Source organism: Flavicella sediminum (assembly GCF_006381105.1).
Taxonomy (GTDB): domain Bacteria; phylum Bacteroidota; class Bacteroidia; order Flavobacteriales; family Flavobacteriaceae; genus Flavicella; species Flavicella sediminum.
Map to the genome: position 1 here is coordinate 288,358 of NZ_VDET01000007.1, position 57,671 is coordinate 346,028.

Here is a 57,671-nt window from a genome sequence, read left to right on the forward strand (position 1 = left end):
AAATTCCTTCACCCGGTTTTGTGAAATTCACAAGCCCCAGTCCGATTGAAATTGCAAATACGGTGGTAGTTACATACAATAAAATTGTTTTTAGTCCCATGGACTTAAACTTAGAAATATCTTTTAAATCGGAAATTCCCTTTATTAATGAAGCGATGATTAAGGGTACTGCAATCAATTTTAGCATTCTTACAAAGATCGTCCCAAACGGTTCAACCCAATCTAAAACCAATTGTTTCCCGAAGGAAAACTGAAGCATTAATAAGCCAAAGAGTATTCCTAGAAGCATTCCAATTAAGATCTTCCAATGCAAAGCCATTTTTTTCATGAAGTACACTAATTTAGTAAGATGGTAAGGTACTAAAAATTATAGTAAAAATTAAGAATCTAGATAGCTCAAGGTACTATCTTGTTGTGGATTTAAACCTTTAGCATGCACAAAGAATTGTTGAATCTTTTTCATGTCCACGTCTATATCTCCATTAAGTTCATAAGGAGTATCAATGAAAATTTCTTTTTTCTCATAATTCAACGCTACTTTTACTACAGGAACATTGGCCAATTTAGCGATATAATAAAATCCGGTTTTCCATCGGTCCGTTTTACGACGAGTTCCTTCTGGAGAAAGACTGAAAATAAAATGCTCATTTTCATTAAATTTTTCTACCACCGTATTCACCATTGCATGATTTTTAGTCCGGTCAATAGGAATACCTCCGTAGTATCTAAAAAACCACCCAATGGGTCGTTTAAAAAGACTTTTTTTTCCTACAAAAGCAGCATTAATACCTGTGATATATTTGATAAGAATTGCAATCGGAAAATCTACCCAACTGGTATGTGGGTATACAATTACAACATATTTTTTTAGCTTTTTAGGGAAAGCTCCATGTAATTTCCATCCAAGAACAGAAAAAAAAACCCACTGAGAAATGGTTTTCATGCTTGGAAGATACAACTTTTTGTTTCTCAGTTTCCAATTCTACTTCAACAATAAACCTTTGTTAAGTCTATTGTCCTTTAAAATGAATTATTGTACTTATGGTTTTTATGAAAATTTTAAAATCTAAATACACTCCCCTAGATTTTATATAATACAAGTCGTATCGCAATTTTATTTCTTGCTCTTCAATAGTTCCTGCATACGGAAACATGACTTGTGCCCATCCTGTTAGTCCAGGTTTAACAACATGTCTAATAGCATAAAAAGGCAACTCTGATCGCAAACTTTCTACAAACTCAGGACGTTCGGGTCTTGGACCGATAAGGCTCATGTCACCAACAAAAATATTCCAAAATTGTGGAATTTCATCAATCCTACTTTTTCTCAAAAACTTTCCAAAACTTGTAATTCTAGCATCGTTTTTTGATGCCCAAACCGCACCATTCTTCTCTGCATTTACAATCATAGATCGGAATTTATAAATGTTAAACGTTTTCCCCTTTTTACCAACACGTGTTTGTTTGTAAAACAAAGGCCCCTTATTGGCTATAAGATTTCCAATAAAAACAAATGGACTTATGAGTAGCAAGGATATCAATCCAAAAACAGAGATAAAAACATCTACAAAACGAACGTAAAATAAATAGAAAGCATTTTCATGATTATGGCTAAAAGATAAATATTTATAAAAATTACTATCCAAATTTCCTTTAGCAACACAGTAGGTAATTTCTTCATACATATTCTCAATACTTTTCATATTGATTCCATGTTCGAATAAATATACAAATTGTTTATTTATTTCATTATAATCTTTAACATTTGCCGTACTAGAAGAAATAACAACTTCATCTACTTGTTGTTTTTCTACAATTTCTATTAAATTGGCGTCCTTAATATTGATAAATTTATAGTCATTTTTACATTCAATTTTTTTGTCAGAAATGTAACAAACAACATTATTCTGGTAGGCCTTTTTTTCTATAATATCTAAAATTTCCAACAAGCGATCATTCCCTCCGATGAGTACAATACTTTTTGTATAAAGTGGTGAGAATATAAAGGAAGTGTAAAAAAGTCTAAAAAAAAGTATTGGAATAAATATTACTAAAAAAAAGTAGACTATTTCAATACGATCATTTGGTAAGGAAGGTGTTATAAATGGTGTAAATATATAAAACAACACCGTTGTAATTACAGTTACAAAAGCACTTCTAGCGGTAGCATATCTACTACTCGATAATTTTAAATTGTACAATTCAAAAATATTACCAAACAATAAAAAGTACAAATAAAACACAATAAACCATGTGTATATTTTTTCGTTTTCAAAAGAAATATATTTAATTCCTTCTTTACTCGTTAAAAAATACAAGCCTAGGACGATTGCTAAAAAATCCATGGTGCGAAGTAATACTTTTCGCTCAGAGATATTTAAATATTGTTTTTTCTTTTTTCTATTCATTCGTCAGTAAAACGTCAATTAATGAGTTGTACTCCTAGGGGGACTCAAAGTTATCAATTTCTATTGAAAAACAAGGTGATCCTTCATAAAATATAAAAAACAATTGAAATAAAATTTTTATCCAAACTAATGCTTAAAATAATGAGATATATGCATCACTTAAAACTTGAAAATTGTGCTTCTCTTTCACAAATTCATAGCCTTTCAAACCTATAGCTGTTAATTCTTTATCTTCTTTACAGGCAAAGTACTTTACCCCATCTACTATGGCTTCTGCTGATTCAGGTTTTACAATAATTCCACCACCCGACATTTCTATTGGATCGTTAATTTTATTAGAAGAAACTAATACAGGCTTTTTGCTAAGCATATAATCAAAAAACTTATTAGAAGAAACACCATAATCAAAAAGTGGAGTATCATTACGGCCTACAAAACAAACATCAAAATAACTAAGCATGTGTTGTACTTGGTTCTTATTTATTTTGGAAATGAACGTCACATTGGTATTTCCCTTTACTTCATTTTGCAACTCTTCTTTTAAATAACCATCACCAACCAAAACAAAATGAATCTTTTCATCTGCTTTTAACAATATAGAAGCCTCTATTAAATATTCTAAAGCATTTGCCATTCCCATAGTTCCTGTATACCCTACAATAAATTTATTTTTAGGAATACTAGCGATTGTTTCTTGCGGCAATTCTTCATTTACCAATAAATCCTCATCAATACCATTAGGTATCCAAACAAACTTTGAAGGGTCTTTAGAAATCGCATTTATATAGCTATGTGCATTAGGAAGCAGCGAAACAATCTTGTCGGCTTTTTTATAGCCAAATGTTTCAAACCACTTCATTAACACCACCATTGGGTGCCATTTTGAATAGCCTTTTAAATACATAGGTGTTAACGGCCATAAATCTCTAATTTCGAAAAATAATTTTGAGGCTTTGTATTTTCTTTTCAAATACCAACCCGAAACAATAGGGAAGATTGGCATGGATGAAACCAAAACTACAGCAGGTTTTCCCAATAATTCTGGAGTTAAACTTAGTATACGGAATGCAAAAACAATCATACTCCAAAGCTTAAAAATACTTCCTCCATCGTATTCTGGTATTTTTACCCAGCAAAATGTAATTCCTTTCTCCACTTCTTCAAGAGTAAACTTTTTATTTTCAATCTTAGGTTGATTTTTAAACAAATGATTATAGGAACCTGAAACAATTTTCACATCGTATCCTTTTTTCACCCAAAATTTACTAAAATAATAATGACGTTCTCCCCAACCAGAATCCGACTTTCCTGCGGTCATATTTAATACCCAAATAGTTTTACTCATAATTACTGTTCTATTTTTGAAATAACTGCTCGAAACTTCCCATTTGCCATCAACGGTATTGTATCCAAATAATTAAATTTTATTTGCACTTGTTCTCCTATTTGCTTTTTTAAACGTGTACGCATTTCATTTTCACTTTCTTTTGAAAATGATGGATGTACTACACAATTCAACTCAAATTCTGAAAGAGAATTTTGAATAATTTGCCCTTGTTTTAAATGTTCTATATCTGTAAATATGGAATGGAATCGTACCATTTTACGACCATCTAAAGTAGTAATCGTATCCTCAGTTCTACCTGAAATTTCTTTTACAATAGGCATCTGAACATTACTTTTTGATTTTTGTTCTTTGGCCATAGTCACACAGTCTCCAATACGATATCGAATTAAAGGCTGGTCAAAATTTAGCAAACCTGTTGCAATAACTTCTCCATTTTCACCTGTCAAAACTTCATTTCCATGCGCATCCACAACTTCCATTATTCCGGTATCCTGACTAAAAATAAGTTCCCCAAAAGAATTTTCAGAGATCAGTCCACAGGCCTCTACGCCACTATAACTATCGTACACTTTGCATTGAAACGCTTTTTCAATGACCGTTCGCATTTCTGAAGTTAATTTTTCACTTGAAGTGATCACTGCTTTTTGCTTCGGTACTTCTATTTTTTTTTGAACAATAAAATCTGCCAAATAATAAATACTCATGGCATAGCCTACTAAGTATTCTACTTTATTCTTTACAAAACCGGCAACATAATCATCAACCGTATCTAAAGAAATATGGTACGCAGAAAAATAAGTTTGTTTTTCTGCCGCATTGAAACGGTAAAAAGGAGCTTTCGCAGAACTGTCTTCACCAATTTTTCTTCCACCAATCATTCCTCTATTCATGGTCTTATCGATACCTGCCCATTTACGAATTCGCACTTCATAGGCTGCACTCCAAATTTGATGAAAATATTTACTGAAATAAATTTTTGTAGGAGTCCCGGTACTTCCACTACTGGAATAAAACCCGCCTGGTTTTTTATGTAACGACAATAATTTATTTTCTCCAAACTTACGCAAAGCCTCTTTTTCCAAATAAGGTAATTTCGGCAATTGACTTAGTTCAAAATTTTTGAAATCTTCAATTGTAAACCCATGTTTTGTGTACAACTCCTTATAATAAGGCACTGTTTCAAACGCATGCACTAATAATTTTCTTAGTTCCTGTGTTTGATAATCTTTCCAAGCTTCTGCCGTCTTTTTTTCATTTTGAAGAAAAACAGCTACATACTCAGAAAAAACACCCCCAAAACGTCTGTTTTTTCGATAATAGCCATAACAAGAAATACATACATTTTGTATCCAAATAGGGCTGTTATAAAACAGCTTATTTATTTTTTTTTTGAACATGAAGCGTGGTGTTACAAGAGCTCCTCTATTTTTCTCCTAAAAGGTAAAAATACCTTGCAAATTCTTCTTTTTTATTTATTTTAAATTGGGAATCTACCATGGCATCTTCCATAGGTTTTGATGTATGAAAATGAAAAGTATGATCATCAACAGATACTCTTTTTGATACCTGATAACATTTTCTTGCCACCACTTCTAACAAACTTGGTAAAGACCATTTTAGTGATTTTAATTTGGTCATGACCCTACCACCTAAAGGCACATCCAAATGACTGAAAATAAATAACTGTCCACCAGGCTTTAATACTCGATAAGCTTCTTTGATAAACGCTTTATAATCTGCAAAATGATCAATTGAAGCCAAACTCATTACAATATCTACTGAATTGTCTTTGAAAGGTAATTTTTCAGCATGACATAATAAATGATTCATTTTAGTCTCTAACAACTGCGGATAAATTCTTAAAAATTGATCGTGTAACAAACGAACATTTGGATCTATCAAAAAGTAATTATTCTCTTCAGGATATCTGAAAAAGCTACACTGTGCCTGACCTGTTCCTGCCCCAACATCAACAATTGTTTTGCCTTTAACATGCGCCAAACCTGTTTCATTACTAATATAATGTGTAAGTGGTAAATTACGCATCAGTGCATAAGACGTCAAGGCTTTGTGATAATTTAAAAATTTAGAATTCAATCGACCCCAATTTTTATCTTCTTCAAGAATTTTTTTGTCACGAAAATCTACAATATTATCTTTTATCGCATATTCTCTGCTAGAAGCATCACTTTTTAAACGATCTCCCTCTTTTGTTAAAGATTGATTTGTTTCTATACACTGCAAAACATCAACATAAGTTTCTACATCATTTCTGTTTTGTTCGTATAATTTTGCATCTTGATAAACATTTCGTTGTTTATCAATCATGGCTCGGTAGGTTTTACTTAAATTCAAATCTTTAATTTAAAATATTTATCCAATCTTTTTTCACAGTTTGCCAATCAAAAGCTTCCACTTTTTCTCTTGCACATTGCGTTATTTTTTGTCTTTTTGTGCTATTTTCAAATAAATCTATAATTGCATTTGTCATGGCAATATCGTCATTTTTATCAACTAAAATACCATCTTTTGCATTATCAATTAAATAGGGTACTCCACCAACATTGGTTGATACAATTGGAATTCCCAATGCCATCGCTTCCATCACACTTACCGGCGTATTGTCAAAATTAGTTGTATTTATAAAAACATCAAAATTTTCTGATAATTTATGCCATTTTTCTTTAGGTAATGTACCCGTAAACTCTACACTTTTATTTAAATTCAACTCTTTAACCAAAGAGACTGTTTCAATATAAGAAGCATCTTTATGAGGTCCTACCATGCACAAGGTTGTTTGCGGGTATTTTTTTTGCACATTTTTTAAAACCCGAATAGCCATTGTTGGGTTGTATAACTGTACAAATGCTCTCACATAAAGAATTTTATAATTTAATTTTCTATTCGTTATATAATTGTAGGAATCTAATTCTAATATATTTGGAATGAATTGAGTTAAAAAACCGCGCTTTTCAAATTCATATTTTAAATAGCCCGAGGGGGCCACATTTTTATAGGCGTTTTTAAAAATTAAACCAGCTAATTTTGGCGAAGAATCTAAGCGAGCTGGTAAATTACCTCCGTGCAAAATAGGAATATATTTCAATCCAAATAATCTGGCTAACTGTGAGGTTACAAAAGCAAAGTAAAAACTAATCGTACTAAAAGTATCAATTAAAACATAGTCTACTTTATTCCTATATTTTAGAATAGCAAAACACATGGCTATTAAGCGTAAAAATTTAAATTTATTTTTAGAGCTAGTTACCACGGTATAAGACTCCGTTCTTAATAAATTACTCAGCGTTTGCATGGTATTCATATAACCGGATCGCTGTGTCAGATCATTCCCTATATATAATATTTTTTTACTCAATTTCATCCGTTTCTAAATTGTCATCAAATTCTTCCGGATCATCATTTCTAATATGTATTAAGCTCAAGCCATATATAAACCCAGGAAATGCAATTCTCATAGCAGAATGACTGATTGTCAAAAACCAAAACAGATAAAAAGCCAACAAAAAGCCCTTGGCATAAAGACTTGAATAATACATATTTATTAAAGGTACGGTAATCAATAATAAAAGTAAAAATAATCCTATGGTACCATGTTCTTCAATTAATCGAAACACCTCATTATGAGAAGCTACCACCATGTCATTATATTCTTCAAGTCTTCTATATTTTCCATTACCAACTCCAATACCCAAAATGGGACTTTCATAAAATCCTCCTAATTGTTCTAAAATAATGTCAATACGTCCAGAAGTTATGTCTTCCTTTGCTGTTCCACTTGCGTTCTTACCTGTAAATCTATTCAAAATCATTCCATTGGTTACGGCTGTACTGTAAATCCAAACACTTACCACGACAACAGAACCCACCGCAAGGTATTTTACTAAATTTACAACAAACTTTCCTTTGTCTAATAAACTAAAAAACAAAAACCCCCCAAAGGCGATAAATGCCGTAAGAATTCCTCCTCTTGAAAAAGTCATAATTCCTCTATAAAATAAATATGCCGATATAAGGATATCTAAAAATACAACACCTGTGATTTTTTTCTTTTGTGAAATGAGAACCATAATTAGAAAAAAACCGAAACCTAATATGGTTGCTACCTGATTAGGGCCAAAACCTCCCGACATTTTTACGTTTGCAGCACCACTAAATGCAATTTGCCTAATGTCTGGTGTTTTCACGTAGAGTAAGCCTAACATACAACAAACAGGCAGTAACATATAATACAATGAATTGAGTAAAACCTGCTTTGAAATATTTATTTTATAAAAATAAATAGCTGATAAACCTAATACAAAAGGTCCAGAAAGGTTAAACGCAATCTGCTTTCTAATCAAAGTTTCTGTTGGTGCATCTGCCATAGAAATACCAATTAATAATAACAGTAAATAGAAAAAATAAACAATTACCGATGAATTAAGCTCTCTCTTATAATAAATACCTATTCCTAAAATAATAATAACAGCGTACTTTCCATATTCATAAAAAATGACACCACTAGTCATTCTTAAATAAACCTCGAGTGCCGTAAGATATCCTGCATAGAATAAAGCCAAGTTATTTCGATCTCGTGTCAGTATAATATGAACACAACCTATTGCCAAAACTAATAGCCCAAGCATTAATGGTATTGTTTTACTAGTACTTAGTAAACCAATCACAAAATGAATAGAAACGATAAATATTCCTTTATACTTATTTAACACTTATATATATTTACTATTTTTTCTAAAAATATTTCTTTAGAATATCCTTCGATTACTTTCTTGTTTATAGACAAAGATAATTTTTCTCTTTTAGTTCTAGACATAATTAGCAATTCAATTCCTTCTGCTAATTTTCCAGGATTTAATGCTTCGACCAAAATACCCGTTGCATTATGTTGAACAACAGCGCTGCATTCTCCTACATTGGTAACCACTACAGGTAGTTTTGCCAATCCATATTCCAATAAAGCCACAGGTAAACCTTCCGATTTGGAAGACAAAACACCTATAGTAGCTTGCGATAAAATAGGCTCAATATCGGAACATACTCCGTACAAAAAAACACTTGTTTCAAGATGATTGAATTTGATAAATTCTTTTACCTTCATAGAATACGCATCTTCATAGTCCTTCCCAATTAAATGCAAAGTCCAATCAGTTTGTGTTTCTTTTATTTTTTTAAAAGCTTCTAATAAATTTAAATGGTCTTTTTGTTCTCTAAAACCAGCAAGGTGCACAATTCTTTTTCCTGCTATACCTTTTAAAACAGTAACAGCTTCTTTCTTTTCAAAAAAAGCAAAATTATTCAGCAACAAAACATCCTTACAATGAAGTTTACTTTCCGCCCAATTTTTCAAACTAGAATTGACAACAAGTATTTTTGAGAAGAAATAAGAGAAAACCGCTAACGGAAAGGTTTTCCTTTCGCTTAAATAATCTGAATTCCCAAAATGGTCATGCCAAATTAATTTCAAACTCGGACGTAGCATTTTAATACAAAATGCAATAAACCAAGATGAAGCATGTGCGTGTAAGGTATTTATGTCATTTGCAACCATGTATTTTCTAAGTCGCCACAATGCCCCAAAATCAAAAACTTTTTTTCTATCCAAATACAAATACCCAACATTACTAGCAATGTTTTCTTTTAACAAGCCTTCTTTTCTAGTTGCACATAAATGAGAAGTGATATTTTTCTCAGCCAAGCCATTGGCTATATTGACCGCTAAAACCTCAGCCCCTCCAACATTTAAAGAATCGACTATTTGCATTGCTCTAATATCTCTCACTTTAGTAATTTTTGTATTTCATTTTCAAATCGGTCAAGTGTGTATTGCTGCGACCAGTTTTGGGCATTTAAAACATGTGCTTTGTACAAGTCTGCATCCTTTAAATACATAGCAAGCTTTTCGCTTACAGATGCTACAGAAGCTTCGACCAGGGCACCTCTCGTTTCATTTCCTAACATAAAAGGAACACAAGAAACTTTGGATGTAATAGGCAAACAGCCCCAAAACATAGCTTCTGCAACCACCTTTGGCCATCCTTCCGACTTAGATATAAAAAGTAAAAAATGACTTCTTTCAAAAGCTTGTTGTACTATTTTCTTATCTGAATTTCCATGTAAAGTAACCACTTCACTTAATTTATTTTCAATAATATATACTGAAACAGCAGCAAATTCTGCCCCGTCTCCATACATATCTAAATGTACGCTTTCTCCCTTTTTGAAAAGTTCTTCAACTACTTTTACGCTTAATAAGGGTTGTTTCCCTTCGCTAAAAGTTCCAACAAAGATAAAATTAATGGTTTCGTCGAAATTTCTAAGTGGAATTTTTTCAATATCCTTTTTCCAATAAGAAGCCGTGAAAAATGGTTTTATGTTTTTACTTTGATTCTCCCATTCGCCATATACCAGTACCTGACAATTTCGTGTTAAAAAAGTGTTTGAAATCAGCCATTTTTGAAAATTATAACTTTTTGGCTGTCTACTCTTTGGATCCCAATTACCTGCATATTTAACCGTTTTGGGTTTAGAAGGAAAGGCTATTTGTGCAATACAACCCAACAATCCCACATTTCCTGGACATCGCAAATGAATATGGTCTGCCCACATCATGGTCTTTATTATTTTGATAAAAACGATAGGAATTTTAAAAATAGATTTTACTTTTTCTTTGAGGCCAATCAAATTAAAATTCGGTATTTCTTCAAAAAAAATAGTTTCTCCTTTGTAATTTGTTTCTATTTTTATCCGATTTTCATTTGTTTTAGGTGCTACAATTTTCGTTTGGTTTACCTGTTTTAACCATAAATTCATTTCACGAACATATGGTTCGTAAGCAAACCATTCATTTTCTATTTTTTTATGTACAACATGGGTTATAATAGCAAACTTCATTATTGGACTTTTGGTTTGTTAAAAATTAAACTCAGTAAACCTGCAATTCTACCCAAACTTTCGGTGAGCGCTTCTTTTTTATTAGCCGTAGTTAGAACATTACTTAAGCGAATAAAAGTCAGTAACAAAAGAATAAAATTCCATTTTACACGTGCTTTAAATTTAGGCTTTGGAAATTTCACTCTCCAAACATACCATCCATTTCTAACCACCATTTTCCCATAGGAAAATTTATTTGGTCTTCCTCCTGCCTCGTGGTAATGCATTAATTGCGCTGCAGTATTGACAAATAATTTGTATTTAGAAGAAACTCTTAGGCAATAGTCCATGTCTTCATAAAGTCCATAACCCTCAAAATAAGTCGAAAATTTAATTTTTTGTACCACTTCCTTTCTATAAGAAGACACGCCACCCATAAAATATTCAACAGCATATATTTTACCATTTGGAGGTAAAAAACTTACTGAAAAACCATTTGAAAATTCAGGCATAAAACAAGGTACGGTATTGGGCAATAAATTTAATTTTTTACGCAATACATTCCTAGATCCTAATTTTCGAATAGAGCCATCCAATACAAAATCGTCAAAACCTAAATTTCTATCTTTTTCTAATGTATCCCAATGCACTTCATTTGTAATATAACCACCTACTCCCCCAGCCTCTGGATGGATTTTGTAAGTATGAATCAATTCTTTAAAATAAAAAGTTTCTAAGACGATATCATCATCTAAAAAACAAACTATTTCCATGGCCATAGCGACTTTAGAAATTCCAAAGTTTCGTTGCTTGGTTAAGCCTCTATCTGTATCGGATACTTTGTAATAGACTAGATTTTTAAATGAATGGGCTTGCAGAATGTCTTGGGTCTCTTCATTCAATGATCCGTCAACCACCAAAATTTCATCTGGATACAATTCCTGTTTTTCAACAGATTTTAGCAACTTTAAAATTGCTTGTGGCCTTTGGTAGGTACAAATTATGAGACTAAATTTCATTTTGAATGCAATTCTTATACAAATTTATATTTTCATTCAATATTTTCTTCGCATCAAAATGACGCTTTAAATGTGCTCTTGCATTTTTCCCCATGATTCCTGCAACTTCTTTTTGCATGAGCAAGTTGATTATTTTATGAGCAAATTCTTCTGAATTTGTAGGATTGACCATATAGCCCGTTTCACCGTCTATCATTAATTCCTTAGCCCAACCAATATTGGAAGTCACCATTTTTTTTTCTAAAGCCATGGCTTCTAACCAAGTCATTGGAAATGCTTCGGCAAAACTAGGTAACAAAATAATTTCTGCTTTGCAAATATGTTCTTTTACTTGAGCATAAGGAACCGCAGCTATATGTTTAAAATTACGCTTAGCTTCCACAGACAAAAGTTCATTAAAAAGCTTTAAGGTAGATTTTTTTGCCAAAACATCGATACAATCTCTTCCTAACAAACAAAGCTGAACCGTAGGGTCTTTTTCTACAACAATATTGAACGCTTTGGCAATCTCTAAAACACCTTTTTTCCTAATTATAGTTCCAAAATACAACAAGGTTTTTGGTTCAATAGTTTTATGATTAGGTATAAAATCTTCACTGTTAATTGTATTGTAAAGGGTTTTTATTTCTTTATTTAATGAAAATAATTCCTTGGTTTTTTGTGAAACAAAATTACTTACCCCAATTATTTCAGTCGCCCCTAACAAAGCTCTTTTTTCAAAGAATTTATTTTTGAATTTTACTTTTCTTTTTTCAAGATGACAAAAATAGGTATCTGAACCATGCAAACGGATAAGCAACGGACAAGGAAACTTCATAAAAGCCGTAAAACCTGTCCACTCTGGAGCTTCCATTACATCTATCTTATTCGATTTTATTATTTTATTTACATAGGAATTAAAATACCTTCTATTGGTAAGCCAAGTTAGGCCTTTGAATCGTTTTCTCTGAACAAAATAAATTTCAACACCGTTCAATTCCGTAATAAATTCATTAGACTGACTCGGAATAAACACGCTAACCTTCATTCCATTACTAACCAATTGCTCGGCCAAGTTCTTAGTAAACGTTCCTATTCCTCCCACACTCGCGGTGAATTTTTTATGAGGATATTCTGGTGTAATAAATCCTATATGCATTATTGTGCCAAATTTTTAATAGTTTTCCAAATAACTTTTGAAGAATTTTCAGGGTGCTTTCCACATATTTTAACATACCAATCCAAAGCATCTTTCATTTTCACCTCTTGCAGTCCTTGCATAATAACCGATTCAATATCTTCCTTAGCATTTATCCATAATACCGCATCTTTACTTGGCATAGATTGGAAATGAACAAACTTATAAATTTTGTCCATCTTCCAAACTGAGTCGTTTGTTTTTTCTGTATCGTAGTTTAAAAATGCACAAGGTTTATTTTGTGCCGCATAGTCAAACGCCATTGAGGAGCCAACATTAATTACCAAATTTGTATAATGAACAGTACTTGCCAGTAAATTCATGTCTTTTTTTGTAGGCATAACCCTATTCCAACTATTCCCTAAATTATCCCATAAAGGATCTATTAAAGTAATGACATTTTTATATTCCTCATAAATATACTTATGTCTATCTGTAAAATCTACTGGGCATTTTCTATAGATAATTCCTATATTATTTCCTTTTTTATTTAATGCTACTACGGCTTTTGCAACGTCTTCTAAATAATATTCATCGTTTGGTGAAGTGGTGATATCATCACCAGAAAAACAAATGTATTTTTTATCCGGTGTTAAATTATATGTTTTATAAAACTCTTCTTTAGGAATTAACAACTCTGACTGATAGTGCATTTCAAATTGTGGTGTTCCAACAATATAAATTTGATCATCTTGAACTTCTGGATAATAGAATTTCAATTCTTCTTTCATATGTTCACTCCAAACAAAATAACAATCGGATTTTACAACCATCATTCCTTTTGGTAAATTATCCCAAGAATAAATAAACGTTGCAGTTCTAATTCCTAAATCTTGAGCCGCCAAAAGTGGCGCTATTGCCGATAAAGGTCTTTGATTGGTAAGAAAAATTAAACTCGGTTTTTCCTTTACCAAAGTTGCTTTAGATTCTTTATAATAATCCGTAGTTCGTTCTGTGGCAAACATCTGTTTGTTTAAAAATGCCAAGCCTTTTTTTGAATTGCATAAAAAGACCAATAAATTTACTAAAAACGTTTTTAAAGCACTTTTTAAGCTAGCATAAGATTGAGGAAACAAATAAGAAAAATAAACTTTATCGTTCGTCTTTTTATAATTCTGTTTTAACTCAATTATAATTTTTGCCCTTTTATATATATCCGACAAGGGAGCCGTTTTACTATTTTCAATTTTTATTTCATTTAAACCCAATGTGGTTAAATCAAACCCTGTATTGTTCCAATAAACGGTATCTATATTATTTTCCAAGCCAAACTTAGGAAATTTTGTATAAGCGAAATTTCTAAGTCCAACCCCATCAGGTAAAAAAACAAATACTTTTTTCATTCAATTAAATTTAGTTCGATTTTGTATTTAAAAAGCTTGTGTTCCACCATTGCCAAATATGAAAACTAGCATCTCTATCTCCTTCTTTGTAATTTTTCAATTCTTTTGCCAACTCATCAAAATTAAACCAGCCAGCAATAGCACTTTGTTTTAAGTGTTCTACAGCTTTTTCAATTTCCGTAAAAAGCTCCTCTCCCAACCATTCTCTTTGTGGCGTTTGTAAGGGTCTTTTAGGAGCGTAGGTAATAGAATCACTTAAATATTCAGCCACCAATTCACGTAACAAATATTTTTGAACCCCATTTTTTATTTTGTATTCCAAAGGCTGCGCAAAAGCAAACTCTACCAAACGATAATCTAAAAAAGGTTCTCTTAGCTCTGTACTATACGCCATAGAAATACGATCGTTAAAACGTAAAGCTCTTGGAATTTTAGTGTAAAATAAATCTCTGTATTGCTTGTTTAATACCTCATCGTCAAACAAAATAGGATACTTCGGTTTTTTCGCTTTCTTTAAAAACGAGGCTTCTAAAATATTGGGTCTAAAAGGCGATTTAGAAACTCCCTGTATGGTATTGTTGTTGTTTTGCGTATAATAATCATAGCCAGCCCATTGTTCATCCATTCCCTGACCGTCTAGCAACACCAACGTATTTTGAGTTCTTGCTTTCTTAAATATTTCACTATAAGCAACCGTTGGAACTCCACCACATGGCTCATCTTGAACAGCTATAATAGCATTTATTTTTTCAACTAGTTTTTCATCTGGACTAAGCAGCACTTTGTTTAAAGGGTTTTTCGTCAATCCGATCATTTCCTCTACCCATGGCAATTCGTCATACCGTTCATCATCGGTATAAAATGTATAGGCTTCAATGTTTTTCCCTTGTTCCAACTGATTCACAAAAGCCAACAAAGTAGAACTATCAAGACCTCCACTAATATTAAAACCAACAGCTACATCTGCTCTAAATCGGATAAAAATACTATCCAACAGCAGTTTTTTATAATGCGCTTTGGCTTCTTCAAAAGATAACTTATTTTGTTGCAGCTTTTCAATAGCAGCTTCAAAAAAATACCATTTATTGATGGCTAAGGTTTTATTTTTATACTCTAAATAATGTCCCCCTGCTAATTGCGCTATCTGATCCCAAAACGTTTCATTTGGCATGCCATATGAACCATAAGCCAAATAACTTGCCCACACGGCTTCATTCGGTTTTTTAGGAATATTGGCTTCATGTAAGGTTTTAATTTCTGAAGCAAAATAAAAAGCTTCTTCTGAATTATGGTAGTAAAAAGGCTTCACTCCAAAACGATCTCTTGCAGCAAATAGGCTTTCTTCTTTTCTATTCCAAATGGCAAAAGAAAACATACCATTTAACTGCTTTAAACAATCTTTGCCCCATTTTAAATAACTCGCCAAAAGAACTTCTGTATCCGAAGAAGTTTTAAAATCATAAAAAGAAAGTTCTTCTTTAAGCTCTATATAATTGTAGATTTCACCATTAAAAATTAATCTATAATTGCCACAGTTACTTTCAAAAGGTTGATTTGAGTTGGAGGATAAATCTAGAATAGAAAGTCTATTATGTCCTAAAGCGGCCATACCTTCTTTCCACATTCCTGTAAAATCGGGACCTCTATGCTGCTGTTTTTGCAACATTTTCTCTAAACAGCTTTCCTCTGCACCGGTTCCTATGATGCCTGCAATTCCACACATGTTTAGTTATTTATTTGTTTTAATACTACTTCTGCTTTCTTCCAATCGGCCATGGTATCTATATTTACATAAGCTTCTTTAGGAGATTCTATATATGCGACACTGGCACCATACAACGAATTTTGCTCTAAAATCACATTCGTTTTTGTTATATAAATACTCCCATCTCTATGGTAAGCGATCGGTAAATCTTGTCTTCTTGAAATAATTTGTTCTTCCCCTGTAGCTATTTTTAAATTTCCCGAAGCATTCGGTTCAAACACCCAATGTGGGTTGAATTCATGAGGCACTTTTTGCACAGAAACCAAACTATCGGTATTCGCTTTTTTGAATTTTTCTATGGCTTGGTTTAAAAACTCAACGGTTCTAAAAGGACTGGTTACTTGTAACAAACAAACCGCTTCAAACTCAATTCCTAAATTTTTATAATAGGCCAAAGCATGTTGAATCACCGGTAAGGTGGGTGCTGTATCAATCGCTAAATCCATTGGTCTTTTAAAAGGAACTTCAATTCCCAAACTTTTTGCCACCACCATAATTTCTTCATCGTCACTACTCAAAACTAGTGTATCTATAAGATCACTAGCCAAGGCAATTTCTGAAGTATATTGCAACAGGGGTTTCTTGCCTAACAATTTAATATTTTTTCTAGGAACTCCTTTAGAACCTCCTCTAGCCGGTATAATTCCTAATATTTTCATTAATATACAATTGTTTTATGAAATGTAAATTCCGTATCTGCAAGAATATTTGCAATTCTTTGCCCAGACTTACCATCACCATACATATTTTCTGAAACAATATTTTTTGTCGTCATTCTATTTTGAATACTTTTTAGGATTTCATTTTTATCATAAATTGTATCTAAAACATTGCTTCCTCTTTCTCTTTTATTTTGACGAGTTCCTATATTTACAACAGGTACACCTAAATAAGAACATTCTCGAATTCCAACACTAGAATTCCCTATCAAACATTTACTATTGACCAATAATTTTAAAAAATCATTGGGTTCCATGTTCTTAAAAAAATGAATGTTTTTTGGTTGGTGATTTTCTCTAAAGGAACGTATTCCTCCAGAAGTTCCATCAGAACCTGCATCTACATTTGGCCAAAACCAAAACGTAGGAATATTTAATTCGTGAACTGCTTTTAAAGTTTCTTCAACATCTTTTCTGGCAGAGGCATATTCTGTTGTTACCGGATGTTGCATCACCACAATATACCCTTCTTCTTTCCAATTAATTTCAACACCTACTCCTCCATATTTTTGAATAGGGTCAAAATCTAACTTGGGACTATTTTGTATTTCGTCGGCCAAATCTATAGAAGGACAACCGGTATTAAAAACCATATCAGGATTTTCACCCATTTTTAAAACGCGTTGTTTGGCGTCTTCAGAAGCCACCAAATGCACATCTGCTAATTTGGTATTGGCATGACGTACTTTTTCATCAATATTTCCAGTTACCTCTCCTCCTTGAATATGCACTAAGGGGATGTTTTGATACGATGCAGCAATACTTGTGGCAATGGTCTCAAATCGATCGGCAATGGTTACAACAGCATCTGGCTGCAAACGGTAAAATACATTGGCCAATTCCATCACTCCTAAACCTGTCGTTTTTGCCATTGAAGTTGGATTTTCTCCTTCCAAAACCATAAATACTTTTTCGGCTATAACAAAACCATCATTTTCAATAAAATCGACAGCATTTCCATAACGCCCCAACAAAGCAGAACCTGCAATAACTAATTGCAATTCCAATTTTGGGTGATTTTTAATAGCTGTTAAGGCTGTTTTAATTCTACTATAAGAAGGACGTGCTGTAACCACAACACATATTTTTTTTATGGACATATTATTCAATTAAATCTTCATCATTTAAAAAATCCCATTGAGACATGTCTCTCTTCAACTTTTTACCGATTACATTTTCATATTCACTAGCTAAGATACCAAATCCTTTAGGTTTTTTAGTCTCTAAATCAGAAAAACTGAGGACATCACCTGCTTTTAAATTTTTATTGATTGCCAGTGATTTTTCAAAAATGGATTTTAAATTGCCAAAGGCTGAATTATCTGATTTATTTACAGGGTTTTGAAGGGCCGTTGCAATATTATTTACCGATTTGACTAACTGTGTGGTTTCCTTCATGGTTAAGGAAGCCTTTGCATCTGGGCCAAACATTTCTTTATCGAAAACCACATGAAATTCCAAAATTTCAGCACCTAAAGCAGTCGCCGCAATACAAGCTTCCAATGCTGAAGAGTGATCGGAAAAACCGATAGGCACCTTATACCTATCTTTTAATTGTTGAATAACGTTCAGTCCAAATTGTTCGGGCTGTGTTGGATAAGCGGTTGTGCATTGTAAAATTGAATATGTAACGTTTCTAGATTTTAAAAAGGAAACTGTTTTGTCCAACTCTTCATAAGAACTCATGCCCGAAGAAATAATTACAGGCTTTCCTGTTTGCGCTATTTTTTCTAACAGCACAAAATTATTCACTTCACCAGAACCCACTTTATATTGTTGTACCCCTAATTCTTCTAACAAATCGACGGCAGCATTGCTAAAGGGAGAACTCATAAAGGCTAGTCCTACTTCATCACAATGTTGTTTTATTTCTTTCCACTGCTCCAAACTAAATTCCATACGTTTCCAATAGTCCATTCTAGTTTCGTCTTGCTTAGAAAACTTAACTCTGAAGGGTTCGTGAATGCTACTTTCTGCTTCCGCAATATGGGTTTGAAATTTAATGGCATTACAACCCGTTTTTGCAACAGCATCGATATAAGCGTGCGCCATTCCTAAACTACCGTCATGGGCTTGCGCTATTTCAGCAATGCAATATATTTGATTAGACATAGGATATTTTTTAAATGAATTTAATTTTTTTTAATACTTTATAGATGAATTTTCTAAAAAAGTATTGAGGTAAATGAAACCGATGTTTTATTTTATTTGTTGCTTTTATAAGCGTTTTACTTCCTTTGTGTTTCACTGTATTTGTCCATTCAGGAATTGTATTTCCTAAATGATAAGCTTTTGTTTCTAGGGTAGACAATCTGTAATAGCCTAATTGATCAAATTGAAGATCTAAATAAAAATTTTCATCGCCATTTTTAAAAACATATACAGGTTTTACACATTCAAATTCTTTAAAAACATTCCGATAGGTTGCCACAAAATGACCACTCCCTACACAGGCTTTGATTTGTTGCTTTTCCAAATAAAACTGTTTCTTTTTCCAGTTCTGTTTCTTATGATTAAAAATTTCAGGATTGCTTGTCCCCTCTTCTAAAAACTTAAAAGAATCAGCTGTAACAACATTGGCTTTTTTAGGGAAATGAAACAAATTTCCGAATAATGACACATTGTTGTAAAATGTTAAATGAGGAGATGGAACTGGACTTACAACACCTGCACGATCGAAAGCCTCAAAAATTTCAAACACTTTATTTTCCCATTCATTGAAGTAAAAAACATCCGCATCGGCAATGCTTATAAAATCTTCATAGGAAGCTCTTGCTTCAGATAAAATAGCAAATACTTTTCCATAATTTTCTTGATAAACAACATGTTTGTCTATCAGTTTTTGCGCTAACAAACTGTTTATATATTCGGTAACTTCTTGTTTACAGTTATTATTTATGATGGTTATTACCGTAGTATTTACATCAATTGTGGCAAAAAGAGAATCCATGGATGTTTTATAAACTTCCAATAAATTTTTAAAATATTCGTCGTTAGAGGCTGGTATGTACACAGGAATTATGATTCTATGTTTTTTATATAGAATTTCTGTGTGCTTTGTTTTTTCTGGATTGTTCCCTATTCTCATGATCGAAAAATATTTTTTAGAATCTGTGGCTTGGAAAACAATTTAAAAAAACCATTTATTAGATCTTTAAAAGTTAAGTGCTTCCATAGACTTTTAAAAGAAAACCAAATAAGACTTTTGTTTTTAGATTGCTTGGCCAACTTGAAATGTAAGAGAAATTTATAGAAAAAATGTATTCTTAGTTCCGCTACTTTTTCTTTGTTGAAATTATTTTTCACCAAAGTATAGACCAATTGATTGGAGTGGATTCTAGATTTTAAGGTAGAAATATGATTTTTCCCATTCATGCTATCTTCATGACTCCTAAAAAAATACAAGGCTTTGTAAACGGGTTTGTAATTTGTAGACTGGCTTAATAAACGAGAATAAAACTCCCATTCTTGCTTTCGCATAAGTGATTCATCAAACAGTTTCTTATCAGCTAAAAAGCTTCGTTTAAACAAAGGTCCGTTGGTATGGAAATTTACTTTTCCTGTAATATGGTCTTCTAAGACTTGATTTGAATGTATTTGATTCCATTTTCTAATCACGTTTGAAAACGAATCTTTGTATTCAACCCCTTCACAAACCGCAAAATCAAATTCCGTGTTTTGTAAGGCTTTGACTTTGGTTTCTATTTTTTCAGCATGCATGGCATCATCACTATCAAACCATTGAATATAGGTCCCCTTAGAGAGTTCAAAAGCATAATTCCGACAAGCATTTGCTCCTTTAGGTCTAGTAGTCGGTCGACTGGCATATTGAATGCGAGGCTCTTTTTGAGCATATACTTTTAAAACATTTAAGGTTGCATCCGTTGAACCATCATCTACGACAATACACTCCCAATTTGTATAGGTTTGGGCAATAATAGAATCTAGCGTTTCATGTAATAAAGCGGCTCGATTAAAAGCGGGAATAAGGATAGATACCAAAGGATTATTTTGCATTTGCTACAGTTTCAAAAAAATTAAAATATTTCTCTGCAATAACTTTGGGATGATGCTCATTTATTTTTTTCAAGTTTAAATCTGAAAAATTTGTGTGTACAGCTTCTAAAATTGCTTTTGTCATGCTTTTTGTGTCATTTGGATCGTACACACTTCCTCCTACATTTTCCACTTCTTCTCCCATATTGGCAATTGCAGGTGCTACCACATTTCGTTGGAAGCTCCAACTTAAAAAAATATTTCCAGAATTCAAGTTGTTTCTTCTTACCACTAAAAGAATATCGGCAGCCTTTGCATAAACCTGAATCTCTTCATCTTCTACGTACTGTTGTTGTAACAAATACTTGGGATTCCATTCATAAAAGCTCTTTTCAATTTTTTTAATATACCTATTTTTTTGGTTTAAAAAATTAAAATAAAATCGGGGAATTACCAATATTTTATCTTTGAGTTTTAGTTTCTGAAATGCTTTTAAAACCATTTTTTCTTCTTCTGCAGATCTTAAGGCTCCAAAAACTAATATTACTTTTGATTTCTTCGAAATACCTAGTTTTTCTCTTGCCTCATTGCGAGAAACAGTATTTGGCAACATCGTGTACAATGGGTGTTCTATGACTATATGATTCGCATTTTTATACCTAGCAGCGTACTTGTTTTTGCTAAAGTTTCCTAAATGAATAATACCATCGGCATTTCTTAATACCAAATCGTATAATTGCACAAAACGTTTGCTATCGTTATAATGTGGATGAGCATTGTGAAGAACGACTACAATTTTTGAATGCTTTTTCCAAAATAACAACTGTGACTCTAAAGTGCTAAGCTGTACTTCTGTTGGTTCTTCCCATTTAAACAAACCTTCAGGCCAATGAATATTGACTATATCATAGCTTGTGTTGTAATCTGTACATGCTCCATACGAAAATGTCCCATTAAAAAAATTTTGTATTTCTTTAATGAACAAATTTTTGCTTTCTTCAAAAGGTAAAAATATTTTCATTGAGTCTATATTGATACAGCTGTATCTTATGATATTATTTTATTTATCAACCATTCCCTTGGTTATTTTGAAATCATGTATTTTAATTTTCCAAGGAATTTGTATGTAAAAACCTCTCTAAAAAACCAAAAATGACTAACTAAAAACCAAAAATAATCATTTCTAAGATGTGTAAATATGCGTCGTTTTGAATTTCTTACATAGATATTTTCTTTTTCTTTAAAAAAGGAACGCATATGATTTTCTGTTAACTGCCAACTCAATACCAAACTAGCCAATTTAGGACGTTCATAAACACTCAAACTATTTTCTGTTTTACGATAATATCCAAGTGTGTCTGGAGTAAAAATAATTTTCTCGGTTTTCAGAAAAATTCTTGCAAAAAACTCTCCATCATCATTCAAAGACAGTCTTTCATCCCACATACCTGCTGCATCCAATAAACGCCTATTGATCATGTTACAAACAGGAGGTATATATGAATTACTTTCCCCTAAATTTTCAAGAAATTTTAATCCAGGAGAAAAGTTTTTATAATACGTCATGTTTGTCTTTATTTCCGCTTTTCGTATAGAATCTGAAAAAACCGCCCATCTACAAATACTTGCTGTATAAGGAGATTCATTTACCAAGTCTTCATATTGAAGTTTTATATTATTGGCATCGATAAGATCATCTGAATCTAAAAATTTAATAAAAGCTCCTCTTGAATTCATAATTCCTAAATTTCTTGAGGCACTGGCACCTTTTACATCACCAACATTTTTTTCAATAAATACAAATCTCGAATCTTTTTTACAATAGTCAGATACTATTTCATTTGTCTCATCAGTAGAAAAATCGTCTACAATGACACATTCCCAATTAGCAAATGATTGACTTAGCACACAATCTAGGGTTTCACGTATGACATAAGCTCTATTGTAGGTAGGTATGATTATAGAAACTGCAGGTACATTGTTCATGATTATTTTTTTATTTTAAAAGCAGCAATCATTCTTTTAATCAATAGCTTATTATTTTTAATACTAAAATAACTTTTAGATTTCATATACAATACAAACAATTCATTGACAGGTACCGTATATTCTTGAAACAAAATCCTCCAGCTTCTTTGCATTTCACCTATATAATGTTGTGCACTTGTGGCATCTCCCGTTTTATAAAAATACTGATGCATTAAAAAAAAGGTTTGAAACTTCTTTTTAAATTTCTCACACTCATCAATCATACTCCACACTCCCCTAGAATGCACTCTATAAACATCGTCTTTTACATCCGTTGTAAAATAGCCTTTTCCATGATTCCCTAACAGGGCAATTAAAAAAGTATCTCCATTTGAAACAAGAAAAAATTCTTTTGGAAATTCATTTATTACATTTTTAAACATGACCGTAAGCGTCAACAAAAAGGCTCCATTTTTAAGTTCTTGTCCTGAATAGGACCTGTTCTTAGTTAACTTTAATTGCTTTGCTTTCACAAGATCCCCCTTTTCATTGATCAACTTAGCATTGTGAGAAGTAATCACATATTCCGGATTTGCTTCTAAAAAAGCTACTTGTTTTTGTAATTTTAAAGGGTCACACCAATAATCATCGCCATCACATAAAGCAATGTATTTTCCTTTGGCTTTTTGGAGACAATGTTTCCAAGGTTTGTCTCCTTTAGAATAAATATTTTCTTTTTGAAATATCGTTTTAATAAGGTTTGGATATTTGTCTACGTAGCTCTTTATGACTGCTTGGGTAGTATCTGTAGACGCATCATCATGAATAATTATTTCAATGTCAAAATCATGTTTTTGCATTAAAAAACTCTCAATCGCTTGCCCTATATATTTTTCTTGATTGAAAGCGACGCATACCACCGAAACCATTATTTTTTCCATTAGATAATATCTATATTTTTATAATGCGTTTTGTATGAAATAGCTTTGCTTTCTAAGGAAATTTCATTCCCTAATTGCCATGCAACTATTGCTTTCGGTAAATTTACGCCTGCTATATGCGCAAAAGGATAGCCGCCGCCAAACCTAGCATTCATTTCTAAAACTTTGTAATTAGTGCCATCAAACAACACGTCAACATCTAAATTGGCTACATGTTTTAGCGTTTTTCCTAATTTACTTCCCAAATTTTGCAAAGCTTCGTTTTCCACTAACCTTGCTATATCTGTTTCACCAGAACGCATTTCAATTTTTAACTTCGAATAAGTATTTACATAGTCACCCTGCAAATTATTTATCACATCCAGCCCAAATTCCTCTCCAACAATCATTTCCTGAATCAGCACCATTTCATTAGGAGTTAATTTGGATTCAAATTTTAAATAGCTGTTTTCAATTTCTTTTTTTATATACTCATAAAAAAAGAGTAATTCTTCTTTGGTTTCGGCTTTATAAACCCCAATAGAGCCCATGCCCCATCTTGGCTTTACGATTAAAGGAAAGTTTAGTTTTTTAGCTTTTATATTGTCCAATACTTCAACAATATCTAAAAAAGTTTTTGGGGTATCAAAATCATTTTTCAATAAAAATAGATAAGACAACCATTTATCGTTACACATTTCAACAATTTCTGGTTCAGAAACTAAGATTCGTATGCCTTTTTCTTTGAATTTGTTTTTTACTTTCGACAAGACCAATAGGTCGATATCAAAAAGAGGAATTAAAATTTTTATTTCATGCTGAATGCAATAGCGAATTAATTCTGGAATATACGTATCACAATAAATACGAGGACTCACAAAAGTAGCATCTGCAAATTGAAAACCGGCACAGGTTTCATAAGAATTTGAGACATGTACTTTACCCCCCAATTTTTTAAGCGCCTCTTTAAAGTAGGTTACCAAATACCCTCTTCTTCCAACACTTGTTAAAAGTATATTCATAGAAGCCTTATATTTTAAAGTATTTTGAAAACTCAGTTTGCGGATGTAAAGATTTTATATAATCTTCTTTATACACATGAACCGTAAATTCATAAAGTGCATAATTGTGTTTTATTTCAAAAAACCTACTCAAGTCGTCATTGATAAAATTTAATAATTTCGGTAAGTTTGCGTAGTATACCTGTGTTTGATAAAAATCGACAAAAGGAGAAATGAAATTAAAACTTATTCCTTTTTTACACATTTTAAACGCGTTCTTCAATATGTTTTGACTGAACAACTCCCATTCTTTGATGGTGTTTTCTCTTCTTTGATGAAAGACACCACTGATGAGTACATAATCGTAAGAATCTTCAAAACTTGATTCTGCAACATCACGATGGTAAAATTTATTTTCTGGAAATCTTGCCTTTGCTTCTGCTACATATTCTTCTAATATTTCTGAGCCACTGTAGGTAATTTCTTGATCAACGAATTTATTTTGAATATAAAAATTCATATCCGCAACGCCCATACCTACTTCATGAACGGTAAGATCTGTTTGATCGTCTTTAAAAACATTGCAAACATTTTTAAACCTTATTTTTTTATGTTCCAAAGATTCTGAACTAACAGCCATAGGCGTGCCTTTATGCTTCGTATAAAGTTCTCTGTAGATCGCTTCTTGGTTTTTCCTTGTAGGATTATTCATTTGAAAATCTTTTATTTATCTGTTCTTTTAAAATCCTTTTCGGATTCAACGCTCTATGCGTAAGCGATTTATTTGCTTCGTATTTTTGAATTTGGCATACTTCTAACAAATATTCTGATGAATTTTTCGTCAGCGCTAAATTTTTATTTGCCAATTCTACCCAATACAACTCATCTGTTTCAAAAGTACTCGCTGTTGTTTTTTCTAATACTCTTGTTTTTCGTAAAAAATACGTTTGTCCATTTATATAAATAATGGGACCAAGGTATTTATAATGCTCTTGCGTACATGATAACACAAAAAAATGAATTTCTTTTAATGTTTGGCTCCAATCTACAAAAAGTTTTTTCTCATCCCATCGCCATCGTTTAAAATAATTATAATATTTTGGGTTGTGTTCAACGACATTGGAACTTAAAATTTTTCTTTCAACTTTTATTTTATGCAATAATTCTACCATAATATCGGCACCAATCTCACCTAATTTATAAAATAGTTGTTGCGGACCAATAGTATGTAGCTTTCCTAATTGCAATTCTTTTTGGGCCAACATGCCTCCAGTATCAAACTTTCCATCTACATAATGTATGGTGGATCCAGATTTTTCAATACCGTGTAAAACTTGCCAACGGGTAATAGAAGTTCCTCTAAATTCGGGCAATAAAGAAGGATGTGTATTGATACAACCATAAATGGGATAGGAATATACTCTTTCAGGAATCAGTTCGTGCCAACCGCCCCCTAACACAATAATTTCTGGGTTCAATTCTTTTAATGCCTCATAAAAAGCATCACTTTTTATTGATTTTGAATAAATTATATTTAATTTATTTTTTTTCGCTAAACTTTCTTCTGAATTGAAATTCTTCAACCTAGAAAAACCATAATATTTGGATTGTAAATAATACTGAAGCTTGTAAAAAAAACGATAAAAAGAATTTCTTAGTTTGTCATCATCCTCATGAAGCAAAATTCCTGAAATATCAAATCCTTCTTCTAACAACCTTTTCAGAATTAGATAGCCGCTATGGTTAAAATGTCTTGTTACGTATAATATTTTCATTTACTTTTTTTAAAATCAAACCATTTATTTGGTAAAAAACAAATCCCCAACAAAAAAGCCGTTTGCATAAAACCTGCCACACCACACATATATAAAAACAAATGCATTAAAACTAATGACGTAACAACGATAACGGTATATTTTCTAGTGAATAGCATCACAACTGTAGAAAGTTCTAATAAAACTGCAAAAACCGACAAAGCTAAAAAAATAATGGACGGTTCTGAATAATCAAAAAAAGGTTTTCCAAAAATAAAATGAAAAGGACTTTCTAAATATCTATTGTAAATAATTGCTCTAGAGGTCTCACCATTGACCCAAATTAAAAATTTACGCAGTGGCAAAATTTTTGAAATACCAGCAAAAAAATAAATATAAACAAACCATGCCAAAATCAATTCTCGTGGCCAAGTGTATTTAGTGCTATTCTCAACACTTCTTTTATGAATTAAACTATCCAATGATAAAACATCTGAGGGTTTACTAAACGATAAAACAACTAATGGAAACCAACAGTACAACCAATGAATTGGCACATCAGTATGTTTGTAAAAAAAACTAAACAATAATAAAAAAGATACCGTTAGAATTTTAGTTACATATTTTGTAAAAAGTCCTAAACTCAACAAAAAGGCAAATAGTACGGTAGAAATTCTTAATCCAAGGATACAATAATCTGCTATAAAATTCTGAACTGCTTTTGGCATTAAAACATGAACACCTAATGGTCTATCAATAACCAACAACAAATCAAATACAGATCCTGTAACGGCATATATGATATAGAACCCCAGCAATATTCTAAATACGGCCAATTGGCACGGATTACTCGGGAGATTCATTCTATTAAAAAAATTCATGTGAAGCATTTATTTTAAATATTCAGGAATGTACAACTCATCATAATACTTGGCAATATTCCTTTCTGTTTTAAAAGTACGATCGTTAAATGTCTCAAAAAAAACATTTTTTGTAAAAAAGTCAACTGTTAAAACCCCTATTTTAATTGTATCCGTTTCATTTATTTTATGATTGTCTAACAACGCTTCCTTTAAAAAGTAAAAATTCTCTTTTTTACCTCTATTGTGATAACTTGCCGAAAAAGTATAATCTTGATTATATCTCCAACCTAAGAGATTGTTTCCAAAAGGTGTATGTTCAGACCTAAGGTTGATAATTTTCACTTCATCATCTTTCTTAAAATAATAAAAAGCCTTTGAATAAATTTTATCATTTGTATGTGCTCTAGTAGCCCATTTAAACATACCTACATCCGCAAATGGATAATATGTTTCTCCAATCATCAAGCAAAAAAATTGCACTATAGCGATTGTGTACACAATGTATCTCAATTTTTGAGGAACAATAGAAAACTTTTCTTTAAAAAACTTACCATACTTTTTTAAGGCTACTCGTTCCTTAAAAATGGATATGATTAAAATAATTGAAAAAATAAGTAGTGGTGTATTAATTTTATCAAAAATATTTTTGTGGTACTTAAAAACGGATTGATATACGTTTGAAAGCACTAGAATTAATAGAAAAAATTGAAATAAAACATTTTTCATTCGCTTAGTATATTTTTATTTGAATTAAAATATTTTGATAATTTAAATACATCCTTAAAACTACTTGGAACAAGAATCAACACAAACAAAAAGAGAATTAGCTGCTTAAATTCTAGTGTCATAAGCTCTGTGTTTATTGACAAAAGAGCTACAAAAAATGTAAACATTACTTTGTTGTAAATAAATGAAGGTCGCTTATGTTTCCCTATTTGATTGGCAGTATCAGGTGTTAATGAATAATAAACAACCAAGATAACAACTAAAAATATTCCAAAAAACTGCTCCATAAAAATTGTTGTAAAAAAATGAAAAAGTAAACCTATAACAATTCCATAAATTCTTGTTCTCTTAAATAAAAAGCTAACACATAATATAAATTCTGTTGCAATTGCAAGGATCGTAAACAGCCATACTAAAAACTCTTTACTAAACAATTTCAGAAGTTCTTTAAAGATAACTTGATTTTCAAAAAAAGAATCTATAAACCCTCCTGAAACCCAAGATTTAAGATATATCTTATCTAAAAATGCCCCAAAATAAATAATAGCTAGTTGAATTGCAATATACTTGGACTTACCTCCTGACAAACCCATTATTATTAAAAATATTGCCGCAGCTGCTAAGTTAAAAGAATAGAGTAAATCTGATAAAAAAATACAGACAATTAACAAAAAACCTGTCAGTGTTGAAAACAGATATTTTTTGTAGGAAAAAATGATTGCTATTGAAAATAATAAAAATAGGCCTTGAGTTATTTTTCGTAAAGGAAAGCTCTTTAAGAACAGTTCCAAATCTGGAAATACACAAATATAAACAGTCCCCAAATCTCTCCATTGCATGCTAAATAGCAAAGATATTATCAATAGAAAAACAGCAAAAGATATTCTTCCCTGCTCATTATTCGGTAGAAGTATATATTCTTTTATTTGTTTTGCCATTCCCATTTTTTCACTCCAGACTTATTCTCGTTAAAAATCAATACCACCTTCGTAACATCATCTTTCCCGTAAATTTCTTCTCTATTAATAATTTTTCTTTTTATATGACCAATAGATCTATATTCTTCACCATTTTTATATAATTTATAACGCCTATAAATACTCCCTGCATCCAATATCGTGTCATTTACAGAAACATCTAATTTATATGTAGCATGAATATGATACATAGACCAATTAAAATATTTGATTTCCTTATTTAATAAAAAGAAAATAAGACAAACCTGTATAAAACAAATACTGTAAATCGCTATTTTTTTTATTTTAGAATATTTCATCAAATCTTCCCATTAACCACAATCATTAATTTTATTTACTTTAATTAAAAGAACAGTTTACAGCAGTTATTCCCACTTAAATTGAGGCCTAATGTACCCTGGTTCTTTGCCCATATAAGTTCCTAACTCTCTTTTCCGATCTATAATATTAAACATGGCAATATCTTTTTCTATAAATACCGCTTTGCTTCTGTTTTTAATTAAGAAGAAGGACAAAAAGTATTGACCCGATTGAAAGAATAATTTTGGAAAATGACATTTTACAATATTCTCTCCCTGTACCAAGTTCAAATAATTGCTACTACTAAAAGAAAACATGGTTTCTCCTAATTCATTCGACAAATGATACGTGATATGGTAGGTATCTTCTTTTACGTTTTTTAAATCTAAATTTGTAATTAATGTTAGGTCGTCATCTTCTACAAGCTTATCTTTATTTGTACTTGATACGACTTCCAATGTATTTAATTTGAAAACTTCATTTTCATATTTACCAGATTTAAACTGCTGTTTGCCGGCATTTTTCCCTAAATAATAACTAATAGCAACATCTACATTCGCATCTAATGAAACACTTCCATTTTCTAGTACAATAGCACGATCACACAAACTTTTTACAGAAGCCATATTATGACTCACAAATAAAACTGTTCGTCCGCCTACATTGGATATATCTTTCATTTTACCAATGGCTTTCTTTTGAAATTCTGCATCTCCTACTGCCAAAACTTCATCCACAACCAAAATATCTGGTTCTAAAAAAGCAGCAACAGCAAAAGCCAAACGCACCTTCATTCCTGAAGAATACCGTTTAACAGGGGTATCAATATAGCGCGTACATCCAGAAAACTCAACGATTTCATCCAATTTTAAACCAATTTCCTTTTTGGTCATTCCTAAAATAGCTCCGTTTAAAAACACATTTTCTTTCCCCGTCATTTCAGGATGAAATCCTGTACCTACCTCTAATAAAGAAGCAATTCTTCCTCTAGATTTGATGCTTCCAGTAGTTGGCCCAGTAACTTTAGATAAGATTTTCAACAAGGTAGATTTTCCTGCTCCATTTTTCCCAACAATACCTAAAACCTCCCCTTTTCTTACTTCAAAACTAATGTCTTTTAAGGCCCAAACATATTCCGAATCGCCTTTTACAGCTCTATCGTTAGATTCACCAATTTTTAAATAAGGATCCTCTTTTCCTCTAATTTTAGAAAGAAAACGATTTAAATCGTGACTAATAGTTCCTGTTCCTACAGTTCCTAAACGATATTGTTTCGATAAATTTTCGATTTTTAATATGATTTCTTTTGCCATCTTTAAATTGTATCTATAAACGTTTTTTCCGTTTTATTAAAAATCAACAAGCCCAAAAAGAAAACAAACAAAGTAAATACTGACGTATACATAATTCCAAAAGCAGAATAGTTTCCATCATTTAACAAAATAAATCGTCCAAACTCAATTAAGTGCGCAATTGGGTTGTAATCCACTATCCAAGAATAATCGGCTCCACCATAACCATCACTTAATTTATCTCTCATCAAATCTAATGGATACATGACCGCGGATAAATACATCAGTAATTGCACACCAAAAGCAACCAAAAAAGTTAAATCTCTATATTTGGTAACCATAGAACTTATAATCATTCCTAAACCCAAACCTATCATTCCCATGGCAATAATTAGCACAGGGAAAAATAGAATATACTTGTTGGGTGTAATGTTATATCCGTTAAAATAATAATACGCATAAAAACAAATAAAAATAAATATTTGTATGCCAAATTTCAATAGATTAGAAATAACAATTGATATGGGCATAATGACTCTCGGAAAATAAACTTTCCCAAAAATTGCCTCATTTTTCTTAAAGGTATCGGAAGTCGCCGTCAAACATTCTTTAAAATAATTCCAAATGGTCACCCCTGCCAAATTAAACAGAAATGGAGGTATTGATCCTGTCTCTATTCCTGCAATGGTGTTAAAAACTAAAGTAAAAATAATAGAGGTAAATAAGGGCTGAATTAAATACCACAAAGGCCCAAGTATGGTTTGTTTGTAAAGTGTGATCACATCCCTTTTTACAAAAAGAAATAATAAATCTCTATAACTCCAAATTTCTTTAAAGTTAAAATCTAACAAATTGTTTTTTGGCGTAATTTCAAATAGCCATTTATCTTCTTTCATCTAGCTAAAACTCTCTATTGCCAATTCATAACTTTTCAATCCAAATCCTAAAATAACTCCTTTACAAACCGGAGATAAAAAAGATTTATGACGAAATTCTTCTCTTTGGTGCACATTCGAAATATGAACTTCTACCACAGGCGTTTCTATTCCTTTAATTGCATCTGCAATGGCTACTGAAGTATGTGTATACGCACCAGCATTAAAAACGATTCCCTCATATGAAAAACCTACCTCATGCAATTTATCAATCAAAGCACCTTCATGATTGGATTGGAAATAGTCCAACTCTATCTCCGGAAATTTATTCTTTAATTCTTCAAAGTAAGCTTCAAATGAAACATTACCATAAACTGTGGGTTCTCTTTTTCCTAATAAATTTAAATTAGGTCCGTTTAAAACAAGTAATTTCATAATAGTCGTTCAGTTTCACACAAAAATAAGAATGTTAAAGGGATTAACTACTGATAAATTACATAAAATTAAAATTTCATTCCATCAAAAGAATACAGGGCTTTTGTTACTTTTACAACTATGAAATGGACACATTTAGTTAAGGATTATCGACATTATTTAAAAATTGAAAGAGGACTTTCGACCAATACTATTGAAAGTTATACGCGTGATGTTTTTAAATTAATTTCCTATTTAGAAGAAAATTCCATTTCTATTTCTCCTGTAGTAATTGAAAAAGAAACCTTGCTTCCTTTTATTTACGAAACCTCAAAAGTCAGCAACCCAAAATCTCAAGCCCGCTTAATTTCTGGCCTGCGTAATTTTTTTGATTATTTAGTTTTTGAAAAATACAGAGAAAGCAACCCAACCGAATTGATTGAAACTCCAAAAACAGGAAGAAAACTCCCCGACACCTTATCCATTCAAGAAATTGATTTGTTAATTTCCACCATCGATTTAAGTCACCCCCAAGGTGAAAGAAACCGAACTATTTTGGAAACTTTGTATAGTTGCGGACTCCGAGTAAGCGAATTGATTACTTTGCAAATTTCAGATTTATTTTTTGAAGAAGGCTTTATTCGAGTTATTGGGAAAGGCGACAAGCAACGATTTGTACCCATAAGTTATGAAACTCAACAATTAATTAGCAGTTATATAGAATACATTCGCTGTCATGTTCCCATTCAAAAAAGTTTTGAAGACACCTTATTTTTAAATCGACGAGGAAAACAATTGACACGTGTAATGATTTTTACCATTATTAAAAATTTGGCTATTGAGGCAAAGCTCAAGAAAAAAATAAGTCCACATACATTTAGACATTCTTTTGCTACGCATTTACTAGAACGGGGTGCCGATTTAAGAGCCATACAACAAATGTTAGGACATGAAAGTATTACTACTACAGAAATTTACATGCATTTAGATAGAAGTCATTTAAAACAAGTCGTAGAAAAATACCACCCTAGGGCGAATTAGTTACGTGTTCTACATAAAAAAGGCTGTCATTCCTGACAGCCTTTTATAGTATTTACTTTCTATTTATCGCAAAGTTGCACCTAAATTCTTTTCGAAAGTAGCCTGCAATTTCTGCATAATTTTCTCGATTTGTTTTTCGTTCAAGGTTTTTTCTTCATCTTGAATAACAAAACTTACCGCATATGATTTTTTCCCTTCTGGCAATTTATCTCCTTCATACACATCAAATAAATCTACGGCTTTTAGTAATTTTCTTTCCGATTGAAAAGCGTATGAGTACACTTCTGAAAACGTAGAGCTACTATCTAACAACAAAGCTAAATCTCTTTTTACAGCAGGAAACTTAGGCATCGATTTTACCTTGATTTTTTTATTTGAAGCAATTTTTAAAACATTGTCCCAATTAAAATCGACGTATAAAACTTCTTGTTTGATTCCAAAATCTTTTAAAATCGACTTTTTTACAATTCCTAAATCAGCCAATTTAATTTTACCCAAACTCAAGGTAATACCTTCAGAGAAAACATCATTTTTAGTAGGTGCCGTTTTTAAGGCAGTAGCTCCTAATCTTTCTAACAAACTACTTACAATTCCTTTTGTATAAAAGAAATCTGATTTTTTATTGGCCGTTGTCCAAGACTCTTTGGTTCTACTTCCTGAAACAAACAAAGCCAAATGCTTTAATTCTTCATATTTAGCCTCAAATTTATGGTAGGTTTTACCAAATTCAAAAAACTGTAACGAATTGTTTTTTCTATTGATATTGTAAGCAACCGACTCTAATCCGCTAAACAACAAAGACTGACGCATAACGCCTAAATCGTTACTTAAAGGATTTAGCATCGCTACATTATTTGCCTCATTCAAATTTTCAGAATGCGCTATATAATCTGCTTTTGTTAAAGAATTAGACATGATTTCATGAAATCCTTGCGCATTTAATTGCGAAGCCACAATGTTTTCAACTTTTACTCCATTAAAATCTGAAAAAGAAATTGAAGTATTTAATTTATGTGAAAACTGAATATTGTTGTAGCCATATACTCTCAAAATTTCTTCAATAATATCCGCTTCTCTTTGTACATCTACTCGGTATGAAGGAACTGTTAAGCCCAATCCTCCTTCAGTTTCACTGCTTATTTTAATTTCTAAAGAAGCTAAAATGTTTTTTATGGTTTCTTTCGGAAGTTCTTCTCCAATCAAACGGAAAACATTGTCGTAAGACAATAACAGTTCAAAATCTTCAATTTTTTTAGGATACTGGTCAATAATATCTGAAGCAATTTTACCACCTGCAATTTCCGTAATTAACAAAGCTGCTCTTCTCAAAGCGTATTTTGTAAAATTAGGATCAATTCCTCTTTCAAAACGGAAAGAAGCATCTGTATTTAAAGCATGACGTTTTGCCGATTTACGTACAGAAACAGGATTGAAATACGCGCTTTCTAAAAAGATAGAAGTTGTTGTTTCAGAAACACCAGATTCTTCACCACCAAAAACACCTGCAATACACATCGGATTTGAATCACCATCACAAATCATTAAATCTTCTTCGTGCAATTCTCTTTCTACACCATCAAGTGTTGTAAATTTTGTTCCGGCAGCTAAAGTTTTTACTCTAACTTTATTTCCTTTTACCTTGGCTGCATCAAACGCATGCAAAGGCTGTCCCAATTCATGCAATACATAGTTGGTAATATCTACAATATTGTTGATTGGCGCTAAACCAATTGCTTTCAATTTATTTTTAATCCACTCTGGAGATTCTTCTACTTTTACATCAATAATCGTTACTCCACAATAACGAGGCGCTAAATCGGTATTTTCAACATCGACTTTAAACTTTAAAACACGTTCGTCCACATGAAAATTACTTACTGAAGGAGAAATTAATTCTAAAGATGTTCCTTGTTGAATCAATCCAGCTCTTAAATCTCTTGCGGTACCATAATGACTCATGGCATCGGCACGATTTGGCGTTAAACCGATTTCAAAAACCTGATCCGTTTCTATTTCAAAGACTTCCGAAACTGGAGTTCCTGGTTTGAAAGCATCTTCTAAAACTAAGATTCCATCATGCCCTTTTCCTAAGCCAAGTTCATCTTCAGCGCAAATCATTCCTAAACTTTGCTCACCTCTAATTTTTCCTTTTTTGATTTTAAAGCCTTCCCCTTTTTCATCATATAAAATAGTCCCAACTGTTGCCACAGCCACTTTTTGTCCGGCTGCCACATTTGGTGCTCCACATACTATTTGTACAGGTTCACTTTCTCCTAAATCTACAGTAGTAACACTAAGTTTATCTGCATTTGGATGTTTTATACAGGTCAGCACTTCACCAACAACAACTCCGGCCAAACTTCCTTTGATAGATTCAATCACTTCGATTCCTTCTACTTCCAGTCCTAAATCCGTTAATAACTCTCCTGTTTTCTCTGCTTCCCAATCAATTTTTAAAAATTGCTTTAACCAGTTGTATGATATCTTCATGCCTGTGCTCTAAAATTCTTTAATATAGGGCGCAAATATAAGCATTCCATTAAATAAATAACAGTTATAAGAAGCTTAATTATTGTGCTTTTAAAAACCTTATTTATAAAAAATAATTCGTTTTTTTAACAGCAATAAAACGGCTAAGTTTCTATATTTGTCCTTAAAATTGAAAACCATGAATTTAATACAACTATTTAGAACCGTAAGTGTTGCCGAAGGTGTATCCCTTCTTTTATTATTTGGTGTTGCTATGCCTTTAAAATACATGTATGACTCTCCATTAATGGTAGAAATTGTAGGAATGCTACACGGATTGTTATTTATTAGCTATGTGCTCTTTGCTATCGTGTATAAATTCAAAGCCAAATGGGGAATAGACACCTTAATTATCGTTATTACTGCCTCCATTGTTCCTTTCGGAACCTTTTATATTGACAAAAAATATTTAAAAAATATTACTGCATAAAAAAAGCCATCTTTAAAAGATGGCTTTTTAGTTGATTTAAAATATACTTAAAATTTCAAAGCTACATTCAATTCAAATTCATTGTCAATTGCTTTGTCTTTTAAATTGTCAAAGAAACTAGAAGAACCATATTTAATTCCATGTTTCGTTCTATCTACTTTTAAACTTGCAGTTGCTGTATTTCCTTTTACGAGTAAATCAAAGTTTATTGATTCTGTAATTCCTTTGATGGTAATGTCTGCAGTTACGGCAAATTTTCCGTTAGCTCCTTTTACTTTTGTAAATACCAATGTAGAAGTTGCATGTTTGTCAACTCCAAAAAAGTCGTCTGCTTTTAAATGACCTTCCAATTTTCCTTTCATTTTTCCGGATAAATCAGTTACGTTGATGCTTGACATATCTACAACAAACGATCCTCCTACTAACTTTTCTCCTTTGAAAATTAAATCTCCACTTTTAAACATCAAATCACCGGTATGCTGACCACCAATTTTTTTACCAACCCATTCAATTTTACTTTCATCTGTTTTGATAGATTTAGTTTCTTTTTTCAAAGTTGTAAAAGATAAAGTTACCAATGCAACCAATACCAAACCTGTTAACTTACTTACTATTTTGCTCATTTTAATTGTTTTTAATTGTTATTATTCTTGTGTTAATTTATGTAATAATTTGTTTAAATTCTTTAATTCTTCTAAACTTAACTTTTCTGTAACCTTATTTTCATGCTTGTCAATTTCTTCGTCAATTTCTGCTAATAAGTTTAAGCCTTTTTTTGAAATTCTAATTTCAATTTTTCTTCTATTCTCTTCACATTGTTCCCTGTGCAACAATCCCTTTATTCTCAATTTTTCAATCAAGCGCGTTGTGTTACTCATTTTAGAAATCATTCGTTCCTGAACATCACATAAATTTGCGGGTTCTCCTTTTTGACCTCTTAAAATTCGCAGTACATTAAATTGTTGGGTAGACAAATCATATCTTTTAAAAAACTCCGTAGATTTTTCATTGATCCAATTTCCTGCCGCCAATAATTTTATAACGGTAGCTTGCTTGATAAGCCTGGCATCATTTGAAAAATAAACTTCTGTTTTAGACATTTGTATATACAACTATTGTTTAGACAACAAATATAGAAACAATTCTCATATTAAAATGACTTATTATTAAATTTTAAGAAATTTTAACATTTATGAAACAATTCTACACAGAATAAATTCCAAATAAAATTATTTAGACACCACAAAGCTTTCCAAAACATCACCAACATAATAAGCAACTAATGCTGCTGAAACCCCCATTAAAACCGTAGAAATAACACTGTAAGTTTTGTTCTTTGTGTTCACCACTCCTTTCAAATAACCTATCAAAGCAAAGGACAAAACAGTTAGACTTGTAGACCAAAGCAACAAATTTATTTCCAACCCTTCTTTCAGAAAATCAATAGCATATACCACTAATGGAATAAAACCTAACAATAAAAAAGAAACAAATGTTACCAAACCAATTTTAAAAGCCGATTTTTTATCTTCAATCATTTCCAACTCTTCCTTCATCATCACATCTACCCATCGGTCTTTATCAGCTGTAATTACGGCAACAACTTGTTCCAACAAATCGCCCTCAAAGCCTTTATCTCTATAAATTTCTCGAATTTCTTCCCGTTCTTTTTCCGGCAAATTATCTACCTCCCAATATTCTATTTTCTTGTGCTTCTCGTAATTTCCTTGTTCCGATTTGGCCGCTAAATAGGCACCAATAGACATGGCAAAACCATCTGCAAATAAATTAGCGAAACCTAAAATAATAATAACAGATGAATCTAAATTAGCTCCTACTGCCCCTGCAACCACGGCAAAAGTTGTCACACTTCCATCGATACCTCCGTAAACAAATTCTCCTAAGTATACTTGAAAACGTTCTATAAAAGAATTTGAAACTCCATGCAATTCACTTTCATTTTTCTTAGTCATAATTACTATTCTTCTTTTAAAATAGAAATTCCGTTTAAATCTGTTGTAAGCACATCGCTCATATAATCAAAAAAAGGTCTTACCGCCAAGTAGCTTTCCTTTAATTTGTCTCTAAAATCAGGAGCCAATACTTCAGCATCCGTAAATTTTCTGGTGACTAAAAATGACTTTTTACGAATTAAATCAATAGCAGGATGTTCTTTATCAAAACCTCTTGGTGCTGTTTTTACCTCTTCTCCTTCTAAACTGCCAAACAATTTTACAAAAGTTTTGTCAGCTACAATTTCACGAATCTCTGTATCGTCAATTTCAAATTCTTTTCTGATCCGTTTTAAATCTGCTGAATTGGGTTGAAAAAATCCTGCTGCCATATAACTTTCTCCTGGTGCTATTTTTAAGTAATAGCCTCCTCTAAGCTTTTCTGTGGCTCTAGAAAACCCAATACTTCTATGATAATTATAAGGTGTTTTGTCTTTAGAAAAACGAACATCTCTATAAATTCTATAAATTTTCATTTTCTCAATCGTATCCGATTCATTCAAATCTGCCAATACGCCTTGGTAAAATTCTTTTAATAAAACTTCTTCTTGTTTAAATTCATTTTTGTGTGCATCAAACCATTCTCTATTATTGTTCTTTTTTAATTTGTTTAAAAAGTCGAGGGAAGACTTTGGTATTAAAGACATAGTATACATTATTTGAAAGGTGAAATTACAAAATCAAAACCACTTAACCCTGCACTGCTTTTAGAAATATAATTTTGCCTTTAAACCTTTCAATCTCTAAGAAAATAATTTTTTAGCTGTAGAATGATGCTGTTTTATTCGTTTAATCCAAGCTCTTCATAAATAAATTAAGTTGGATTCCTATATCTTTGCACAATCCACTATGAAAAATTTAATACCAGTAGTCCTTTTATTTTATGGTCTTATTTGCCTTGCAAATAACGATACCATAGTGAACACCATCAATGGTAAAAATTTAATTTTAGACAAAAATCAAAAACAGTTTTCATTTTTAGTTGCAGGTCATGTATACGGTCAACCTTCAGCATCCATTTACCCTTGTCCAAGTCTACTTTCTAATATTGATAATTTTAACACTTCTAAGGCAACTTTTTTTATGCTTCTTGGTGACAATTACCGACGAGCAGATTCCTTAAATATCAATGCTTTTAAGCAAACATTTTTAAACAAAATAAAAATTCCCGTATTCAACGCTTTAGGAAATCATGACATAAAAGGAAAAAACGGTCAGGATTACGAAATCTACACCTCCAACTTTACAAAAGAAACCTATTATAGTTTTACAATAAATTCTTCTTTATTTATTGTTTTAGATACTGAACTGGCTCTTGTACATGATAAAACGGATGGAAGTATCACGAAAGATCAATTGGTATTCTTAAGAAAAAATCTACGTAATTTTAAAAATAAAGAAAGTAAATTCAGAAAAAATATTTTTATTTTCACTCATAAAGAAATACACTTATTTGAAGGAAACAACTATTCCAAAGAAATTAAACCTTTACTTGGCGCTGCCAATACTAACAATACTGATGTATATATTGTTTCTGGTGATATCGCAAAATACTCTAACGATTTATATGCTGTAAAAGACAAAAGCTCTACCATCCATTATGTTCATACACACCTTACTGATAGCATTTCTGATAAAATTTTAAAATTCGATATTTCGAAAAATGGTGGTGTGCATATTGCACCTATTTCGCTGCACCAACGTCCTGTTAAAGACCTAAGCTATTTTAACAAATTTAAAGGGAAGTCTTTTTTCAACTCTTCTTTTTTAGAGCAAGCAAACTATCTTTTTTCCCAACAAAAAATATATTTGGGAACTGGCCTTGTATTTTTCTGCATCCTTATAATTTTGGGATTGAAATACAGCTCTATTTTCAGTAAAAAAAGTTAGACTTGTGTATTCATCAATTGTGGCATAACTTTTCGGACTTGCAAAATTGTCTTGAAACAGTTATTAACTCTAAAGTTTCTTGTGAATATATAATCCCAAAACAACAGCTTACAAGGAGTAAGAAAGAATATTTTTTCATAGCTAACTTATTTCATCAGCTATGAATCACCATCTTTTTTGGTTTTGTAAAAAATACTTGAATGATAATCGCCAATATTCCTACCAAGATACAACCTAATAAATTCAACCATAAATAAGGCAAAACATCCATCCACCACACTGCTATAATTAGTACTTGTGTTATCAAAGCGGCTACAAAAACGGCATTTCCTTTTACAAACTTCACAAAGAAAGCCAATAAAAATATTCCTAAAATATTTCCGTAAAATATAGAGCCAATAATATTTACCAGCTGAATTAAATTGTCGAATAAATTGGCAACACAAGCCACTAAAATGGCTATAATACCCCATAACAATGTAAACCACTTAGAAGATTTTACAAAATGAGCATCGTCATAAGTACCTTTTACGTTCCGTTTGTACAAATCTAAAGCTGTTGTAGAACCCAAGGCATTTAATTCTGAAGCCGTTGACGACATTGCCGCTGAAATGATTACTGCTAACAGCAAACCGATTAAACCACGTGGTAAATTATGCAAAATAAAATGTATAAAAACATAATCCTTGTCGTTGGTTTCTACCTTTTCATCTGCGGCACTAATAATTTTTTTTGCTTTTTCTTTTAAAAGTCTGTCTTCAGTATTCAGTTTTTTTATTTCAGCTATATTTTCTGTTTGCAAACCATTTAATAACAATTCTTTTTTTCTGCTTTCAATAGTTTTATGTGCCAAGTTTAGCTGCTCATAAGAATCTGCATGTACACTATTTACAACAGCTTCTGTTGCTTTTGGGTTGAAGTTTAAAGGAGAACTATTGAATTGATAAAAAACAAAAACCATGACTCCTACCAACAAAATAAAAAATTGCATCGGTACTTTTAGCATTCCGTTAAATAACATACCTAGCTGACTTTCTCTTACCGATTTACCAGATAAATAACGTTGTACCTGACTTTGATCTGTTCCAAAATAAGACAACATTAAAAATGTCCCTCCCAATAAACCCGTCCAAATAGTATAACGATTGCTCAAATCAAATGAAAAATCCAATACATCCATTTTTCCACTAGCCCCTGCAATTTCTAAAGCTTTGCCAAAGGTAATTCCTTCTGGTAAATAATCTAAAATCAGGTAAAAAGCGATAAACATTCCTGAAAAAATAATGGCCATTTGCTGTTTCTGAGTAACATTTACCGCTTTGGTTCCTCCAGATACCGTATAAATAATTACCAATATCCCAATTCCAATATTCAAAGGAATCAAGTCCCAGCCCAACACTGCCGATAAAATAATAGCGGGTGCAAAAATGGTAATTCCTGCCGCCAATCCACGTTGCACTAAAAAGAGAATGGCCGCCAAACTTCTTGTTTTTAAATCGAAGCGCTGCTCTAAATATTCATAGGCCGTATACACATTTAGTTTATGGTAAATAGGAATAAATACCAAACAAATAATGACCATGGCAATAGGCAATCCAAAATAAAATTGAACAAAGCCCATTCCGTCATTAAATGCTTGTCCGGGTGTTGATAGAAAAGTAATGGCGCTGGCTTGTGTTGCCATTACCGACAAACCGATAGTCCACCAAGGTGTTTCTTTTCCACCTTTTATAAAATCTTCTACATTGGCAGTACCTCTTGTTTTATAAACACCATATATTACAATAAACGCTAAGGTTCCTAAAAGAACAATCCAGTCTAAAATTTGCATATTCCTACTTTTTTAAATTGAAAAATTTCTCATGATTAGGTAAAACACCACCATATAAATAATATTGGCTAGCAGTACTACTGTATATATTTTTTTCCAGACATATTTCTTCATAAATCACGTATTTACTTCAATTTACACTATTACTATTTCCCTACCGACAACATATTTGCAAATAATTTATAAGCACCCGGAACACCGGCAGGCAATTCTCTAAAAAAACTTAAACCTGTATAAATATAATGACCTTTTCCATATTGGGCTATCAATAAACTACCTTCCTTTGCCGATTCGCCTTTATCGTTCATAGATAAAATTGGTACATATTCTTTACTCCACTTGTTTGGGAAATACAAACCTCGTTCCTGTACCCAACCCTCAAAATCTTTTTTAGTAATTTTATTTGGGTAATTTAACAAACTGTGTTTTTTATCTAAAATTCGAACTTCAGCAAACTCATTGGTCACCCTGTCCCTTGACACATTTAAGGTATAAGGAGCCATCACGTCTACGCCACTTCTACCACTTGTATTGTATTGTACAACCATTGTTCCTCCTTCTTTTACATAGGCCAACAAGAATTTTTGTTTAAATTTTAAAATATCTATGGTATTGTAAGCTCGTATTCCAACTACCACAGCATCAAAGGTTTTTAGTTTTTCTAAATTTATTTCTTCTGCTTTTATAATTTCAACGGCATAACCTATTTGAGCCAAGCTCTCAGGAATTACATCTCCTGCCCCTTGAATATACCCAATATTTGTCCCTTTTTTCTCGATGTTTAGTTTAACAACTTTTGTTTCAGAAGGTTTTAGAATAGTTTGTTTCGGAATATGATCGTAATTTATTTCCACCAATTCTTTAGTATAAACCTCCCCATCAATTCTTATCAAACCGGCAATACTTCCTTCTGAAGCGTTTTTAGGAGGTGTTACCTTGAATGTTGCTGTGATTTCATCTCCTTTTTGAGCTATGTTAAAAGGTTTGTTTTTTGGACTTATAGACCATCCCTTAGGATAACAAATTTCTACAGTTCCTGAAATATTATTAGTCCCTGCAAGAACCGTGACTTCTATTTCTTTTGATTGATCAGAATCAAATAAAACTACATTTTCTGACAAACGAACGGTTGCTTTTGGCAAAATTTCAAAAGGCTCATACAATTCTCCTTTGTCTCTTTTTGCATAACGATATACCACATCTTTTGTAAAAGAAATTTTATGCTTTAATATTTCAAAATCGAAGACTACTTGAACGGGTCTTTCAGTTTCTGGTTGTCCTCTTAAGGCTTGCTCTTTTACGGTATACATTCCTAAAGAAGCCGTTTCTCTTAACCAATACGGGTCGGAATACCTATGTGCACCAATGGTTAGTTCTTCTTTAAAAGCTGTTTTTTTATTATTTACAAGAACCTCATTCTTCACTTTATAAACCGACTTTCCATTTCCTTTGAAAGAATATCCTTTTAAAATTGCTGTATGTTCATTTCTGTTCAATACTTCAAACTCCAATCCTACTTTTGAATTTGGACTTGTACTTGACATTGTTGAAGAAACTTCAATATACAAACCAGCTGCGGCTTGAATTATATCTTTAATTTCTTTCTGCTTAAGCGTTTTCCAATGGGTATCTTCTAATTTTTCAATTAAAACAGAAGCCTCTAATAATTGTGGCAAATGTGTTGCAGGATTTACAAAATTAAAATTCTGTTCTACTTCTGTCAACAGTTTCATGATTTGCTTTCCTCCTTTTACACGTGTCCAAGTAGTATTAATCCCCGAAAACAAATCTTCTTTATCTTTTGGAAAATCTCCTTTTAAAAATTCTAAATATTCCTTTTGACTTCCTCGTGTAGACAAACGTCCAAATCCTTGACACAAATGCTGACTACTTGCCATTGCGGCCACTTCATTATTAGAAAGTCCTTTTAAAGGATAATAAACACCCACATCAAAGCTAAACACACCGTCTTTCATGGCTTTTTCAAATGCTTCAGTGCTTTTATAAAACCAAGAAGATGTATTTAAAAACAGTCTTTTTGCTTTCCAAGTGTCTACTAAGTCTAACTGAGAACTGTACGAGTTTTTATCAGCAGCCAATTCAAAAGCTCTATCACTTAAAATTGCCGAAGCTGTATGATGCCCATGCGTAGAACCAGGCGTTCTATGGTCAAACCTATTGATAATTACATCGGGTTTTACATTTCTAATTGCCCAAACCACATCACTTAAAACTTCTTCTTCATTCCATATTTCTAAAGTTTCATCAGGATGTTTCGAATATCCAAAATCGTTGGCACGACTAAACAATTGTGATCCACCATCAATAGCTCTAGCAGCTAACAATTCTTGAGTACGAATAACACCTAAAGATTCTCTAATTTCAGGGCCAATTAAATTTTGACCACCATCACCCCTCGTCAATGACAAATAAGTTGTATTGGCTTTTACTTCATTGGATAAGTAAGAAATAAGTCGCGTATTTTCATCATCAGGATGTGCGGCAACATATAATACAGAACCTAAAAAATTAAGTTTCTGAACTTTTTCATAAATCTGGTTAGAGGATAATTTTTGTGGTTTTTGAGCGATCATTGTGATGCTCGTAGATAGTAACAATGCTAATAAAATAGAATGCCTCATAGAATTTAAATCAAATTTGAAAAATCCAAATTTAAACTTTAAATAACGCTAAGAAAAAGACAAAACTTATATTAACAAAACTATAACAAAAGCCCCAAACCAAACAAAATAGAAAACAAAAAAGTACTCAAAGCGAGCTTTTTCAATTCCGGATCTAAATCCTTTGCTTCCTTAGTATGTAGTACCACAAAAAAATGTTTTGCAATTGGCAAATAAGCAACTAAAAATAAAAATTGATAAGGAGACTGAAACTTTAAAACGGTATACAAAATTGCGACTCCAAAAGAAAAAATCAATAAGGCATAGTGGTATTTTTTTGCAGCTACTGCTCCTAGTTTAACCACCAAGGTATTTTTATTCGACAATATATCCGAAGCTCTGTCGCGCATATTATTTAAATTCAAAACTCCAGCACTTAACAGTCCTATTGAACAGCCTGGTAAAAAAGCCAAAACATTGAATTCTTTGGTATATAAAAATTCACTTCCTACTACGCTTAACAAGCCAAAAAACAAAAAAACAAATACATCTCCCAAACCACTGTATCCATAAGCATTTTTTCCCATGGTATATTTTATGGCTGCCGCAATACTGGCAATTCCCAAAACAAAAAACAACACAGAATATGCGAAATTTTCAACACCAAAAGACACATAAATTAAAGCAAGAGCTATGAATAAAGTGATGATAATTGTTAGATAAATCCCTTTCAACATTTGTTTGGCAGAAATAGCACCACTTTGCAAGGCTCTTTGGGGCCCCACTCTATTTTCATTGTCCGTTCCTTTTACACCATCACCATAATCGTTAGCAAAGTTGGAAAGCACCTGAAAACCTATGGTTGTAAAAACGGCAAGAATAAAAATTAAGGGATCAAAATTATTTGAATTTGCGGCCAAAAAACTCCCTACAATAATTCCTGATAAGGATAAGGGTAAAGTTCGTAAGCGGGCTGCTTCAATCCAATGTTTCATGTATATCTTATTTACTTTTTTTTGACTTTTGGCTTTTCGTTTATGAAAAATAAAAACGAATTTTTCACTTTAATCTTTTAGTTTTACGCTAACTTATTACTCCAGAACCCAATAAATCGTCTTCATTATACCAAGCTACAAATTGTCCTTCTGTAATAGCAGATTGAGCATTTTCAAATTCCACATACAAGCCTGTAGCTACTTTGTACAACTTAGCTTTTTCCAAAGCTTGTCGGTAACGAATTCTGGCCATTACCTCCCTATTTTCTCCATCAGCCAAGGCTAAATCTTCACGAATCCAATGCAATTCTTCATTAGAAACAAATAAGACATTTCGGAACAAACCTTTGTGTGCTTTTCCTTCTCCCGCGTAAATTACATTTTTAACGACATCCGTTTCAATGACGAATAAAGGCTCAATAGTACCACCAACAGCCAAACCTTTACGTTGTCCTTTGGTAAAATAATGAGCACCTTGGTGTTTTGCTACGGTTTTTCCATCTTGTATAGTGTACACATATTTTTTAGCGTAAAATGCCAATTCTTCTTCTTTGGAAGAAAACTCAGGAATTTCTCTTGTATATATAGGTGCATCTTTAGGAATGGTAACAATAACACCTTCCTTAGGTTTTAATTTTTGTTGTAAAAATTCTGGCAATCTTACTTTTCCTATAAAGCACAAACCTTGAGAATCTTTTTTATCTGCGGTAATTAAATCTTGTTCTTTGGCAATTTCTCTTACCTCAGGCTTTGTCAATTCTCCAATAGGAAACAAAGCTTTTGCTAATTGTTGTTGTGAAAGTTGGCATAAAAAATACGATTGATCTTTGTTTTGATCTTGTCCGACCAATAATTGGTAGACTTCTTTCCCGTCTTTTTCTAAGATTCCTTTTCTACAATAATGTCCAGTAGCTACATAATCAGCACCCAGTTCTAAAGCAATTTTCATAAAGACATCAAATTTGATTTCTCTATTGCATAAAACATCCGGATTAGGTGTACGTCCCATTTCATATTCACGGAACATATAATCTACAATTCGATCTTTATATTCTTCACTTAAATCGACAACTTGAAAAGGAATCCCTAATTTTTCAGCCACAATCATGGCGTCATTGCTATCTTCTAACCAAGGACATTCATTAGATATGGTGACAGAATCATCGTGCCAATTCTTCATAAAAAGTCCGATAACCTCATACCCCTGTTCCTTTAACAAATAAGCGGCAACACTACTATCTACTCCTCCAGAAAGACCAACAACGACACGTTTCATAATACTAAAATTTTAAGTGGGCAAAGATAGGCAATTGCTTTCAATTTATAGAAGTGAGCAAAATCAAAATACTTAAATAACAATTACACGTATTTTTAATTTTTTAATTTTCTCTTTTGAAGTTCTTCCCAAGAAATGGTGTCTTTTTTATAGCTATTTTCAACAGGTTTTCTTTTCTCTTTTCTTTCCTGTAATTCTTCCAATGAATAGGTACGTTTCGGAATGCTTTTTTTAGGTGGATTTTTTTCTAACTTTCTTTTTTGAAGTTCTTCTAACGACAGTGTATCTTTTGCATATACTTTTTCTTCAGGAAGTCTTGCCTTTTTTCGACTTTCTAATTCCTCCAAACTAAGCGTATCTTTTGGGTATAGTTTTTCTTTTGGTAATCGTGCCGCTTTCCGCTCCTCTAATTCCTCAAGCGTATAGGTCTTTTTTGCATATTCTTTAGTCGGATTTTTAGCCGCCTTTCTACGCTGAATTTCTTCCAAAGAATAACTTGGCTTGTCTCTTTTTTTATTCGGTTCTTCCGTTCCTACCAACTCACCATCTACATAAAACTCCCAAACACCCACGCGTTTATCCATGTCATAATGCCCAGTTTCTCTAATAACACCGGCGTTATCATAATAAAAAACTTTGCCATTTATTTTGCCATCAGTATAGGGTATTTCAGTAATTAATTTCCCTTCGTCGGTATAGCGTTTTGAAGTACCATGTAAAACCCCATTTTTATAATAAGAAACTTCTGTTAGCGTGCCATCTTTATAAAAGATATTACAAATTCCATGTAATTTTCCGTACAGGTAATTTTCCTCTAAAATAACAGAAACACCATCACGTGCATAAAAAAGCCATTTGCCTTCTTTGTTTTTACCCAACATAGTTCCTTCACTTTCAAGAATTCCTTCTTTAGAAAAAAACTGAACTTTGGCTTCATTGGTTCCTGCTTTAAATTCTTTGATTAAATAAGGATGTCTCTCGTTGAATTCTGAAAAAAAATAAAAAACACCAACCTCTTTACCTTGAATAAATTGCCCTGTATATCGCACTCTTCCATTCGTGTATTTTTTTTCCCATTTTCCAGTTCTATTGCCATTGGCATCAAAACTATTAATTTCCGTTTGTGCCAAAAGACTTGCACTGGTCATAAAAAAAAGTAACACTAGGTATTTAGCCATCTTATTATTTTTGTAATCGCTTTTGTTAAAACGAAAAAATTAATGCATTATTTTAAAAAGTAATTCCTTCAGCAAATCTGACTGAGAAATATTGGCACCTACCCCTTTGCTCTTCACATCTGCTTCACGCAAAAGTCCAATAATTTGAGATACTTTACGCATAGGATAACTACGTGCTGCTATTACATAATCGTCCACAAAATAAGGATTTACACCCAAATTTTTAGCCACATTTCCTTTCGATTTATCTTTTAAACCATGGTATAAAAACAATTGGGTAAAATAACTATTCAACAAAGAAACCGTCATAATAGTTGGATTGTTTTTCGGATTATTAGAAAAATAATTAATAATTCTATTGGCCTTTAAAACATTTTTATTTCCAATGGCTTTGCGCAATTCAAAATTATTAAAATCCTTACTAATCCCTATATTCTCTTCAATATGAATTGGATTTATAATGGTACCGCTTGGTAAAATTAACATCAACTTATCCAATTCATTGCTAATTTTACTTAAATCGGTTCCTAAAAACTCCACCAGCATTTGGGCAGCTTTGGGTTCCATTTGGTAATTTTTACCATTCAAAACCTTTCGAATCCAATCGGCTACTTGATTTTCATATAATTTTTTACTTTCAAAAACCACCCCGTGTTTGGAAGCGACTTTGTATAATTTTTTTCGCTTGTCTAAAGTTTTGTATTTGTAATTCAATACCAAAATCGTAGATGCTAATGGATTTTCGGCATACGAAACCATTTTTTCGATAGAGCGAGACAAATCTTGAGCTTCCTTAACAATAATGACTTGCTTTTCCGACATCATAGGAAAACGCTTGGCATTGGAAACAATGTCTTCCACGGTAACATCTCTACCATACAAAACCATTTGATTAAAACCTCTTTCCTCTTCCGACAGCACATTTTTCTCAATATACTCTGAAATTTTATCAATATAATAGGATTCCTCACCCATAAGAAAATAAATAGGTTTGGCATTTCCACTTTTTATATCGGATACAATCTGATTGACTTCGTTCATGAAATTTTAAGCAGTGACTTTAGGCAACAGCTTTAGATTTTTTTACTTATAATTACTAAATTCGCAGTCATGATAGAACTGAATTTACCCTTCTGCAATTTCAAGACCAAAAGTAGCGAAAATAAGCGATTCATTTTTGGACTGATTCGAAAAAAATATTTGGTTTTAACTCCCGAAGAATGGGTGCGACAACATTTTGTTTCTTATTTAATGACCCACAAGGCGTATCCTATTTCTCTTATTTCTGTTGAAAAACAACTAGAAATCAACGGTCTAAAAAAACGTACCGATATTTTAATTTTTAATACCCAAGGTACCCCAGAAATTATTGTAGAATGCAAAGCCCCTTCTATTCCAATTACCCAAAATACTTTTGATCAAATTGCAAGGTACAACCTTAAACTAAATGCAAATTATTTAATTGTTACCAATGGATTGCAACATTTTTATTGCAAAATGGATTTTGAAAACGAGCAATATATTTTTTTAAAAGACATTCCTGATTACCAAAGTACAAACCGAAAATGACACTTTATTTTTACTTCTATTTAACAGTTTGTTTTCCCTAGAATATCATTAAATTAAGTTATGTTTGCAATCCACAATTCTAGAGGAAATTAACATATTGAAGATTGCAGTTGTCATATTAAATTGGAACGGTAAAAAGTTGTTAGAAACTTTTTTACCTTCTGTAATAAATTTTAGCCAAGAAGCTGAAGTTTATGTAGCTGACAATGCTTCAACAGACGATTCTGTAACTTTTATCAAAGAAAACTTTCCAAGTGTCAAAATTGTCATCAACCAAGAAAACGGTGGATTTGCAAAGGGTTATAATGACGCCTTGCAACATATAAAAGCAGATGTTTACGCTTTGGTCAATTCAGATATTGAAGTCACAGAAAACTGGTTGCAACCTATTATCAAACAATTCAAAGTATCACCTAACACAGCTATTATTCAACCTAAAATATTGGATTATAAAAACAAGCATAAATTTGAATATGCAGGTGCTGCAGGTGGTTTTCTAGATATTTTGGGCTACCCTTATTGTAGAGGAAGAATTTTTAATGTGTTGGAAAAAGACAAAGGACAATACAATGACGTGATTGACATCAATTGGGCGTCTGGTGCTTGTTTTTTTATCAAAACCGACATTTATCATCAATTAGGAGGTTTTGATGAAGACTATTTTGCACATCAAGAAGAGATTGATCTTTGTTGGAGAACCACAAATTTGGGACATCAAATAAAATATGTCGGAGCTGCTACAGTGTATCATGTGGGTGGTGCTACTTTAAGTGAAGCCAATTCCTTTAAAACATTTTTAAATTTTAGAAATAGTTTATTTTCATTGGTAAAAAATCTTCCTAAAAGAAAAGTATTTCTTTTTGTTCTAATACGTATGCTATTAGATGCCGTTGCTGGACTTCGGTTTACCTTGCAAGGAAGGCCCATACATATGGTTGCCATACTAAAATCGCATCTAAGTTTTTACAAGCAATTGCCAAAAATGATTGCTAAAAGAACCCAAAACAACAAAGGAAAATATTACAACACCTTTAGTATTGTATGGAGTCACTTTATTCTGAATATCAGAAAAGTAAACAAACTCTAAATTTTAAAGTACGTCTAAACTACCTTTCCCCTCACGAAGCACCAAAGGCTCATCACCAGTTAAGTCAATTACTGTAGACGCATGGTTATCACCATAACCACCATCAATAACAACATCTACTTTTGAACTCCATTTTTCAAAAATCAATTCTGGATCGGTGGTATACTCCAACACTTCATCTTCATCTCGAATAGACGTAGAAACAATAGGATTTCCTAACAAATTAACCAACTCAATGGCAATGGCATTGTCGGGAACTCGAATACCTACCGTTTTCTTATTTTTAAAAGCATTTGGCAAAGTTTTACTTCCAGGCAAAATAAAAGTATAGGCACCTGGCAAGGCTCTTTTTAATAATTTAAACGTTGTGGAATCTATTTGTTTTACATAATCTGAAAGATTGCTTAAATCTTTACAAATAAATGAAAAATTTGCCTTGTCTAATTTAACACCTTTAATTTGAGCCAATTTTTGCATGGCTCTATTATTGGTGATATCGCAGCCCAAACCATATACCGTATCTGTTGGGTATATTATCAATCCTCCCCTTTTTAAAACGGCAACCGCTTTTTCAATCTGGCGTGGATTGATGTTTTCAGGATAAATTCTAATCAATTCAGACATAAAAAATTCTTTGCTACAAAAGTAACAATTCTATTTGATACAATGCTAGACTTATTTTCCTTGTTTCGAGTACCTTTACCGCTAGAAGAACTATATGATTTATGAGTGCAGCAAACGATTTAAAACAATACCAAGGATTTATTCAGACACCATCCTTATTTCTAAACAAAAATAAATTACTCGATTACCCAAATTTTCAATTTCAAGAAAACGAAAAAGAAATCAAGCTTACCAAACATCCTAAAGAAAATTTAATGCTTGGTAAAAGAGCCGAGTTTTATTTTGTTGCCTATATCAATAGTTCTGAAAAATATGCACTACAATCAGAAAACATTCAAATATATCAAAACAAAATTACCGTAGGCGAATTGGATTTTTTAATTCTAGACCGTACTACTAAGGAAATTATTCACACCGAATTGACCTATAAATTTTATTTGTACGACCCGAACTATAGTTCTGTAGAAATTGAAAATTGGATAGGTCCCAATAGAAATGATTCTTTATCACAAAAATTAGAAAAACTAAACAACAAGCAATTGCCCTTACTTTTTAAAGAAGAAACAAAACAAACTATAAAGGCTTTGAATTTAGGCAGTACCGTTGAGCAACAACAAATTTGTTTCAAAGCACAGCTATTTATCCCATACGCAAAGCCAAAACAACAATTTCAATACATCAACCCAGCAAACATAAAAGGCTATTATATAAATTTTAACGAATATAAAGGAAGCGATTTTCAAGAAAACGAAATTCATATTCCTACAAAACAAAATTGGCTGATAGCCCCCAATAAGGACGTACAATGGAATTCTCATAAGGACAGTCTTAAAAGTATTGCCTTTCAAATTGAAAAAAAGAAATCTCCACTAATCTGGATTAAGAGCGGACTTTCTATAACTCCATGGTTTATAACTTGGTGGTAAAAGAAAATTAATTTCAAGGACAAATTTTACTCCAAAAGACTATATTTGTTGCTCAAAAATTAATAATAAAATTGACCTGATATGTGGTACGAATGTAAAATAAAATACAGCAGAATAGACGAAGACGATAGAACAAAAACTTTTAATCAACCTTACTTATTTGATGCCATGTCTTTTACTGAAGCAGAAGCTAGAGTAACGGAAGAAATGAAGCAATACATCTCTACAGAGTTTAGAATTACGAATATAAAAGTGGCTAACTTTGCAGAAATCTGTCCAAATGAAAATGGAGATCGTTGGTTTAAATGTAAATTATCTTGCATTACTTTAGATGAAGAAAAAGGAAGCGAACGCAGATCAAACAGCTATATTTTAGTACAGGCCAATGATGTAAAGGACGCTTATGATGTTTTATCAGCAAGTTTAACAGACACTATTTCAAACTTTGAAATTCCTAGTGTAACAGAATCTCCTATACTGGATGTATTTCCTTATTTTGATGGAGAAGAAGAAGCTCCTTTAAACGAAGAAATTCCAGAAAACTACACACCTTTACATTCAGAAGAAGAAATTGAAGACGAAGAAGTTGAAGCAGCTATTGAATTAGAAGAGGAAGAAGAAGTTGAGTAGATCTTAATTATTCTTTTTAAGCATAAAAAAAATCCCGATGAATTAAATTCATCGGGATTTTTTAGAGCTCTATTTTATATTTCAGACTACCAGAACATTGCGTATAAGGCTACTAAAATTATCATGATTGCAAAAGAACCAATTGTAAACAAAGGTGATGTATGGAAAAGTCCTTTTTCAAACTCAATTCCTTTTGGATCATCTTTTCCTTTATTTTGAATCAAACTAATAGCCACAATAATCAACATTGTAATTACAGCAGTTAAACCCATTTGATCCATCCAAGGCATGTCGGTTGCTTTAAATGCCATTGCTACTGGTATAGACAACAAGGCTCCCCAAATAGCAGCTTTGTTTGTTGTTTTCTTCCAGAACAATCCTAACATAAATACCCCTAAAATACCAGGACTTACAATTCCTGTATATTCTTGAATAAATTGGAATGCTTGATCAATACCTCCTAATAATGGAGCCATTACAGCAGCAATAATTAAAGCAACAGCGGCAGAAATACGACCAACGTTTACCGTTAATTTATCACTAGCATTCTTATTGATGTATTGTTTGTAAATATCCATCGTAAAAATTGTTGATGTAGAATTCAACATAGACGCCAATGAAGATACAATTGCAGCAGCTAAGGCAGCAAATGCAATACCTTTCAACCCAGTTGGTAAAAATTGTAACAACCATGGATATGCTTTATCAGCGGCACCCGGTCCTGGAACATTAAATCTACCAACTTCACCTAATCCAGCCATTAATTCAGGATCATTTACAATAACATAAGCTGCAATTCCAGGAATAACAACAATAAAAGGAATAATTAATTTTAATCCTGCTGCCAATAAAATACCTTTTTGAGACTCTTTTAAAGATTTTGCAGCCAAAGTACGTTGAATGATGTACTGGTTGAATCCCCAGTAGTATAAGTTTGCAACCCACAATCCACCAACTAAAACTCCAATACCTGGTAAGTTTTTATATTCTGGATTACTTTCATCCAAGATCATGTGAAATTTATCAGGAGCTTCTCTATATATAACCGTTAAACCTTCCCAAACACCTTCTCCACCAGAAACGGTGTTCAAAGCTAAATATGTAGTAATCAACCCTCCTAACACAAGGAAAACAACTTGAATAATATCTGTCCATGCAACAGCAGACAAACCACCGTATAAAGAGTAAGCCGCAGCAAACAATGCCAAACCAATTACCGCATAAATCATGTCTACACCAATAATAGTTTCAATAGCCAAACCTCCTAAATACAATACAGAAGCTAAGTTTACAAATACATACAATCCAATCCAAAAGACTGCTAAAATAGTCTTTAAGTTTGTTGAAAAACGTTTTTCAACGAATTCTGGAATCGTGTACAATCCTTTTTCAATAAAAATTGGTAAGAAATATTTACCAACAATAATCAAAGTAAATGCTGCCATCCACTCATAAGAAGCGATTGCCAAACCTAGTGCAAAACCAGATCCTGACATTCCAATAAATTGCTCTGCAGAAATATTTGCTGCAATCAATGATGTACCAATTGCCCACCAAGGCAATGATTTACTTGCCAAGAAATAATCTTCTGCGTTCTTTTGATGTCCTGTTTTATCTCTAGATACCCAAAGTCCTACTCCTAAAATAAGTAGTGCATAGGCAACAAAAATAAAGTAATCCCAAAAATGAAATCCTGTTGTCATAATAGTTATAATGGTTTAATTTTAATAGTGGCGCTAATGTAGTATTTTTTTCTCTAAAAAAATCAATTCTACATTAATAAATGTAATTATTACATTTAATTATTTTAAATCCGTTTCTAAAACCCCTAAGCCATTAATGATGATGCCCCGCTTCTCCTTTTTCCATTTGTGCCAATAAATAATAGGCATTGTTATAGGCAAACATCGTCGTTTCATCAATTTCTTCCATAAATTCAATGGCAAGCCATGCCTCATCTTTTTCACCTACAATCACCTCTATAGGTTTAAAACTCCAATCTTCATTTTCTCTTTCCACAGAAAACACAAAAAATTGATTCCCCCTTTTAATAATCGCACTTTCTGGTATGGCTTTTCTTTTTGTATTGTTTATTTGAATCTTTCCTTTGATATACATCCCAGGAATTAAGTGCCCTTTTTTATTTTCAATTTCTGCATGTACATGAACCGCTTTTGGCGCGCTTTCAAACGTTTTGCTTACTGAATAAATTTCTGCTGAAAGCTCTTCATCCGGAAAAGACTGAACGTTAAAATTTACTTTCTGCCCCTTTTTCACCTTATATACATCTTTTTCAAAAATCATCAAATCGGCATGTACATGATGCGTATTTACAATTTCAAACAATTCCGTTTGCGGTTCTACATACTGTCCTGTTTTTATTTCTACCTTTTGTACAAAACCGTCTATGGGACTTCTCAGCTCTATATTTTTTACAAGTGTTCCTTTACGAATCGTTGCTGTATTGATTTGCAATAATTGTAATTGTGCTTTCAATCCATTTTCCAAAGCTTTTGATTTTCTATAATCTGCCTCTGCTTTTTGAAAATTTGCTCCTGACCCTGCTCCTGCTGCAACTAATTTTTGCTGACGATCGTTATTTTTCTTTAAAAAGTTACTGGTCGTATAAGCATGTAAATAATCTGTTTGCATTTGAATAATGTTGGGATGCGACAAATAAGCCAATACTTGTCCTTTTTCTACTTTATCACCTTCTATCACCTTAATAGCTACCACATTTGCACCTATAAAAGAAGTTACAGCGGCTTCGTTTTGCGGAGGAACCTCTAAAGTTCCATTAGCCTCAACATAACCACTCATGGTTCGTAGTTCAATGACACCTGTTTTCATATTTAAAGCTTTGAATTGCTGATTGGTAAGCATCGCTTCTTCAACTTCTTCATGATGTCCTTCTGTTTCGACATCCGAATTTTGTGCATGTTCTGCCTCTTTTTTAGGAGCACATCCTATTACAAATACGGAAAGGATCAACAAGGTTAAAACGCTATATATTCTATTTTTCATGGTATTAATTTTTAAAATATTGTAATTCAAAAGTGCTATTCAAATAATTCATAAAAACCTCTTGCGCTTCTAGTTCCGATTGAATGGCTTCTTTTATTAGTTGTGTAAATGTGGTATAATCTATCTCGCCTGCTTTATAAGCAAATAAAGCTCCTTCTTTCTGTTCTTTTGAAAGCGGTAAGACTTCTTTTTCATAGAATTGCCAAGATTTTTTTCCTTGCTCATACTTTTCCTGAGCTTTTAAAAACTTAGATTGTAATTCCTGCTTTTTGAACCTTCTATTACTCTCTGCAATTTCTTTGTCAATTTTAGCTGTCTTGACAAGAGCCCTGTTTTTTCCTGATAAAAAAGGTATGGTTACCCCAGCTTGGTAGGTGTAAAATCCAGAACTTCCATTTACTTTTTGCAATCCACCTTGTAAATTTAATTTCGGTAAGCGACTCGCTTTTGCGGCTTTATAACTTGCTGCTGCTTCTTTAATTCGAAGTTGCTCTAAGCTAAATAAAGGATGTTCTTCTAAAACTAAATTTTCTGCAGTTAGAACACTTGATAATTCTATCGTATTTGGCACTGAATAAAACTCATCGGAAACAAACCATAAATTCAATTCTTGTAATGCAAGAATACAGTCCGTCTTAGCCCGTTGCATTTTATTTTTAATTTGCAAAGCCTGATTTTTAGCCGCCAAATATTCTAGTTTCGAAATAGCTTCCAATTCATAATTTAAAATCACTGCTTTATTAAAGTTGGTATACACCGTATCTAACTCTTGATACAATCGATATCTACTATTTTTATGATACGCATTTGCCCAAGCTTTTTTAACCGATAGTGCCAAGTCTAATTCTGAAATTTCAAATGCTTTTTCTGCAAATTTTATGCGTTGCTCCTGCCATTTTCTTTTGCTAGAAATTCCAAACAAATCAATATTTGACTGCCCCAGCCCAATGGTTGTATACACGCCATTGCCATTTTGAACTTCTTCACCACCGGTAAACAATTGCGTTGTACCTAAATCATATACAGTACTTTTTAAAGCTACTTGTTTATCTATTTCTAACTGTCCTTGCCTTAAAAGTGGATAATTTTCTTTGGATAGTTTTACCGCTTCACTTAAATTAATTGTGGGAAGTTTTTCCTTATTTTGTTGAGCATTCGCAGTTCCAAAAAACAAAAACACCACCATTGCTGTTGCCGGAGCAACTTTTTTGTTCCATGGTAATTTTATCGATTTTGTTTCTACCCAATGATACAATATTGGAATGATAAACAATGTGAGTAAAGTAGACGTTAATAAACCACCAATAACTACCGTTGCCAAAGGACGCTGCACTTCTGCTCCTGCAGAAGCAGAGATAGCCATAGGTAAAAAACCTAAAACATCGGTAAAAGCTGTTAACATAATAGGTCTAATTCTACGCTTCGTTCCTTCAATTATTCGATCTTTTAAATTGGTCACACCTTCTTCTTTCAATTCATTTAAACCACTAACCATGACCAGTCCATTTAAAACAGCCACACCAAATAATACTATAAAACCTACACCTGCCGATATACTAAAAGGCATATCTCGTAACCACAAGGCAACGACGCCACCAACGGTTGCCATAGGAATGGCGATATAAATCATTAAGGTTTGTGGCAAGGATTTTAAGGCAAAATAAATAAGAACAAAAATCAATAACAAAGCAATGGGTACCACAGTTTTCAATCGACTGCTAGCACGTTCCAAGTTTTCAAAAGCACCTCCATAACGAATAAAATAACCAGAAGGCAATTCTAATTTTGCATCGAGTTTCGATTTAATTTCTGCTACTAAGGATTTTATATCTCGACCTCTTACATTAATTCCTACATAAGTTCTCCTATTGGTATTGTCTCTACTAATTTGCATAGGACCTCCTTTGTAACTTATATCCGCAACTTCGCGAAGCGGAATTTGTGCTCCAGAAGGTAAATTGATAAATAAATTTTGCACATCCGTAATATCATGACGATTGGCAGCGCTTAATCTGACAACTAAATCGAAACGTTTTTCACCTTCAAAAATAGTACCTGCAATTCCACCAGCAAAGGCCGATTGCACAATTTGATTCAAAGCATCAATATGCAAACCATACTGTGCCAATTTATTTCTATTGTACATAATTGTCATTTGCGGTAAGCCCGTGGTTGCTTCTGCTTTCATATCACCAATACCTTCAGTACCTGCAATAATTTTAGTGATTTCCTCAGCTTTTTGCGACAGCACC

General features: G+C 32.3%; 54 protein-coding genes (2 of these 54 only partly in view). 7 read left to right on the forward strand and 47 right to left on the reverse strand.

Annotated features, from left to right (window positions below; all coding sequences use genetic code 11):
• The 32 genes from FGM02_RS09175 to aroQ all read right to left on the reverse strand — a co-directional run.
• A protein-coding gene (locus tag FGM02_RS09175) for a dicarboxylate/amino acid:cation symporter (protein ID WP_139958066.1) crosses the window boundary here: on the reverse strand, nt 1–328 show its beginning. It extends 998 nt beyond the left edge of the window; 328 of the gene's 1,326 nt are visible here — the first part of the coding sequence; its start codon is at nt 326–328; its stop codon lies off the left edge, out of view.
• A 51-nt stretch (nt 329–379) separates the two neighbouring features.
• The gene (locus tag FGM02_RS09180; RefSeq protein ID WP_139958067.1) at nt 380–943 is read right to left on the reverse strand and encodes a 1-acyl-sn-glycerol-3-phosphate acyltransferase; all 564 of its coding nucleotides are present in this window, start codon (nt 941–943) and stop codon (nt 380–382) included.
• A 67-nt stretch (nt 944–1,010) separates the two neighbouring features.
• Entirely contained in the window at nt 1,011–2,408 is a 1,398-nt protein-coding gene (locus FGM02_RS09185) for a sugar transferase (protein ID WP_139958068.1), read from the reverse strand.
• A gap of 133 nt (nt 2,409–2,541) precedes the next feature.
• The gene (locus FGM02_RS09190; protein ID WP_139958069.1) at nt 2,542–3,753 is read right to left on the reverse strand and encodes a glycosyltransferase family 4 protein; all 1,212 of its coding nucleotides are present in this window, start codon (nt 3,751–3,753) and stop codon (nt 2,542–2,544) included.
• Nucleotides 3,754–3,755: 2 nt separating this feature from the next.
• Complete coding sequence (locus tag FGM02_RS09195; RefSeq protein ID WP_139958070.1) at nt 3,756–5,153, reverse strand: phenylacetate--CoA ligase family protein; 1,398 nt, start codon at nt 5,151–5,153, stop codon at nt 3,756–3,758.
• A gap of 25 nt (nt 5,154–5,178) precedes the next feature.
• Entirely contained in the window at nt 5,179–6,111 is a 933-nt protein-coding gene (locus FGM02_RS09200) for a class I SAM-dependent methyltransferase (protein ID WP_139958071.1), read from the reverse strand.
• A 4-nt stretch (nt 6,112–6,115) separates the two neighbouring features.
• Nucleotides 6,116–7,138, reverse strand: a complete 1,023-nt coding sequence (locus FGM02_RS09205; protein WP_139958072.1) for a glycosyltransferase family 4 protein — start codon at nt 7,136–7,138, stop codon at nt 6,116–6,118.
• Entirely contained in the window at nt 7,125–8,402 is a 1,278-nt protein-coding gene (locus tag FGM02_RS09210; RefSeq protein WP_139958073.1) for an O-antigen ligase family protein, read from the reverse strand. The genes FGM02_RS09205 and FGM02_RS09210 overlap by 14 nt, the downstream gene beginning before the upstream one ends.
• Nucleotides 8,403–8,479: 77 nt before the next feature.
• Nucleotides 8,480–9,556, reverse strand: coding sequence for a glycosyltransferase (locus FGM02_RS09215; protein ID WP_139958074.1), 1,077 nt, complete (start codon nt 9,554–9,556; stop codon nt 8,480–8,482).
• Nucleotides 9,553–10,668, reverse strand: a complete 1,116-nt coding sequence (locus FGM02_RS09220; protein WP_139958075.1) for a glycosyltransferase family 4 protein — start codon at nt 10,666–10,668, stop codon at nt 9,553–9,555. Before FGM02_RS09220 ends, FGM02_RS09215 begins: the two co-directional genes overlap by 4 nt.
• Nucleotides 10,668–11,666, reverse strand: coding sequence for a glycosyltransferase family 2 protein (locus FGM02_RS09225; RefSeq protein ID WP_139958076.1), 999 nt, complete (start codon nt 11,664–11,666; stop codon nt 10,668–10,670). The genes FGM02_RS09220 and FGM02_RS09225 overlap by 1 nt, the downstream gene beginning before the upstream one ends.
• Nucleotides 11,656–12,804 carry a glycosyltransferase family 4 protein gene (locus FGM02_RS09230; protein ID WP_139958077.1) on the reverse strand — a complete coding sequence of 383 codons (1,149 nt, stop codon included), beginning with the start codon at nt 12,802–12,804 and terminating at the stop codon, nt 11,656–11,658. Before FGM02_RS09230 ends, FGM02_RS09225 begins: the two co-directional genes overlap by 11 nt.
• Nucleotides 12,804–14,186 (reverse strand): UDP-glycosyltransferase, encoded by a 1,383-nt coding sequence (locus FGM02_RS09235; RefSeq protein ID WP_139958078.1) that lies wholly within the window; start codon nt 14,184–14,186, stop codon nt 12,804–12,806. Before FGM02_RS09235 ends, FGM02_RS09230 begins: the two co-directional genes overlap by 1 nt.
• Before the next feature lie 10 nt (nt 14,187–14,196).
• Complete coding sequence (gene asnB / locus FGM02_RS09240; protein WP_139958079.1) at nt 14,197–15,909, reverse strand: asparagine synthase (glutamine-hydrolyzing); 1,713 nt, start codon at nt 15,907–15,909, stop codon at nt 14,197–14,199.
• 2 nt (nt 15,910–15,911) lie between these two features.
• The gene (locus tag FGM02_RS09245; RefSeq protein WP_139958080.1) at nt 15,912–16,610 is read right to left on the reverse strand and encodes an acylneuraminate cytidylyltransferase family protein; all 699 of its coding nucleotides are present in this window, start codon (nt 16,608–16,610) and stop codon (nt 15,912–15,914) included.
• Nucleotides 16,610–17,770 carry a UDP-N-acetylglucosamine 2-epimerase gene (gene neuC, locus FGM02_RS09250; protein WP_139958081.1) on the reverse strand — a complete coding sequence of 387 codons (1,161 nt, stop codon included), beginning with the start codon at nt 17,768–17,770 and terminating at the stop codon, nt 16,610–16,612. Before neuC ends, FGM02_RS09245 begins: the two co-directional genes overlap by 1 nt.
• Before the next feature lies 1 nt (nt 17,771).
• The gene (locus FGM02_RS09255; RefSeq protein ID WP_139958082.1) at nt 17,772–18,782 is read right to left on the reverse strand and encodes an N-acetylneuraminate synthase family protein; all 1,011 of its coding nucleotides are present in this window, start codon (nt 18,780–18,782) and stop codon (nt 17,772–17,774) included.
• 10 nt (nt 18,783–18,792) lie between these two features.
• Nucleotides 18,793–19,758, reverse strand: coding sequence for a glycosyltransferase family A protein (locus tag FGM02_RS09260; RefSeq protein ID WP_139958083.1), 966 nt, complete (start codon nt 19,756–19,758; stop codon nt 18,793–18,795).
• On the reverse strand, nt 19,755–20,687 hold the full coding sequence (locus FGM02_RS09265) for a glycosyltransferase family 2 protein (RefSeq protein WP_139958084.1): 933 nt from the start codon (nt 20,685–20,687) through the stop codon (nt 19,755–19,757). Before FGM02_RS09265 ends, FGM02_RS09260 begins: the two co-directional genes overlap by 4 nt.
• The gene (locus tag FGM02_RS09270; protein ID WP_139958085.1) at nt 20,677–21,687 is read right to left on the reverse strand and encodes a glycosyltransferase family 4 protein; all 1,011 of its coding nucleotides are present in this window, start codon (nt 21,685–21,687) and stop codon (nt 20,677–20,679) included. The genes FGM02_RS09265 and FGM02_RS09270 overlap by 11 nt, the downstream gene beginning before the upstream one ends.
• A gap of 62 nt (nt 21,688–21,749) precedes the next feature.
• Nucleotides 21,750–22,652, reverse strand: a complete 903-nt coding sequence (locus FGM02_RS09275) for a glycosyltransferase family 2 protein (RefSeq protein WP_139958086.1) — start codon at nt 22,650–22,652, stop codon at nt 21,750–21,752.
• 2 nt (nt 22,653–22,654) lie between these two features.
• On the reverse strand, nt 22,655–23,575 hold the full coding sequence (locus tag FGM02_RS09280; protein ID WP_139958087.1) for a glycosyltransferase family 2 protein: 921 nt from the start codon (nt 23,573–23,575) through the stop codon (nt 22,655–22,657).
• Entirely contained in the window at nt 23,575–24,576 is a 1,002-nt protein-coding gene (locus FGM02_RS09285; protein WP_139958088.1) for an ATP-grasp domain-containing protein, read from the reverse strand. Before FGM02_RS09285 ends, FGM02_RS09280 begins: the two co-directional genes overlap by 1 nt.
• Nucleotides 24,577–24,583: 7 nt before the next feature.
• Nucleotides 24,584–25,267 (reverse strand): class I SAM-dependent methyltransferase, encoded by a 684-nt coding sequence (locus tag FGM02_RS09290; RefSeq protein ID WP_139958089.1) that lies wholly within the window; start codon nt 25,265–25,267, stop codon nt 24,584–24,586.
• Nucleotides 25,260–26,330 (reverse strand): methionyl-tRNA formyltransferase, encoded by a 1,071-nt coding sequence (locus tag FGM02_RS09295; protein ID WP_139958090.1) that lies wholly within the window; start codon nt 26,328–26,330, stop codon nt 25,260–25,262. The genes FGM02_RS09290 and FGM02_RS09295 overlap by 8 nt, the downstream gene beginning before the upstream one ends.
• Nucleotides 26,327–27,190 carry a hypothetical protein gene (locus FGM02_RS09300; protein WP_139958091.1) on the reverse strand — a complete coding sequence of 288 codons (864 nt, stop codon included), beginning with the start codon at nt 27,188–27,190 and terminating at the stop codon, nt 26,327–26,329. Before FGM02_RS09300 ends, FGM02_RS09295 begins: the two co-directional genes overlap by 4 nt.
• A gap of 9 nt (nt 27,191–27,199) precedes the next feature.
• The gene (locus FGM02_RS18185) at nt 27,200–27,634 is read right to left on the reverse strand and encodes a hypothetical protein (RefSeq protein ID WP_139958092.1); all 435 of its coding nucleotides are present in this window, start codon (nt 27,632–27,634) and stop codon (nt 27,200–27,202) included.
• Nucleotides 27,635–27,894: 260 nt separating this feature from the next.
• Complete coding sequence (locus FGM02_RS09310) at nt 27,895–28,836, reverse strand: hypothetical protein (protein ID WP_139958093.1); 942 nt, start codon at nt 28,834–28,836, stop codon at nt 27,895–27,897.
• Nucleotides 28,821–29,174, reverse strand: coding sequence for a hypothetical protein (locus tag FGM02_RS09315; protein ID WP_139958094.1), 354 nt, complete (start codon nt 29,172–29,174; stop codon nt 28,821–28,823). The genes FGM02_RS09310 and FGM02_RS09315 overlap by 16 nt, the downstream gene beginning before the upstream one ends.
• A gap of 66 nt (nt 29,175–29,240) precedes the next feature.
• Nucleotides 29,241–30,488 (reverse strand): ABC transporter ATP-binding protein, encoded by a 1,248-nt coding sequence (locus FGM02_RS09320; RefSeq protein ID WP_139958095.1) that lies wholly within the window; start codon nt 30,486–30,488, stop codon nt 29,241–29,243.
• A gap of 2 nt (nt 30,489–30,490) precedes the next feature.
• Nucleotides 30,491–31,363, reverse strand: a complete 873-nt coding sequence (locus FGM02_RS09325; protein WP_139958096.1) for an ABC transporter permease — start codon at nt 31,361–31,363, stop codon at nt 30,491–30,493.
• Nucleotides 31,364–31,777, reverse strand: coding sequence for a type II 3-dehydroquinate dehydratase (aroQ, locus tag FGM02_RS09330; RefSeq protein WP_139958097.1), 414 nt, complete (start codon nt 31,775–31,777; stop codon nt 31,364–31,366).
• A gap of 120 nt (nt 31,778–31,897) precedes the next feature.
• Here aroQ and xerD point away from each other — a divergent pair, with 120 nt between their 5' ends.
• Complete coding sequence (xerD, locus tag FGM02_RS09335) at nt 31,898–32,797, forward strand: site-specific tyrosine recombinase XerD (protein WP_139958098.1); 900 nt, start codon at nt 31,898–31,900, stop codon at nt 32,795–32,797.
• 63 nt (nt 32,798–32,860) lie between these two features.
• On the opposite strand, the gene pheT is transcribed toward xerD, so the two are convergent.
• The gene (pheT, locus tag FGM02_RS09340; RefSeq protein ID WP_139958099.1) at nt 32,861–35,287 is read right to left on the reverse strand and encodes a phenylalanine--tRNA ligase subunit beta; all 2,427 of its coding nucleotides are present in this window, start codon (nt 35,285–35,287) and stop codon (nt 32,861–32,863) included.
• Nucleotides 35,288–35,465: 178 nt separating this feature from the next.
• Between pheT and FGM02_RS09345 the strand changes: the two genes are divergently transcribed.
• Nucleotides 35,466–35,756, forward strand: a complete 291-nt coding sequence (locus tag FGM02_RS09345; RefSeq protein WP_139958100.1) for a DUF3817 domain-containing protein — start codon at nt 35,466–35,468, stop codon at nt 35,754–35,756.
• Between the two features lie 47 nt (nt 35,757–35,803).
• Here the strand turns inward: FGM02_RS09345 and FGM02_RS09350 are convergent, their stop codons facing one another.
• From FGM02_RS09350 to FGM02_RS09365, 4 genes are all read right to left on the reverse strand, one after another.
• Nucleotides 35,804–36,379: a YceI family protein gene (locus FGM02_RS09350; protein WP_139958101.1), complete on the reverse strand. Its 576-nt coding sequence runs from the start codon at nt 36,377–36,379 to the stop codon at nt 35,804–35,806.
• 21 nt (nt 36,380–36,400) lie between these two features.
• Nucleotides 36,401–36,856, reverse strand: a complete 456-nt coding sequence (locus tag FGM02_RS09355; RefSeq protein ID WP_139958102.1) for a MarR family winged helix-turn-helix transcriptional regulator — start codon at nt 36,854–36,856, stop codon at nt 36,401–36,403.
• 129 nt (nt 36,857–36,985) lie between these two features.
• Nucleotides 36,986–37,729, reverse strand: coding sequence for a VIT1/CCC1 transporter family protein (locus FGM02_RS09360; RefSeq protein ID WP_139958103.1), 744 nt, complete (start codon nt 37,727–37,729; stop codon nt 36,986–36,988).
• Between the two features lie 5 nt (nt 37,730–37,734).
• Nucleotides 37,735–38,415 (reverse strand): DUF2461 domain-containing protein, encoded by a 681-nt coding sequence (locus tag FGM02_RS09365; protein ID WP_139958104.1) that lies wholly within the window; start codon nt 38,413–38,415, stop codon nt 37,735–37,737.
• A gap of 202 nt (nt 38,416–38,617) precedes the next feature.
• On the opposite strand from FGM02_RS09365, the gene FGM02_RS09370 reads away from it, so the two are divergent.
• The gene (locus tag FGM02_RS09370; RefSeq protein WP_139958105.1) at nt 38,618–39,658 is read left to right on the forward strand and encodes a metallophosphoesterase family protein; all 1,041 of its coding nucleotides are present in this window, start codon (nt 38,618–38,620) and stop codon (nt 39,656–39,658) included.
• A 154-nt stretch (nt 39,659–39,812) separates the two neighbouring features.
• On the opposite strand, the gene FGM02_RS09375 is transcribed toward FGM02_RS09370, so the two are convergent.
• The 6 genes from FGM02_RS09375 to holA form a co-directional block, all read right to left on the reverse strand.
• Nucleotides 39,813–41,489 (reverse strand): sodium:solute symporter, encoded by a 1,677-nt coding sequence (locus tag FGM02_RS09375; protein ID WP_139958106.1) that lies wholly within the window; start codon nt 41,487–41,489, stop codon nt 39,813–39,815.
• 146 nt (nt 41,490–41,635) lie between these two features.
• Entirely contained in the window at nt 41,636–44,131 is a 2,496-nt protein-coding gene (locus FGM02_RS09380) for a PIG-L family deacetylase (protein WP_139958107.1), read from the reverse strand.
• Nucleotides 44,132–44,211: 80 nt separating this feature from the next.
• A complete protein-coding gene (gene menA, locus FGM02_RS09385; protein WP_139958108.1) occupies nt 44,212–45,105 on the reverse strand; it encodes a 1,4-dihydroxy-2-naphthoate octaprenyltransferase in 894 nt (297 codons plus the stop codon).
• An 88-nt stretch (nt 45,106–45,193) separates the two neighbouring features.
• Complete coding sequence (gene mnmA / locus FGM02_RS09390) at nt 45,194–46,381, reverse strand: tRNA 2-thiouridine(34) synthase MnmA (RefSeq protein WP_139958109.1); 1,188 nt, start codon at nt 46,379–46,381, stop codon at nt 45,194–45,196.
• A gap of 95 nt (nt 46,382–46,476) precedes the next feature.
• Entirely contained in the window at nt 46,477–47,559 is a 1,083-nt protein-coding gene (locus FGM02_RS09395; RefSeq protein ID WP_139958110.1) for a toxin-antitoxin system YwqK family antitoxin, read from the reverse strand.
• Between the two features lie 39 nt (nt 47,560–47,598).
• Nucleotides 47,599–48,600 (reverse strand): DNA polymerase III subunit delta, encoded by a 1,002-nt coding sequence (gene holA, locus FGM02_RS09400; RefSeq protein WP_139958111.1) that lies wholly within the window; start codon nt 48,598–48,600, stop codon nt 47,599–47,601.
• 69 nt (nt 48,601–48,669) lie between these two features.
• On the opposite strand from holA, the gene FGM02_RS09405 reads away from it, so the two are divergent.
• Together FGM02_RS09405 and FGM02_RS09410 are read left to right on the forward strand one after the other, a co-directional pair.
• Nucleotides 48,670–49,128, forward strand: coding sequence for a type I restriction enzyme HsdR N-terminal domain-containing protein (locus FGM02_RS09405; RefSeq protein ID WP_139958112.1), 459 nt, complete (start codon nt 48,670–48,672; stop codon nt 49,126–49,128).
• 94 nt (nt 49,129–49,222) lie between these two features.
• A complete protein-coding gene (locus FGM02_RS09410) occupies nt 49,223–50,215 on the forward strand; it encodes a glycosyltransferase family 2 protein (RefSeq protein WP_139958272.1) in 993 nt (330 codons plus the stop codon).
• A gap of 3 nt (nt 50,216–50,218) precedes the next feature.
• On the opposite strand, the gene FGM02_RS09415 is transcribed toward FGM02_RS09410, so the two are convergent.
• Complete coding sequence (locus FGM02_RS09415; protein ID WP_139958113.1) at nt 50,219–50,839, reverse strand: L-threonylcarbamoyladenylate synthase; 621 nt, start codon at nt 50,837–50,839, stop codon at nt 50,219–50,221.
• 101 nt (nt 50,840–50,940) lie between these two features.
• On the opposite strand from FGM02_RS09415, the gene FGM02_RS09420 reads away from it, so the two are divergent.
• Together FGM02_RS09420 and FGM02_RS09425 are read left to right on the forward strand one after the other, a co-directional pair.
• Complete coding sequence (locus tag FGM02_RS09420; RefSeq protein ID WP_139958114.1) at nt 50,941–51,765, forward strand: DUF1853 family protein; 825 nt, start codon at nt 50,941–50,943, stop codon at nt 51,763–51,765.
• Between the two features lie 81 nt (nt 51,766–51,846).
• Nucleotides 51,847–52,395 (forward strand): DUF4494 domain-containing protein, encoded by a 549-nt coding sequence (locus FGM02_RS09425; protein WP_139958115.1) that lies wholly within the window; start codon nt 51,847–51,849, stop codon nt 52,393–52,395.
• A gap of 86 nt (nt 52,396–52,481) precedes the next feature.
• Here the strand turns inward: FGM02_RS09425 and FGM02_RS09430 are convergent, their stop codons facing one another.
• From FGM02_RS09430 to FGM02_RS09440, 3 genes are all read right to left on the reverse strand, one after another.
• Complete coding sequence (locus FGM02_RS09430; protein ID WP_139958116.1) at nt 52,482–54,098, reverse strand: sodium/sugar symporter; 1,617 nt, start codon at nt 54,096–54,098, stop codon at nt 52,482–52,484.
• Nucleotides 54,099–54,231: 133 nt separating this feature from the next.
• Nucleotides 54,232–55,419, reverse strand: coding sequence for an efflux RND transporter periplasmic adaptor subunit (locus FGM02_RS09435; RefSeq protein WP_139958117.1), 1,188 nt, complete (start codon nt 55,417–55,419; stop codon nt 54,232–54,234).
• 4 nt (nt 55,420–55,423) lie between these two features.
• Nucleotides 55,424–57,671 carry the 3' portion of a CusA/CzcA family heavy metal efflux RND transporter gene (locus FGM02_RS09440; RefSeq protein ID WP_139958118.1) on the reverse strand. It continues 2,081 nt past the right edge of the window, so only the last 2,248 of its 4,329 coding nucleotides appear in the window; its start codon lies beyond the right edge, outside the window — the gene reads right to left on this strand; its stop codon occupies nt 55,424–55,426.

Coding starts and splice junctions, on each gene's coding strand:
- FGM02_RS09415 (WP_139958113.1), bottom strand. CDS start 50,839: ATGTCTGAATTGATTAGAATTTATCCTGAAAACATCAATCCACGCCAG.
- FGM02_RS09420 (WP_139958114.1), top strand. CDS start 50,941: ATGAGTGCAGCAAACGATTTAAAACAATACCAAGGATTTATTCAGACA.
- FGM02_RS09210 (WP_139958073.1), bottom strand. CDS start 8,402: ATGCTTGGGCTATTAGTTTTGGCAATAGGTTGTGTTCATATTATACTG.
- FGM02_RS09395 (WP_139958110.1), bottom strand. CDS start 47,559: ATGGCTAAATACCTAGTGTTACTTTTTTTTATGACCAGTGCAAGTCTT.
- neuC (WP_139958081.1), bottom strand. CDS start 17,770: ATGTCCATAAAAAAAATATGTGTTGTGGTTACAGCACGTCCTTCTTAT.
- FGM02_RS09345 (WP_139958100.1), top strand. CDS start 35,466: ATGAATTTAATACAACTATTTAGAACCGTAAGTGTTGCCGAAGGTGTA.
- xerD (WP_139958098.1), top strand. CDS start 31,898: ATGAAATGGACACATTTAGTTAAGGATTATCGACATTATTTAAAAATT.
- FGM02_RS09370 (WP_139958105.1), top strand. CDS start 38,618: ATGAAAAATTTAATACCAGTAGTCCTTTTATTTTATGGTCTTATTTGC.
- FGM02_RS09375 (WP_139958106.1), bottom strand. CDS start 41,489: ATGCAAATTTTAGACTGGATTGTTCTTTTAGGAACCTTAGCGTTTATT.
- FGM02_RS09205 (WP_139958072.1), bottom strand. CDS start 7,138: ATGAAATTGAGTAAAAAAATATTATATATAGGGAATGATCTGACACAG.
- mnmA (WP_139958109.1), bottom strand. CDS start 46,381: ATGAAACGTGTCGTTGTTGGTCTTTCTGGAGGAGTAGATAGTAGTGTT.
- FGM02_RS09315 (WP_139958094.1), bottom strand. CDS start 29,174: ATGAAATATTCTAAAATAAAAAAAATAGCGATTTACAGTATTTGTTTT.
- FGM02_RS09365 (WP_139958104.1), bottom strand. CDS start 38,415: ATGTCTTTAATACCAAAGTCTTCCCTCGACTTTTTAAACAAATTAAAA.
- FGM02_RS09195 (WP_139958070.1), bottom strand. CDS start 5,153: ATGTTCAAAAAAAAAATAAATAAGCTGTTTTATAACAGCCCTATTTGG.
- FGM02_RS09180 (WP_139958067.1), bottom strand. CDS start 943: ATGAAAACCATTTCTCAGTGGGTTTTTTTTTCTGTTCTTGGATGGAAA.
- menA (WP_139958108.1), bottom strand. CDS start 45,105: ATGAAACATTGGATTGAAGCAGCCCGCTTACGAACTTTACCCTTATCC.
- FGM02_RS18185 (WP_139958092.1), bottom strand. CDS start 27,634: ATGATTGGAGAAACATATTATCCATTTGCGGATGTAGGTATGTTTAAA.
- FGM02_RS09255 (WP_139958082.1), bottom strand. CDS start 18,782: ATGTCTAATCAAATATATTGCATTGCTGAAATAGCGCAAGCCCATGAC.
- FGM02_RS09280 (WP_139958087.1), bottom strand. CDS start 23,575: ATGGAAAAAATAATGGTTTCGGTGGTATGCGTCGCTTTCAATCAAGAA.
- FGM02_RS09235 (WP_139958078.1), bottom strand. CDS start 14,186: ATGAAAAAAGTATTTGTTTTTTTACCTGATGGGGTTGGACTTAGAAAT.
- FGM02_RS09290 (WP_139958089.1), bottom strand. CDS start 25,267: ATGAATAATCCTACAAGGAAAAACCAAGAAGCGATCTACAGAGAACTT.
- holA (WP_139958111.1), bottom strand. CDS start 48,600: ATGAACGAAGTCAATCAGATTGTATCCGATATAAAAAGTGGAAATGCC.
- FGM02_RS09380 (WP_139958107.1), bottom strand. CDS start 44,131: ATGAGGCATTCTATTTTATTAGCATTGTTACTATCTACGAGCATCACA.
- FGM02_RS09245 (WP_139958080.1), bottom strand. CDS start 16,610: ATGAAAATATTAGGAATTATACCGGCTAGAGGAGGTTCTAAAGGAGTT.
- FGM02_RS09430 (WP_139958116.1), bottom strand. CDS start 54,098: ATGACAACAGGATTTCATTTTTGGGATTACTTTATTTTTGTTGCCTAT.
- FGM02_RS09320 (WP_139958095.1), bottom strand. CDS start 30,488: ATGGCAAAAGAAATCATATTAAAAATCGAAAATTTATCGAAACAATAT.
- FGM02_RS09360 (WP_139958103.1), bottom strand. CDS start 37,729: ATGACTAAGAAAAATGAAAGTGAATTGCATGGAGTTTCAAATTCTTTT.
- FGM02_RS09260 (WP_139958083.1), bottom strand. CDS start 19,758: ATGAGAATAGGGAACAATCCAGAAAAAACAAAGCACACAGAAATTCTA.
- asnB (WP_139958079.1), bottom strand. CDS start 15,909: ATGTGTGGAATTGCAGGCATCATAGGAACCGGTGCAGAGGAAAGCTGT.
- aroQ (WP_139958097.1), bottom strand. CDS start 31,777: ATGAAATTACTTGTTTTAAACGGACCTAATTTAAATTTATTAGGAAAA.
- FGM02_RS09300 (WP_139958091.1), bottom strand. CDS start 27,190: ATGAATTTTTTTAATAGAATGAATCTCCCGAGTAATCCGTGCCAATTG.
- FGM02_RS09295 (WP_139958090.1), bottom strand. CDS start 26,330: ATGAAAATATTATACGTAACAAGACATTTTAACCATAGCGGCTATCTA.
- FGM02_RS09220 (WP_139958075.1), bottom strand. CDS start 10,668: ATGAAGTTTGCTATTATAACCCATGTTGTACATAAAAAAATAGAAAAT.
- FGM02_RS09225 (WP_139958076.1), bottom strand. CDS start 11,666: ATGAAATTTAGTCTCATAATTTGTACCTACCAAAGGCCACAAGCAATT.
- FGM02_RS09190 (WP_139958069.1), bottom strand. CDS start 3,753: ATGAGTAAAACTATTTGGGTATTAAATATGACCGCAGGAAAGTCGGAT.
- FGM02_RS09275 (WP_139958086.1), bottom strand. CDS start 22,652: ATGAACAATGTACCTGCAGTTTCTATAATCATACCTACCTACAATAGA.
- FGM02_RS09285 (WP_139958088.1), bottom strand. CDS start 24,576: ATGAATATACTTTTAACAAGTGTTGGAAGAAGAGGGTATTTGGTAACC.
- FGM02_RS09350 (WP_139958101.1), bottom strand. CDS start 36,379: ATGAGCAAAATAGTAAGTAAGTTAACAGGTTTGGTATTGGTTGCATTG.
- FGM02_RS09270 (WP_139958085.1), bottom strand. CDS start 21,687: ATGAAAATATTTTTACCTTTTGAAGAAAGCAAAAATTTGTTCATTAAA.
- FGM02_RS09310 (WP_139958093.1), bottom strand. CDS start 28,836: ATGGCAAAACAAATAAAAGAATATATACTTCTACCGAATAATGAGCAG.
- FGM02_RS09185 (WP_139958068.1), bottom strand. CDS start 2,408: ATGAATAGAAAAAAGAAAAAACAATATTTAAATATCTCTGAGCGAAAA.
- FGM02_RS09425 (WP_139958115.1), top strand. CDS start 51,847: ATGTGGTACGAATGTAAAATAAAATACAGCAGAATAGACGAAGACGAT.
- FGM02_RS09325 (WP_139958096.1), bottom strand. CDS start 31,363: ATGAAAGAAGATAAATGGCTATTTGAAATTACGCCAAAAAACAATTTG.
- FGM02_RS09265 (WP_139958084.1), bottom strand. CDS start 20,687: ATGCAAAATAATCCTTTGGTATCTATCCTTATTCCCGCTTTTAATCGA.
- pheT (WP_139958099.1), bottom strand. CDS start 35,287: ATGAAGATATCATACAACTGGTTAAAGCAATTTTTAAAAATTGATTGG.
- FGM02_RS09435 (WP_139958117.1), bottom strand. CDS start 55,419: ATGAAAAATAGAATATATAGCGTTTTAACCTTGTTGATCCTTTCCGTA.
- FGM02_RS09230 (WP_139958077.1), bottom strand. CDS start 12,804: ATGCATATAGGATTTATTACACCAGAATATCCTCATAAAAAATTCACC.
- FGM02_RS09355 (WP_139958102.1), bottom strand. CDS start 36,856: ATGTCTAAAACAGAAGTTTATTTTTCAAATGATGCCAGGCTTATCAAG.
- FGM02_RS09405 (WP_139958112.1), top strand. CDS start 48,670: ATGATAGAACTGAATTTACCCTTCTGCAATTTCAAGACCAAAAGTAGC.